Source organism: Vibrio sp. 10N.286.48.C11 (assembly GCF_041469805.1).
GTDB lineage: Bacteria > Pseudomonadota > Gammaproteobacteria > Enterobacterales > Vibrionaceae > Vibrio > Vibrio crassostreae_C.
In genome coordinates this window covers 1-57,671 of record NZ_JBFRLK010000046.1, presented here as the reverse complement: position 1 = coordinate 57,671, position 57,671 = coordinate 1, and the positions used below count along the sequence as shown (strand labels likewise).

Genomic DNA, 57,671 nt, shown 5'->3' with positions numbered 1-57,671 from the left:
GGCTTCTCAATGTCAAACGGCGAAGGTTACGGCCTAGCTTACACAATCTCTGCAGTTATGATGGCAGTGTGTATTGTTCTAGCAATCATCACTAAACCAATCTCTGAAGCTAAAGTTGCTGAACTAAAAGCATCACAAGCTTAATCAACAGAAAAGATTGAATTTGTTACTGAAGAGCTTAACCTTAGGGTTAGGCTCTTTTTGTATCAAGCGACTTCTCCATTGACGACCGAAACCACTCTTCAGCTCTCCCCCACTTATTATCTCGACAACTTCAATCGACTGGTTGAACACGCTCAAACGCTCTACCCCGATCTTCTGAGTGATGATGAATGTCGTTGGTTGTCCGCATACAAACGTCTTTCTGTTTCAAGCCAATGCCTAATGGTTCGTTTGCTTTCTCGTAAAGGCCGTTGGTTTCGCAGCGATAAACTCAACTATGTTGAGATCCCAGATCTAAAGACCGTACTGCAAGAGCTAAACAGCTCAGGCTTCATTGGGTTGAGTCATCCCGAAGAACAGCATGACCTCGCCATTAGTGAGGTCGAGCTCGGGTTTCACTTGCTCACCAAACCAGAGCTGTTGAGTGTATTCCCCGCCCTTAAGATCCATAGAAATGCCAAGAAAGACGAGCTGTTGTTACGGCTTGATCAGCAACCTTTTGATCAATTTCAAAACCTCTCTTTCGACTGTATTTACGTCATCGAATCTCAAGTGATTGATGTATTACTGTTGCTGTACTTTGCCAACACCTATCAAGACTTAAGTCAGTTCGTGTTAAGCGACCTTGGGCTAAACACCTTTGAGAACTACCCATTAAGCAAGCAACACCGCTTCTTCACCTCTAGGGATCAGCTCAATCAATTAATCCAGATGCGCGATATTCAACGCTTGTATTCAGAAGGTGACCGCAAAGATGGCGAGTTTCTGGAACTGCTTTTAAATGCGATTCCTGAAGAATCAGAACACAGAAGTATTGCCAGAAAACGATCGCGTTTGATCAATGATATTGCTCGCGATCTTGAAAGGCTTAATCTAAACGACCAAGCTATCTTTTGGTTCAGACAATCTACACTTCCTCCGAGCAGAGAACGACTTGCACGCATCTATGATAAGCAAGGCACGCTAGACTTAATGTGTGACATTGTCACGCAAATGAAAGCTACTCCATCGGATGTGTCAGAGTTGGAAGTCGCTATTAAGCTTGAAGACCGGCTGCTACGGAAACAGGGGCACAAAGTTTCACGAACCATAAAGCCGAGTTGCAAAGAGTTAAAACTGGAATTAGACCTCAGCCAAACGCGAGTCGAGCTTGCGGTGAAGCAGCATTATGAGAACCAAGGTTGGGATGTCTACTTTTCTGAAAACAGTTTTCTGTGTGGCTTGTTTGGTTTGGCTTTCTGGGATGTCGTTTTCGCAGACGTTGAAGGCGCCTTTATCAATCGATACCAACATCGACCATTGGATCTGTACCATTCAGATTTCGCAGACAAGCGAGCCGAACAGATTGAAGCCGTGTTTCAGATGATATCCAAACATGGGCTGAACCATTTGCCTGATACTCACGATGAAAAGCTAGGTATCGCGAACCCCTTTGTTCACTGGAATTATTTCCCTAAGATACTTATCGAACACAGCGTGACTTCGATTCCAAATGCCTTAGTTGTCGATCTCTTCAAAGTAATATTGAGTGACTTAAAGCTGTTTAGAACTGGGATGCCAGATTTGATTGCATTCAAGGGCAATGAGTTTCATTGGATTGAAGTCAAAGGCCCTGGCGATAAACTGCAAGACAACCAGTGGCGCTGGATTAAAGAGTTTGAGCGATTGTCTGTCCCTTTCTCTGTTTGTTACGTCAATCAATGAGTCTTACTCTTAGCTCATGGCTGTTAGCTCTTAGTGTTTAATCTGGCTAGGTCTAAGCCCTAATTTATGAGCAAAAGCGAGTGACTTGCATCGACAAGTTACTCGGTTCCATCAAGATCTTATCTATAAGATTGTTAGAACATGAGCATTTTCAATCATTTTCGATATAATTAGAGAAAATGCTTAATATATAAATACGTATGAATTTGAAAAAACTCTTCATTTTAGCTTTTGTTAGCGTCTTCTCAGGTTGTGCCGTCTACGCGGGTTTAAACTTCGACGAGTTGTTTGGTGAGCAACAAGTACGCGATCGCCAAGCCCCTATTCTTTCGGCTCAAGCACAGCACTTCATTAACGAAGTAAAACCCATCATTGATAACCGATGCGTGGTTTGTCACGCTTGTTATGATGCGCCCTGCCAGTTAAAGATGTCTTCAGTAGAAGGTATAGACCGAGGTGCAAGCAAAGCACTCGTTTATCAAGGTACCCGTTTAACTGCTTCTGCCCCTACTCGCTTGTTTGAAGATGCTATAACCACACAAGAGTGGCGTGATGCGGATTTTCATCCTGTCCTCAATGAGCGTATGCAGAACTCAACCGCTAACCTCGATGCAGGTCTTGTTTCTCGTATGTTGATCCAGAAAGAGAATCACCCTCTACCCGATCAAACCCAGCTAGAAGGTTTCGACTTTTCAACCGACCGAGACCAACAGTGCCCAACGATTGAAGAGTATGCCCAATATGAGAGAGATTACCCAACTTGGGGAATGCCGTATGGGATGCCAAATTTAGATAAAACAGAATACGCAACTTTAATGAGTTGGTTAGAAAATGGCGCGTTGATGAACGACCATATCCCGCTGAATGATACGGAACAAGAGCTCGTTAATGTCTACGAAAGCTTTTTAAATAAAAGTGACAATAAGAGCCAACTTTCAGCTCGTTACATCTATGAGCACCTGTTTTTATCTCACGTCTATTTTTCTGATTTAGCTCAACCCACACGTTTCTTCACTGTTGTTCGCTCTGCAACACCACCAGGTGAAGCGGTAAAACGCATCACGACTCGTCGCCCTTATGACGATCCAAAAGTAGACCGTGTTTACTACCGCCTGATTCCAGAGCAAGGCAGCATCGTCGACAAAACGCACATGCCTTTCGCACTTAATAAAGAACGTCTACAAAAGTGGAATAACTGGTTTGTCGATGCGAATTACTCAGTAAAACAACTTCCTAGTTACAACATTGATGTTTCTGCTAACCCAATGACTTCGTTTGAAGCGCTGCCAGTAAACTCGCGCTTCCACTTCATGTTGGACAATGCTCAAAACACCATCATGGCCTTTATCAAAGGGCCAGTGTGTCGAGGTCAACTTGCTCTAAACGTGATTAACGATCGTTTTTGGATTTTCTTCATTGACCCCGAGAAAGCCGACTTACCAGAAATAAATGCCTTCTACGCGAGCCAAAAGAAAAACTTAAAGCTACCTAGTGAGCTAGACAGCAATACGGTTCCTGTCACTAATTGGGTAAGATACGCGAAGCAACAAGCACGATACCTAAATGCCAAATCAGACTTCACCAACCAATGGTTTGAAAGTGGCGTAAACCTGGACACTGACATCATTTGGGATGGCGATGACGTCAACCCAAATGCAGCCCTCACCATCTTTAGACATTTTGATAGTGCCTCTGTTGTGCAAGGGTTAGTTGGCACGCAACCTAAGACGGCATGGATTCTTGATTATGCTCTTTTAGAACGCATTCATTATCTTCTCGTCGCAGGCTTCGATGTCTACGGTAACTTTGGCCACCAACTGATTACACGCATGTTCATGGACTTCTTACGCCTTGAAGGTGAGAGTAATTTCTTAACCCTTCTTCCTAAAGACGTGCGACATATTGAACACTCAAGTTGGTATAAAAACCAAAGCACACAATTGAGCGACTACTTGCAGCGTAATATTGCACCTTTTGAACAACCAACCAGTGTGGTTTACAAAACGGCCGATCCTAAGCGTGAACTGCTTAACATGATCACAGATAAGCTCGCACCTGTCCTCGATAATCGCTTTGATATTGTTGAAACAGGTTTTGGTAAAAAGAATGAAGCACTGCTTAATCAAGTGAATTTGATTAAGGGAGAAGGCCTACGTCATGTACCTCAATTAGTCATGATCATGATTGAAGGCGAAAACGGCGAAGAACAGCTGTTCACCATGATTCACAATAATGCGCACAGCAACATTTCTAGCTTGTTTAATGAAGAAGGTAACCGTGATTACGCCAATGATGACCTAACCCTCGTAAGAGGCGTTGTCGGTAGCTACCCTGCGGCTTACCTGTCATTAACCGAGAGCGAGATTCCGACTCTGGTCAAAACGCTGCAAAACTTAAACACGGAAGAGGACTACGTGGCGCTGCTAGACAAGTTTGCGGTACGACGCAGTTCTAGCGAGTTCTGGCCATTCAGTGATCGCGTTCATCGTTGGTATCAACAAGACCAACCAATCGAGTTTGGTTTGTTGGATTACAACCGCTTTGAGAACCGTTAGTTTTCACTCATAAAGCATAAAAGCAAAAACCCTCTGTCTTGGCAGAGTTTTTTTTGCATAAGGGAAAGTATCTTAAGTGCCATTGAGAAGCGACGAGTTTTCTATATTGAATCCGATGCTTCCGGTTGGTGTAGCTCATCAAAAAACGCACGCGCGGCGGGAGAAAGGGAATCCACAGGTTGCTTCAACACCACGTAAAACTGGCTCTTGAGGCTCCATTTCTCGGGCTGAAGCGGAATCAAGGCTTGGTCATAATGGCCACGGTCGATTAAGTGAGACGGTAAAAAACTCAGGTGTGTGCCCGCCAAGGTTAAAATTACACCCGACTCGACATGCCAGCCATCAAAAGGCTTTACGGAATCGTACTGCTCAATATTCAGTAATCGGAACATCTCATCTTTGGCATAGCCCCCCATGTTGATACGACAGCCATCCAATGAGAAATCCTTGTCCATGATCTTCTCAGCCAGATCCTTACGCGCATACAAATAACTGTGCTCTTCAAACAGTGGGTATTTATGTTGAAACGCTGATTTTTGATGTGACCCTAGAACCACTATCATCATATCAATCTGGTTCTTTGCTAACTTCTCATTCAACTGAGTGAAATCGCCGACATCAACACTCACCTCTACACTGTTACTGCGTTGGTAAAACGTCTCGATCGCTTTAGGAAGTGGGTTATAGGGCAAAGTGACGGTGTTATCCAAGCATCCAATTCGCACATGCCCAGAAAGTTCTGTCTGTACACCTCGTAACTTATAAGCGAAGTCGGTTAAGGTCGATTTTAGTTGGTTCGCATATTTATACACTTGCTCACCCTCGTGAGTCAGCTTAAACCCCCTTCTTCCACGTTGGCATAATGTTAATTCTAGGCTTTTTTCCAAGGCAATAAGCTGATTACTCAGCACAGGTTGGCTAATACCAGTGCTTGCGACCGCCTGATTGATGCCACCTTGCTCAGCAATTTCACAAAAAAGCTCTAATCTTCGCAGGTCTCTTTTATCTAACTTATTGTTTGAATTCACTTTGCCACTCACATTTGTTTTTTGTTATGTTTATATCTGATTATATTCATTTATTAACAATAAATACATCAGTATGCTTTATTCACACTTATGGAATAACAATGCATGGATGGCAATATGGCGGCAGAAGCTTACGTGAATAAACCCGAAGCAACACACAGCCACAAAAAGATAGATGACTTCGAATTGGAACCCGTTCCCGAGAAGGCCAAACGATCTTGGTGGGTTATCAGCCTTATTTGGTTGGCTATCGGCATCGATATTTCGGGATTGTTTCTCGGCTCGATCCTAAGCAGCGGTATTGGTTTTGAAGACGCACTGCTTGCCACGTTTATTGGTTCAGGTTTATTGGCGATCATCGCGATGCTGTGTGCCAACATTGGCTTTCAAGCTGGTGTGTCTACCCCGCTGGTGAGCAGCGCAGTATTTGGTCGTAACGGCGGTAAGATTCTTGGTTTCATCAACGGCATCTCATTAGTTGGCTGGTTCGCATTCCAGGCTGATTTCTTCGCTTTCATCATGGTCGATGCATTGGCGAAATACGACATCATAATTTCACACCTCACCGCTCTTATTGGCGGCAGTGTGTTAATGATGATGACGGCTATCTATGGCGTTCGTGCTTTAGGCAAACTCAGTACCTATTCAGTGCCTTTGATGGTGACACTCATTACCATCGGTTTGTTTATGGCCGCTGATTATCAAGGTGGCACAGCGCCATCGATTGAAGATCCTTTGACGCTTGGCCAAGCCATCTCTTTTGTTATGTCTATCTGGATTTTGGCAGCGGTTGCTGCACCTGATATTGCTCGCTACGCCAAAACACGTCGTGATGCGATTTTAGGAGCGGGTATCGGTTTCCTCGTCGGCAACAGTGCCATCATTCTTATCGCATTGATCTTGACCAAAATGACAGGCACCGACGACCTAGTAGAAGTCTTCTTCACCCTAGGTTTAGGCATGGCGGCCATCATCGTACTGGTGTTTGCTCAATGGACCACCAACAGTAGCAACCTGACCTCTGGCGGCTTATGCATGTCGATGGTTCTACCGAAGATTCCGCGCCCTGTTCTGGTTGTGATCATGACCATCGTCGGTATTGGCATTGCTCAACTCGGCATGGTGAACAAGTTTACTGACTTCTTAATGCTCCTCAGCGTAACCATTGCGCCTGCGGCAGGTGTCTACATCGTTCAATATTATGTTTTAGATTCAACAAAAATGAGCTTTGAGAACATCCAGCAAGTTCCAGCTTGGATGTTTAAAGGTTTAGCTTCTTGGGCATTTGGTACTGTCTTCAGCGCTTGTACCGCACCAGAGTTTTTCAACCTGTTTTCGTTCACCAGCATATCGGCGTTAGACGGCATTCTTGCCGCTGGTGTGATTTACCTCGCCCTAATGAAGCTTTCTCCTTCAAGTGATAAGGAATAGTAGTTGTGATTATTACTGAACAAATGATTGATGATATCGCGCTTGGTGCGACGGTATTAGGTACTGGCGGCGGCGGTGACCCATACAGCGGTGCCTTGATGGCGAAAGTAGCCATTGCAACGGCAAAGCACCCTGTACGCATGATTCCTTTAGAAGACGTGCAAGACAATTGGATGACAGTCCCCTCTTCAATGATTGGCGCACCAACCGTCGCAGTAGAGAAACTCAATTCGAAAGATCAAATGCTAATTGCATTCGAAGCGATGGAAAAAGCGCTCGGCACTGAAGTAGCGGCAACGTTTCCTATCGAAGTGGGCGGTTTTAATTCGCTGATTCCAATTCTCGTTGCAGCGCAAAAGAACATTCCTGTGATCGATTGTGATGCGATGGGACGTGCATTCCCAGAAGCTCAGATGGTGACGTTCTTTCTTGATGGTCTCCCTTCGGCACCAAACACATTGGCCGATGAGCGTGGCAATGTCGTCACACTTTACCCAATTGACGGTATTTGGTCTGAAAAGTTTGCGAGACCAATTACCGAACAGATGGGCGGATCTGCAGCAATGTGCGATTACCCAATGAATGGTAAGAACCTAAAACGCAGCGCACTGCCTGCAACACTGACTCAAGCAATGAAGATTGGTGAAGCGATTAGACTGGCGAATGACAACAATCAAAGTGGCACACAGGCCGTGTTAGACATTGTCGGCGGCCATACCATCATCAGTGGCAAGATTGTTGATATACAACGTGAAACCGATGGTGGCTTTGCAACAGGCGGTGTCGTGATTGAAAAGCTGGCTCAGTTTGAAGATACCGGTGTCGATAACGTATTTGTACAGTTCCAAAACGAATTACTTCTCGCTCACAAAGGCACAAGCCGCGCCGACATGAACCAAGATAACCTGCTGGCATCAACACCAGATCTTATTTCGATCTTGGATCATGAAACGGGTAAGCCAATCACAACCGAACAACTTCGTTACGGGCAGCGCATCGACCTTATCGCCTACCCTTGCGACCCTAAATGGCGCACTGACAAAGGCATCGAAGTCGCGGGCCCGGGTTACTTTGGCTACACAGTAGAGTATCAAACCATTGAACAACTAAAGTCTGCATTGAAGAGGTAGTCGCATGACAAACATTACGCTTGATTACTGCCGTTTGGGCATTGACGTAGGTGGCACCAATACCGACGGTGTGCTGCTCGACGCAGACTTAAATGTGATTGCCAAAGTAAAAACCGCAACCACACATGACATTTCAACTGGCATTGATAACGCGATTACTGCGCTATTAAACCAAGCAGACATTGATGGTCAGCAAGTGAAACATGCGATGCTTGGTACCACTCAATGCACCAACGCAATCGTTGAACGAAAAGGCTTAGATAGAGTCGGCATGATTCGCTTAGCGCTTCCCAGTGGTGATAGTGTTCCGCCACTCTGTGGTTGGAGCAAAGCTTGGCAAACACTGCTTGGGGAGCACTTCTACCAAGCTCACGGCGGCTATGAATACGACGGCCAGTTGATTGCCGATATTCAAGAATCTGAGATCCGCGAGCTTTGCCAGAAAATGAAAGGCCAAGTGGATTCTATTGCTATCTGCGGTGTGTTCTCTCCCGTCAATGGCGACCAGGAGCTTCAAGCAGCAGAGTGGATTCAACAAGAACTTCCGGGGGTGAACCTTTCGTTATCCCATAAAGTGGGCAGCTTAGGGCTTTTAGAACGCGAGAACGCCACTATCCTCAATGCGGCTCTGCAAGGTACAGCAAAACGATTCGTAGACGGCTTTTGTAATGCACTCATCAATCATGAAATCCACACCACACCTTATTTCGGTCAGAACGACGGCACACTGATGTCGCAGCAATTCGCATTGATGTACCCGATTCTTACCGTGGCTTGTGGCCCAACAAACTCGATTCGCGGAGCAAGCCACCTGACCAAGTTAAAAGATGCAATCGTGGTCGATGTGGGTGGCACTACGTCTGATATCGGCGTGCTAACTCACGGTTACCCAAGAGAGTCGAGCTTAGCGGTAGAGATTGGCGAAGTGAGAACCAACTTCCGCATGCCTGATATTTTGGCGTTAGCCATTGGTGGCGGCACCAAGGTTCGTTTTGAGCAAGAACGTATCGAACTAGGCCCTGAAAGTGTTGGTCACACTCTAACGCAAACGGCGCGTAGCTTTGATGGTGATGAACTTACGCTCACCGATATTGCACTCAAAACAGGTCAAATGCAGTGGCAGGCAGAGCATCAATTGAGTGATGAGATTGGTGTTTCGGCCGAACAAGCAAGCAAGGTTTACCAACAAATGGTCACGGATGTTGAAGAAGGCATCGATAAGATGAAGACATCTGCAGCGAGTGTACCCGTAATCATGGTTGGCGGCGGCAGTGCACTATTCCCAGATCATTTTGGAGGAGTAAGCCAAGTGGTTCGCCCTGAGCACTTTGAAGTAGCGAATGCCATTGGTGTTGCGCTGGGAGAAATATCAGGCCAGTTCGATAAGATCGTACCGATTGATCCAGCATCACGTGAAGAGACCTTAAAGGGCTTGGAGGAGCAATCAAAGCAACTGGCGATTGAAGCTGGCGCATGCAGCGATAATGTCGCGATCATTGAACGAAGCGAGATTCCATTAAGCTACCTTCAAGGCAACATGGTTCACGTTAAGATCAAAGCAGCTGGACATATCAAGATGGCTTAGAGCTGTTCCTCGAACGCCTTACTTAGATTCTTATTCGACAATAAAAAAGCAGGTTACTTCTTCATATTAATACGGAGAAATAGCCTGCTTTTTTTGCTTTTATTTTGGGGCTTTCAGCCCAATAACCACTTTATAATTGTTCTCGGAGCGCTGCTAGCGAGTCTTTCACCAGTTCAGGTAACGAGTCAGCATTATCGCGATATTGAAGTAATGGATCCTCGCTCGCTTCAATGCTCTGGCACAAAGCAAACAGTGCAGATAACCCTAGGCTGCCGGCAGACCCTTTCAGTTTATGAGCTAAAGACTTAATTTCACGAGCGTTGTCAGCGGCACTTGCCACAACCAGTTCATCGAGAGTGACTTGGCTGCTTTGGTCAAACAACCCAACAATCTGCACTATTTTTTCTCGACCGAGAATAGCCAAGTCGTCTTTGATAATCTTAGGGTTAATCATCTGCACAATCGGTTCTCCTTGATTATGTTCCGCGTCTTGCTTTGCTCGTTGTGTCGAGCTTGCAAATGCCAATGCTGATAAGTCTAGCTCGGTCTCCTGAGGTTTAGAGTTTAATTGACAACAAACAGCATCTGACGGATCCGGCTGAGGCAGCAACAACGTGTGCCCGTCCAACTGTTCAACAATCAATTCCGACAAGGCTTCCTTCTCTAACGGCTTAGGCAAGAAACCATCAAAGCCAGACGACAAGTAGCTTTCCACTTCTTCGTTAAACACGTGAGCCGATACTGCGATCATTGGGGGTACTTTTCGAATTACGTCTTCTTCACTTTCATGCTGAAGCGCATCGTCTTTGAGTTGTTGAATTAACTCAACGCCATCGCAGTCCGGTAAGTTAATGTCCACTAGCGCAATATCGAACTCTTGCTCACTGAATATGGTTCTCGCTTCTTTTCCGGTTGTCGCGATCACAACCTCGTGTCCTAGGTTATGCAAAAAGCCTTCAGCAACGATGCAGTTTACGGGGTTATCTTCAATCAGAAGTACTTTAGCTCGAATACACGTTTCAATGACCGATACTTTCGTTTCTATCTTCTCACCGGCTTCAAGTGGCAGTGAGAACCAGAACTGGCTACCCTCGCCTTCTTCAGAATGAACGCCAATATCCCCGTTCATTGCCAACATGATGCTTTTACTGATCGCTAATCCAAGCCCTGTGCCACCGGTTTTGTTGCGACCGCTGTCGGTTTGGGTAAAGGCATCAAACAGACAAGCTTGTTCGCTAGCGTCAATGCCGACACCGGTATCTGACACTTCAAACATCACTCGATTTTCATCTTCGATATCTAAGCTGATAAAGATATCGACCGAGCCACTTTCCGTAAACTTAATCGCGTTGCCGACCAAGTTATTCAAGATTTGGCTGATTCGCGTTACGTCGCCACGCCAATAGCGTTGTACGTCACTTTCAATATGGAAATCAAAGTTCAGCTTCTTCTCAGCGGCACGCCCTTCCATCAATTGGTAGGTGTCTTGGACCATCTGATAAAGGTCAAACGACGCCGTACGGATTTCTAAATGCCCTGCTTCAATCTTTGAGTAATCCAACACGTCATTCAAAATCGCGAGTAGGTTCTTACCGCTGCGGTTAATGATGTCTGCATAGCCGGATTGCAGCGGGTCTAATCCGGTATCTTTGAGCAATCTTGCAGTACCTAATACACCGTTCATCGGCGTTCGTATTTCATGACTCATCGTGGCAAGGAAAGCGGATTTCGCTCGGCTAGCTTGTTCTGCGGCGTTGCGAGCCTTAGCGTGATTCCCTACCTCTATATTCAACTTTTCATTGGTCTTTTGCAGTTGATAAGTTCGGTCTGTGACCAACTCTTCTAAGTGTTCTTTGTGCTCTTCAAGCTCACGCTTTGCCTTTGCTTCGCCCACTGCCACCACTTGCAGTGCCTGAGCGGTATTTCTGGCGGTAATGATCGCCTCGCCCATATGAGCCAGTTCATCATTGCCCTTAACTGAAATATCGATATTCAAACGGCCTTGCGCGATAGACATTAAGGCAGAGGAATATTCAGTAAGGCGTTTAACTACTGAGATATACACCACTCGCCACACGATAAATGCGACGATAACCAAGCCAATAACTGAAATCACAGACAGCGACCATTGAGCCAAATTCAATGTACTCGTTAGCTCATCAACTGCTTTCTTGGTGCTTAGGTTTGAGTCATCCACCAACTGGTTAACCGTAGTGTTCAATTGAGAGAACAACTCCAACGTATTCTGCATCAGAAACTCTGACTTCTTGGTGTTCTCATATTGTTCTAACGAGATATCGAACACGACTTGGCGTTTTCTTAGTTCTTCTAGAAGCTGAGACATCTGCGCTGAACGCGTAGGATCTTCTACCGCTTTTACGCGACGCGCCATGATTCTTAAGTTAGATTCAAACTCAGATTGGATTTGATGAATACGTTCTACGTTGGTAACGGTTTGTGTTTCTTCAATTTGATTAAGCATTTTGAACGCCAACAAATGCAATTCGTGCAAGCGTTCAGACAAATCAAGGTCAACCTCAACAAGTGCATCTAGTGCTTGGTAGGCTTTATCCGTTTCTTTGGTTTCTAGCAGATCGTAAATGTGCGTTACGTTAGCAACCGCAATGGTAGCCGTGTTCAAAACCTGGGTTCGTGTTAGCTGTTCTAGCTCTTCGGCGAGCAAACGCATCTCTTCGACACGAGACGACAACTCTTTGCTTAACCAAAGCTTACGCTCAACCGACACACCCAGCTCAGCCAGTGTATTAATAACGCTTTGGACATTATTTTCTAGTTTATCGAGGAGCTGTGAATCAAAACTGTCGACACCAAGGTCTTTGATATGCTGAAGAAGTGACTCAAGTTGATCGAACAGTACAGTGCCAGCCTCTTTTCTTTCGGCCTCGTTTCTCGCGCTAGAAAGCGTTTGCACAGATGAAATAATCCGGTTACTCAACTCAGAAACCTGACGAGCTTCGATCATGGCAGGAAGCGCTGAATCAACGACGTTTCTTTCCGTTTTTGCTACAAAGCTAAAACCAGAAACACCGATCAATGCAGACAATAGAACCAACAGTGCCATCACTAAGAATGAGGCCAGCAGCTTGCGTCCAATACTCGCTGAAGCTAACAACATAAACTCTAAACCTTAAAACGTTCTTCTTTACCCATGCAGAATACGCTATATTTTGCAGTGTTTCTTATCTAAAACCAATAAAACGGCAATTCATGCTATCTAGACCCTTTGCTTCAAAAATTCTTCTTTCATTACTGACCTCGGTGACCACTGTCGCAAGTGCTAACGAGCCATTGAGCCCGATAAAACCAGCCGAAGCCACATCGCATAAAGAGAAAATTTGTGCCATTTATCCGCACCTAAAGGATTCTTACTGGTTGTCTGTTAACTACGGAATGGTTTCAGAAGCAGAAAAGCAACAAGTTGAACTAAGAGTATTAGAAGCTGGCGGGTACCCTAATGTTGCCAAGCAAGCCTCGCAACTGGTGCTTTGCACGCAATGGGGCGCCGATGCCATTATTTTAGGCACAGTTTCACCCGATGCGTACCATGACAACCTCAGCGATTGGGTTGGCTCAACACCAGTGTTCGCAACCGTGAATGAGTTGACCGTTAATGACGAACAGCAAAAGGTATTAAAAGGTACGGTTGGTGTCGACTGGTATCAAATGGGGTATCAAGTCGGAGAGTTTTTGTCGAAACGACACCCGAAAGGATCTGGCGAAACACCTATCGCTCTGTTACTTGGCCCACAAGCGAGTGGTGGAACTAAGCCTGTGGCACTTGGCTTTTATGATGCGATCAAATCAAGCGATATCAAAATCGCCATCAGTTATTGGGCAGACAACGATAAAGAACTGCAAAGAAACCTAGTCCAGCAGGTGATCGAGCAACCGGATATTCAATATATCGTTGGAAGCGCCGTCGCTATTGAAGCGGCAATCAGTGAGCTACGAGCGGCGGATAAAACCCAAGAGATTGGGTTAATTTCGAGTTACCTCAGTCACGGCACTTATCGCGGCTTACTTCGTAACAAGGTACTTTTTGCACCTACAGACAAAATGGTAGAGCAAGGTCGACTGTCGGTAAAACAAGCCACGAGTTACTTACGCGGCCAACCTTATGAGAAACACAGCGCACCAATTATCGAAGCGCTAACCCCTGCAACACTCAAAGATCAAATTATCGCCGACTCATTGTCACCTTCTGAGTTTCGTCCGGTATTCAGTGTGAATCCTTAGTGTTATATTGGCTTAAGAACTCAAAACAATAAAAACGAAACAACAATTTAGGGAACATCCATGCAAAAAACGACGCGCACTATGCCAACACACAAGCATATCGCTTTGGTCGCTCATGACCACTTCAAACCTGAGCTACTAAGATGGGTTAAAGAGAACAAAGAAAAACTGCAAAAGCACTTCCTTTATGCAACGGGCACGACAGGTTCTCTACTAAGTAAAGAAACAGGCTTAGCAATCAAAAGCATGATCAGTGGCCCTATGGGCGGTGACCAACAACTTGGTGCACTTATCTCTGAAGGCAAAATCGATATGCTGATTTTCTTCTGGGATCCACTTAATGCTGTACCGCATGACCCAGATGTAAAAGCACTGCTTCGTATCGCAAGTGTTTGGAATATTCCTGTAGCAACCAACCGCGCTACTGCTAACTTCCTATTCAACTCTTCGATGCTTGAAGAAGAAGTGATCATCGAGATTCCAGATTACGAAGCGTACCTTGCTGAACGTACCTAACGCTTATGTAGACAGATGAATACATACTAATAAGCCTGCTTAATCGCAGGCTTTTGTTTGTCTGAATGTAGAAGTTCTGATTACAAGCTACTTGTCACTCCACACTGCCATTTCATTGCCACTTGGCTCTCTAAAATGGAAACGTCTGCCGCCGGGAAAGCTAAAGATCTCACGGTTTATCTGACCACCAGCTTCAATCACATCGCGCTCGGTTTGCTCAAGATCTTGGCTATAGAAAACCATCAACGCAGCACCGTGATCAGCATTCGATGCGAGATCTGCCAAATAAAACCCACCCATTAAGCCTTTACCTTCAAAAGCTGAGTATTCCGAGCCATAGTCTTCAAAGCTCCAACCAAACACTTGGCTGAAAAACGCCTTAGTGGCGGCGATGTCTTTCGCTGCAAATTCAATGTAGTTAATAGAGCCATGTTCCATAGCGGGTTCCTTCTGCTTTATGTCTTTACCTTATGATATTAGGCCGAGATTGAAGATCTAACCTTAGACAATCACGTCAAGTAACATCACTTTTTGCGAACGACAGGGTAATCAGATCCATGCAGCTCTTGTACAAAACCTGAACCGTCGCCACTGTGTGTGATCCATACTTTCTCTTTTGCCCGCGTCATCGCGACATAGAATAGGCGACGCTCTTCCGCATAAGGGAACGCGTCTGATGATTCGGTCAAGGCACCATCAATATGCAGCTGTTTTTTCTTCGTCGGGAACTGTCCTTCGTCCACACAAAGAATAATAACGAAGTCTGCTTCTTTACCCTTACTCGCATGGCAAGTCATGAAGTTGATATCAATCGAGGTGTAGATCTTTTTCCAATCGTCCAGCAATTCTGGTTTGTGGTAATGATTGCGTCCAAGCAGCAGCACTGATTTGTTGGTTTTACCTTTAGATTGACGGTTCAATTGATCGAGGATCTTCTCCACTTCTTTGCTTGGCGCACTGTACACCGCCTTCTGCTTCTGTTGCTTGAAACTGTTTAGTTCTTTCGGAATCTGAATTGGGTTTTCTTGCACAAAGCGATTAGCCACCGCACCTAACTGATTGTTAAAGCGGTAAGTGGTATCTAGGTGATGAATGGTCGAGCTTTCAAAGCGCTCCTTAAAGCCCGTGGTTAAATCTACATCCGCGCCTGCAAACTGGTAAATCGACTGCCAGTCATCGCCTACCGCAAAAATAGAGGCTTGGTGCTCGGCTTTCGATTGATTACAAAGCGCCTCAACCAAGGCAAGACGATCTGGAGAGATATCCTGATACTCATCGATCATGATGAACTTCCAAGGCGAGATAAACTTGCCCTTCTCGACATACTGAGTCGCTCGGCTGATCATGGTTGAGAAGTCGATATGATTCTGTTCTTTCAGTTCCTTTTGCCACGCTGTCACACATGGCCAACACAATGAAAGCTCACTATTGAGGCGCGTATAGTCTCGGTGATCAATCAGCTGTTGCTGTACTTCTTTCTTGGTTAAGCCAGAAGCGTTCAACTGTTCAAGCTGCTTTTCAAGCCAACCAATCAGCTTGAGGTTTGAAACATGACTACCTAGTTCATCATCACCCGTTAAATAAGCGATTGGCCATTTAGATAAGTGCTTTTGCCAACGTTTGAAGTTAGTCGGCGTCATCCAGTGCTTCTTCAACCAATCAATGCACCATGCTTGGCGTTGGTTGTCATCAAGTGCTAACGGAGAAATAACCACGCGTTCGGGTTCAACTTGATTGAGGATCTTTAAGCCCAACTGGTGGAAGGTGCTGACTTGTACCTTCTCGGCTGATAAACCAATTGCACTGTCGAGGCGTTGCTTCATCTCTTCTGCCGCTTCACGACCAAAGGCGAGCAATAACAACTCTTCAGCTTGAGCTTGATGGCTTTGTAGTAAATACGCGACACGAGCCGTTAGCACGCTGGTTTTACCCGAACCAGCACCCGCTAAAATAAGGTTGTGATCATCATTCATCAATACCGCATATTGTTGTGACAAGTTCAGTGGCGACGACTCACATTGCGCAAACAACACTTCCCAATTTTTTCGTTCTGTCTCTAGCCACTGCTGGTTTCTTTCGGCTTGCTTGATTTCCGTTTCAGATAACCATGGTTGCATCCTCGCAATGCGCTTTGGCATGCGTTGCGCGGCCTCTTCAAGCGTCATCGTCATACTCTCTAGGCCTGAGTTGACCATATCGACCCAAGTATTGACCTTAGAGTGTGGTAAGAAGGCAGGAAGTTGTTCAAGGCGTGTTAATTCAGCTTCCCATTGAGGAACGTGTTCTGCCAATTGTTCACATTGGGTGTCGTGCCACTTCTGATAAGCAGCAACGGAGGCGCGTGCAAATTGACGACATTGATCCCAAGGTAGACCTTGTACTAACCAACTGCGCTGTTTTCCGTCTTGTTGATTAGCAAAAAACTGTAACGATCCCCAAAACAACCCGCGCTTGATCGCGATCTTGCCACTCCAAATAGTAAACGGGATACGCTCTTCACTGCCCACTGAAGATAACAGCAAGCGTGGACCATCAAGTTCAACTTGATGATATTCATTTTGAATAAAAAATTGTGCAGTCTTGTTAGCGCTTAGCTGCATTGGAGTGTGCTCTTAATTAGGAATATTGAATTTATATCATGATGCAATGAGAATTAATAATATCTCATATTTTATCGACGCAATCATGACCACCTACGGGCAATTATGGATAAGTATCAAATTCTTGTGCTTGATTTCTGTTAGGATTATGGTTTTTAGTGTGTCAAGCGAGCGACTGTGGACTTTTCAGCCAAATTACGCCTCTATTGGGCAAATAAAACCATAAATTACAGCGTATTAATTCTCATCACCCTACTCGGAGTGGTTGTGCCTGCTTGGTATTATGGACAAAACACACTGATCACGCCTTTGATCTTAGGGGTTATCGCGGCAGCCCTTGCAGAAAGCGATGATAGCTTTACCGGGCGCTTGAAAGCACTTACGCTGACGTTTATCTGTTTCGCCGTCGCGGCTTTCTCTATTGAGATCCTCTTCAATACACCTTGGTTGTTCGCCATAGGGCTTTTTGTTTCAACCTTCTCTTTTATCATCCTCGGTGCCATTGGCCCTAAATACGCCAGTATCGCGTTTGGTTCTCTGTTAGTTGCCATCTATACCATGCTCGGCGCGCACGAGAGCACCAACCTGTGGTTTCAACCGCTTCTACTTTTAACGGGAGCCGCTTGGTACTATTTTATGTCGATGATTTGGCAGATAGTGTGGCCAATGCAACCTGTTCAGCAAAACCTAGCGACGGTATTCGATCAAATCGGTAATTACATCGACTCAAAAGCAGAACTATTCTACCCCGTTTCAGATTTAATTCCCCAACCACACCGAATCATTGAAGCTAAGCTCAACGCAAGTACCGTTAATGCCCTCAACATGTGTAAAGCGACGTTACTCAACCGTTCTAAGCGTGGGCACATTGATGGGCCGAGTGACCGATTTCTTAACACCTACTTCATCGCACAAGATATTCACGAACGCGTAAGCTCAAGCCATTATCGCTATCAGGAGTTGGCTAAGCACTTCGAACGCTCTGACGTACTGTTTCGATTTAAGTATCTACTCGAAGCTCAAGCCACAGCATGTAAAGAAGTAGCGAGCTCATTGAAAGTCGGTGCTGAATACCAACATGGTGACAAGTCTGTACTGGCTCTTGATGAACTGATGTCTTCGCTAAATCATCTGCACCAACAGAACAACCCTGAGTGGAAATCACTGCTGAACCAGTTGGATTACTTATTCAATAACCTAGCAACCGTTGAAAAGCAGCTCTCAAATATCAGCAACCCTGATGCAGAGAAGATCGAGGAAGGTGTGTTAGACGATACCAATCCTCATACGCTGACGGCAATGTGGCACAAAATCAAAGCTAACCTGCACACCGATTCGATGCTATTCCGCCACGCGATTCGTATGGCGATTACTTTGACGCTGGGCTACGGAATAATCCAAGGCTTTGATATTGAGAGAGGTTATTGGATTCTTCTGACGACGCTATTTGTGTGTCAGCCAAACTACAGCGCAACGCGTCAAAAGCTGACGGCGCGTGTCATTGGTACGCTCGCAGGCTTATTGATCGGAGTTCCGTTACTGACCTTCTTCCCGTCTCAAGAGAGCCAGTTGGTGTTCATTGTGATCAGTGGCGTGATGTTCTTTGCTTTTCGAATCAATAACTACGGATTCGCGACTGCCTTTATCACACTGCTTGTGCTCTTCTGCTTCAATCAGTTAGGAGAAGGTTACGCGGTGGTGTTACCGAGATTAGCAGATACCTTTATTGGTTGTGCCCTCGCCGTACTTGCTGTTATTTACGTATTGCCTGATTGGCAATCGAAGCGACTGCACAAAGTGATGGCAGATGCGCTTGATTCCAATAAAAACTATCTCGCTCAGATCATCGGCCAATACCGTGTTGGTAAGAAAGACAGCCTCAGCTATCGTATCGCTCGTCGTAGTGCGCATAATAATGATGCAAACCTGACTGCCGCTATCAGTAGCATGTTGGTTGAACCGGGCAAGTACCGCACCTCTGAAGATGAGAGCTTCCGATTCCTAACACTCAACCATGCTCTACTCAGTTATATATCTGCTCTGGGTGCACACAGAACACGTATCGATGATGAAGCGACGCACAAGCTGGTGTTAGATGCTCACAGAGTCATACACGAGCACCTCGACGCTCTAAACGATCAACTCTATTCTCATCAAGAACAGTGTGAAGTGAAAAATGCTTATGACCCTGAGCTGGATAAACGTTTGAGTGAGTGGCGCGAAGAAGATGAGAGTTCTGTCAGAATGGTTCTACAACAGCTCCATTTGATCTATCGAATGCTTCCTGAGTTGCATACCTTAGCGACCAAGTTTGCAGTTAAGGTTAAGATCGATAAGCCGTTTGAAACAGAGGCTTCTTGAACAACAAACAAAATACTGTAAAAACAAAAAGATAACGCCAGTTGCTCACCTTTTGATCATTGGCCATATTTATACATTGCTTTACCTATACCTCAATTTGGGTAGAGCAATTACTTGCCTACCCTTGCCCCACAAGGGTTACAGGAGTTTTTACATTGTAGGAATTTTCTGACTTTGATTGACCAAGCCTTAACTTTGCCTAACATTTCTCGGACAAAAAACAACCAAGGGAATTTATAGTTGTCTTAGTTTTAGGAAACTTCAAACTTCATTTAATATTCACTTAATCTTGTTTGATTTCCTGTATCAGTAGGCTATGCTCTATAGAGCATATGGATTTGAACAAAGGTCACACTATGAATACACAGCAATTTGAAGCGTTTAAGCAACAAATACAGCTTCTTAGCCCACAGCAATTAAAAGCACTTCAAGGTGAAATAGACGGTAACCTTGAAACTGAACAGCCTTCTTTGCTCACTGATGAAGAGATAAATGCGCTAAATGATCTGTTCAGTTAATAGACAGGCATCACTATTTTAGCTTAAGTTCACATTTTCACCGTAAATTTCATCCGTTCACCATTGCGCTCAAAATATCGTCCGCCTAGACTCATTTCATACGTCAATAAAAGGTTCTGCTATGTCGATATCTGGTATTCAATCTGGTTACGCCATTATTCAGCAGTCAACTAACATGGCTGTAGAAGCCGCTATTGAGCTTAACCAAGCCTCCAAACCCTCTCAAGAATCCGACGACACTTTCCAAGCTAGCGATTTCAGCTTTAATCAGGTTGAGCCTGAACAATCCATTTCCTTGAAAGACAAACAAACCGAACCTACTTCATCTTCAACCGACTCGTTGATAAAACTGACACAAAGCGCAAGTTACAACCGCGTTGGCGCGAGTGTCGTTGATCGTCAAAACGAAGCCATCGGTAGCCTTCTCGACATTCATATCTAAATTACACTGACATACAGCGCATATTTTGCGAAACTCTGCTGCTTTTTGCTTCAACAACCACACAAACTGTAACTCATTATATCAGGCGCTTGTTTCTGGTTTATTACTCGGTAGAATCAGCGCAAACCAATTTGCTGCACAAACTTTACTTCATACTATTTATGCCAAAACTAAATCTGCATCGCCGTGACTATGTTTCTATTTTAGGAGGCGACATCTCCGCAGACGAATTAGAAAAAAAGCTTCAGCCTCATTTTGCAAAGCCACTCAATAAGCTGACACCTAGCCCCTACCTGACAGAAAAGAATCTCACACGTCGTTGGACTGCGCTCGATAATGCAGAATCGCAAACAGAGCTCCTCGATCCTCATACAGAAAGTCAGATGCAAGCCTATGAGAAAAACATCGAACACTTCATTGGTACGGTTAAGGTTCCTGTCGGTATCTCTGGCCCTTTAAGAGTCAATGGCCTGTTTGCTGAGGGCGATTACTTGGTACCACTTGCAACCACAGAAGCTGCACTTGTTGCGTCATATAACCGTGGCTCAAAACTGATTACAGCTTGTGGTGGTGCAAGTGCGATGTTGCTCAATGAAGGTGTGACGCGTACTCCTGGTTTCGCATTTCAAGGCTTGGTAGAAGCTGGGCAGTTTGTGGCTTGGGCTGTGACTCAATATGACCAATTTAAACGATTGGCAGAATCAACAACATCACACGGCAAACTTACCGACATCAATATCAACATCGAAGGCAACCATGTTTACTTGGTGTTTGAATTTCTAACCGGAGATGCTTCTGGTCAGAATATGGTGACCATCGCCACCAATGCTGTATTTGAGTACATCATTGAAAACACGCCGGTTAAGCCAGACCATGCTTTCCTTGATGGCAACTTATCAGGCGATAAGAAGGCGAATACCCAAACCTTACGCAGTGTTCGTGGTAAAAAGGTAACCGCTGAAGTTAATATCCCAGCAGAACTTGTTGCTAAGTATCTACACACCACGCCTGAGAAGATGGTTCAATTTGGTCAAATGACTACTGTGGGCGGCGCTCTGAGCGGCACGATTGGCATCAATGCCCATTATGCGAATGCTCTGGCGGCACTCTACATCGCTTGCGGACAAGATGCAGCGTGTGTTGCTGAATCAGCGATTGGTATGACGCGTATGGAGCTCAACAAAGAAGGCGGACTATACGCTAGCGTGACACTGCCTAACTTAATGGTGGGAACTGTTGGCGGCGGTACAGGTTTACCGAGTCAAAAAGCCTGTTTAGATTTACTTGGGCTACATGGCAACGGCAAATCACAAGCCCTTGCAGAAGTCTGTGCTGCACTGTGTTTGGCGGGTGAACTATCGATTGTGGGCGCATTTTGCGCTGGCCACTTTTCACGAGCTCACCATAAGTTAGCTCGTAAATAACCTTTATCCTATTTGGCTTGTTCGGTTCTGCCATTGATGCAAAGCCACAAGCCAATCTGAATGCGTGAGTCATAAATGGATTACTTACACTTATCTAGGGTGAGCCTTAAGCACCTCACTGCGCTTCATATTATGCTGAACACCCACAGCGTCACTCAAACCTCCGAACAGCTCTTTGTCAGCCCTTCGAGTGTGAGCAAAACCTTATCTCAATTACGTGACATTCTTAACGATGAGCTATTCTATCGAGATGGCACCAAGCTTATCCCTACTCCCTTTGCTCTGAAGATAGCTCCGACGGTTCACGCGATTCTTTCAAGCATGAACGGTCTGCTGCATCAGAAGAGTTTTACCCCTCAAGAATACCAAGGCAGTTTTTCGCTATCGATGCGTGAAAGCACCTTTGAGGTGTTCGCGTCGAAGATAAGCAAAATCACGACTGAACTCGCACCAAAAGCGAAGCTGAACATCTATTCGAAACAACAGCTCGGCTTCGATGCTTTGCTTAGCGGCAAGGTGAACTTAATTTTGTTACCTCATGATATTTCTCAACCGCCAACCGAGAATAAAGAGTTAGTTTGGCAAACGATTCTGCCCGACGAGATGGTTTGCTTGATGGGTGTACACCATCCTCTTGCTCAACAAGAGCTGACGGTGGAAGGTTACTTAGATTATAAGCACATTGGGATTTTAGATAACGAGCTGTCGCAACCTTACTTCGAGCAAAACTTAGTTCAATGCCACCAGCCGAGAGAGATGGCGATATCAGTAGCAGACTTTGGTGCTGCAGCCGTGCTTTGTCATCACACACCTTTCTTGTTCACCTGTTCAAAGCAATGGGCTGAGCATGCTAAACAAGCTCAGGGTTTAGTGAGTAAGCCCTTGCCTTTTGATTACGGTAAAGTGGCGTATAGCTTGGTGTGGAACAAGCCCAACATGAACGACCAAGCGATCAAGTGGTTATGTGACTTGTTCTTAGAGGCTTAATATTTTTAGAAGCTTAACGTTCTTAGAAACCTGATCTCGCGACTTAAACAACTTAGAGGCTAGGTATAAACCTCTGGCGTTTGCATTGGTCTTTGAACTATTGTGTAGAGCTTATCGTGAAAGCTCTGCATCAGTTGTTCGGTGCATTTAGGCCAATCTAACGCTTTGCCAATCACACCATGATGTTGAAAAGCATTCAGTCGAATCTGAACATCACTTGGCAATCCTTTTAAGTAATATCCAACTTGTTCAATTTCGTCCTCAAGATCGCTTTTATTTGGAATATGCAGCAGCCTAACTTCGTGTAGCTTCCCTTTATCTGCAAGGTAATTGATAGTCTCAAACACTCGATGATTGCCTCTGCCGACCAACCATTGGTGTGTTTCTGATTGCCAAGATTTTAGGTCAATCATCGCACCATCAAGATAAGGTAATACCTTCTCCCAGCCTTGTTTTGACAACGAACCATTACTATCAATAAAGCATGTGAGATGCGCGAGTTGAGCATCGCTTTTAATCGCTTCAAACAGTTCAATAATAAACGGCAGTTGAATGGTCGCTTCACCGCCCGAAACGGTAACCCCACTCAGAAAGAACTGGTTATATCTCACAAGCTCTAGCACTTCTGAAACCGTCATCGTGGTGATTTTCGGACTCGATTTATGACCACAAACATCAATACACTGGTCACAATTGGTGCAAGCCACCGGATCCCATATCACTTTGCCACCAACAGCACTCAACGCACCACTTGGACAACCACTAACGCAGTCTCCACAATGGTTACAGTGGTTGATTGTGTGTGGGTTATGACAAGTTATACAGTCAAAGTTGCAGCCCTGAAGAAACAGCACCAAGCGGTTTCCCGGGCCATCAACACAAGAAAAGGTCAGCACACGGCTGACCTTCGCTTGTTTTTCTGTCTTATTATTTTTAACCCTAGCCATTTGAGTCGTTAGATCAGAAATTTTCATAATTCACATTGTTCGTATTCGAAACACACAACACACGTTAAAGATATTCGTACGTCGGCGACATCTCTAAGCTCGCCACGCGCGGTTTACGCTCTAATATGCCCGTGTTCTTCGCAGCTTCAGCTCCCAAGAAAGTCGTATTGGTACGCGAACCTTCCTCGTCATATTTAGCAATGTCCGACAGCTTAATCATGTAACCCGTTACACGAACCAAATCGTTTGATGCCACGTTAGCCGTAAACTCACGGTAACCCGCTTGAATCGCCCCTTTACACAAGTTGAACATCGCTTCAGGGTTTGATTTAACTGTTTCGTCAATGGTCAAGATGTCGCTGATGCCTGAGGTATAGAACTTATGGTGACCCGCAGTCGCACGAACGTAAGACACAGGGTCCGGCTCCGTACCGTAAGGAATACGTACACCTGGAGTCACATCTTCATCTAAACTAATGCCGCCTTGAGCATGCAACAGAGCTTTACCTTCCAGCCCATACTCCACTTCAGAATTTTCAACGATCTCAGCCAGCTTTTCAGAAATACGGTGACCAAGTTGATTAGCCTGTTCATCGTGGCCATAGCGCCCTGCTTTGCCCTCTTTCTCCATCAAGATGTTGACCGCTTCTGCCATGCCATAAATGCCAAACATTGGTGCGAAGCGATCTTCTTCAATCAGACCTTCTTTGGTCAGGAAGCCCTCGAAAAAGTTAGACTCTTCATGCAAAAAACGGCTACGCGCGTTCATCAATTCAACCATGATGCCACTGTAGTTCGGCAATACTTGTTGTAAGAAATCGACACTGTCCTCAGACTTCAACGCCACTTGTTTCAGGTTCATACGCACTAACGTGTTTGAACCACCGGCTAAAGGCAGAGAGTTATAGCAACTCACGATACCAAATCGCTTATCACCATAAGCAGCAGCGTGGGCTGGGTAGTTCGCGATATGTGGTTTACTGCACTCGCAGATGTTGCTCGCCGCATGACGAAGTAGATCATCAGGAGTCACAGCTGGGTCGTACATAAAAGTAAGGTTTGGCGCAATCTGTTTCAATTCAGCATCGACACGCAAAATAGTGCGACAGATGATGTTGTCTGTCGGGCCGATATTCACATGCATAAACGCATCTGGCAGCGTGCGATCCAACATAATCCAGAACAGTTTAATTTTTTGGTAAACCAGCTCTTCCGATAAGTCGCCAACGAATGGCATCAACACATCATCTAGCTGACCAAGGTAAACCGGGATTGAAGTTACAGAAGGCACGTGATGGTAAAGGATGGTAAGCATATTCAATGCTTCATCGAAATTAGTTGCCGCGCTAAGCTCTAAATACTCTGAGCCTTGATGTAAGTATTTAGAATAATCTGGAAGTACATAGCGCGGCTTAAATGGTGCCTGCCCTTCAAACATGTCACACAGAACGCCTTGCTGTAAGGCTTGCTCTACTTCATTGCTTACCGGGATATACGGTAGGCTTGCTTCAGCTTCTAAGGCAAGATAGCTCGACTTCAGTTTTGGTGACAGGTTGGTATCTGAAATGATATTGCTAAAGCGTTGTTGTTGCTCTGAAAGTTGTGGAGAAGCAGATTGGTGGCTCATGTTTAAACCCTTAATATTGTTATGGGCTTATTTTATATCTCAGAGCTAAATTTCCACTAATGAAATCTATTCAAGACTACATTTCCAAAATGGAAATAACGAATCTATAACTAGCGGTGTTGAGCTTTTCTATGAGCGAGATGGGAAGTAGAAAAACCAGAGTTAATAATGAAGAAATGAGAAAGCGCTAACTCGTTCTGTTTAAAACAGTAGTGCGCAAAAGAGAAAACCCACATAACTGACCGTAACGTCGTTAATGTGGGTTTAGTATTTTAAATGAGCATTCTGAATGCTAACTCAAGGCATACACACGATTACAGGTCAGGAAGCGCTTGTTTACGTCCAACACCCATTAGTACCTTTAACTCTCCTTGCGGAGTGTCAATCGAGAACGGTGTGGAGACTTCAACCACTGCAAAGCCCGCCGCACTCAAAACGTTTTCTGAACGCTGTTGGCTCACTCCGTAGTCTTGGCTGTCACTTTCTAAATGCCAATCCCAGTGCACAAACGTGCCATCGTTTTCAAGCAGCGTGTAAATCAGACTGACTGTGTCTTGTAGGTTCGGGATAAAACCACACACCGAAGAAGCTACCACGAGGTCAAACTGGTTTCTGAATGCTGGATGCTGCGCCGCAAGTCCGCGCGATAAAATATCAACTACCGGTTCAACATTAGGTAACTCTTTCTTATCTAACTCTTCAATCATCCCTTCAGAGATATCAAGTGCGATGATCTCTTTTGCTAAAGGAGATATTTTCTGGCTGAGTAGTCCTGTACCACACCCAAAATCAAGGACACGGGTTCCGTTTAAATCAACGAGCTGTGTTAACTGGTCAAATACGGACTGTGCGAATACTGCGGTCGCGGGATCTTTATCCCAATCAACGGCGTACTCGTCCCATTGTTTCGCCATCATGGCCTCCATCTTTACTTCTTGTAGGTTCGGAACTTCCCCAGAGTAAACCAAATTAGTCAATTCGTCATAGAGTTATCATGCAAAGATGGACTATTTCTAAGATAGTCAGCACAATATTCAGATAATATGCACCAACCTCCGCTCAATATGGAAATGAAATGAACCTTTCTCAAGTCCAAGCCTTTTGTTCCGTTGCTGATTTAGGATCAGTTTCTGAAGCTGCACGCCAGTTAGAATGCAACCGAACCAAACTCAGCATGTCGATTAAAGCCTTGGAAAAAGAGTTAGATGTCGAGCTGTTCGTGCGCAGCGGAAACCACGTTGAACTTTCTGAAGCAGGCAAAGCGATTTATAAAGACTGCGAAGGTATGTTGGTGACAGCAGCGCGTATTAAACAAACCTGCTTACATGTTTCAGGCGAATTCAACGCGGAAATTTGGATTGCACGAGACGACTCCCTACCCGATGAAATGTGGCAGGACTTATCTCATGCGTTAAACAACAAGTACCCTTCTACCTCATTCAACTTCGTTCTCGCGTCGAGCGGCGATTTAGCTAACCTAGTTGAAACTCAGCAAGTCGACTTCGCATTTGGTGTCGATTACGAACGTGTCGATGACCCAAGAATAATCTACAACCCGCTTGGTAAGATTCGAATGATGTCTGTATGCAAAAAAGGACATGATTTGAGCGTGATGCGCCGAGTGTCTGATGAAGTACTGAGAAATTCGATGCAAGCGACCATGGTTTATCTTAATGAAAAAGATAACCCTGAACTTGAACCCTTCTCGCGCCGTTACATCGGCTTCTCTAGCTTCGACTTTATGTTGGATACGATTTTACGTGAAGAGGCATGGGGCGTAATGCCAGAGCCATTGATTCGCCACTTGTTGCGTGAACAAGAGCTCGCCGTGATCAAACACACCTACGGCTTAACGCAAGAAGATTACTGTATGTTTACCGCAGCGGGCATGGCAGAACACCCAGGAATGAACTGGCTTGCTGATCAGCTCAGCGACTACTTGTTTGATTTCTAATTTTAGCTTGTTAGAAGACCATGACGTGATCCACTAAGTAACGCCCGTCTTCTTCAACCAATACCATTTCAGCCACAAACTCGCCCTTTGCAATGGTGTAGGCTTGCTTCCACACAAAGGCGATAGAGTCTGAGCGTCTAAACAACGCTACTTGTTCACGCTCAGCAAAAAAGCCATTACTGTGCTGATAATGGTGACACACCTTTTCTAAATATTCTGGCGTGACAATGTCTTTCATCCTTTGGGTAAAGTCTCGACAGTGCTGTTCATGATCAACCTTAGTTGAACCGTCCATCAAGTTATCCATGATCGGGTTAGCAATCACCCACAACTCATTATCACTAATATCATCAAACTTCATATTGATTCACTCCTTGTCCATCGCAACCAAATCTAAAAGACCAATAAGACCTCAGCGACTAATGTGTTTTAGTAATCATAAACGATCCTATTTCAGTTGCACATCATCCCCAAAAAACACTCAACGTCAACTTTATTGACACCAAGATTTCAACCTAAACAACTGAATTTTATTGATTTATATGTATTACTCAAATAGTACATATAAAAGTTATCAGATAAAGTTTGTAAAGCTAGCTCAATATTAGAACAATGAAGTTATCAAAAACATCTGGAAAATATTATGTGTGACAGGAAAAGCCAAAACGAAAATCGAGTACTATTGTTCTCAGCCCTTTTAGCATCAGGCTTCGCAATTGGCGGATTGGTGTTGGGTCTTCTCGTTGGCTCTCTGGTCATAGTATTTGACGGTGTCTACTCTCTTATCAGCTTACTGTTAACTTTATTGTCACTAGCTGCCTCAAAATACATTAATCGCCCTTCAGACAGAGAATTCCCGTTCGGTCGAGCGATCATCGAGCCGATTGTTATTGCCATTAAGGCTGTTGTGATTCTGCTTGTAGTTAGTTATTCACTGTACTCTGCGATTGGTGCCCTAATGACGGGTGGTCGCGAAGTTGATGCTTCTATTGCAACTCTGTTTGGTATTTTCAACGTGTTGGGTTGTGGTTACGCTTGGTGGTACATCGCGAATAAGAGCAAACGTATTTCTTCGGGTCTGATTCAGGCAGAATCTAAGCAGTGGCAGATGGACACGCTGTTGAGTGTCGCGGTAACAGCAGGTTTCGTAGCAGCTTGGTTAATGACTTTTTCTCCGCTTGCAGAATATGCGGTATATGCCGACCCAATGATGATGTTGCTCATGTCTTTCTACTTCATCAAAGTGCCTTTCGACATGTTACGTGAAGCCATGCGTGAGCTGCTTATGATGTCAGCGACCAAAGATATTTGTGATGCAGTAGATAAGAACGTTGTCGCGGTAGACAAAGAAGCGGAGCAAGATTTGGAACTAATGGGTGTGACGAAGGTTGGCCCAGAATTACGAATCAACGTTGATATTCATACCAACGATCAAGAAGCGATTGCACTCGATGATATTGAACGTACGCGCCGCCAACTTAAGCGACGCCTATCTAAGATGCCATATGAACTTCAACTGAACCTCAATATTGCGAGCTAACCCCTCACAAAAATTGGCAGAAAAACCAATTACGACTCAGATTGAACCTTTTTAGAAGCCGACGCATTTGCTGTCGGCTTTTCTCTTGTTACCCACCAGCAAGCCAGTGAGCCAACGGTTACCATACATACGCCTTGCCAAAACGTTATAGTCAACGACAAGCCTAAAATCACCGAAGAGAGTAACGTAGCGAAGATTGGCGTAAAGTACGACATAGTTGCCAAGAACACCATGTTGCCACCGAGAATCGCCGTGTTCCAAAGTGCATAGCCTGCGCCCATACAAGCGCCAGCTAACGCTAAGTCAATCGCCGCACTTGTTGTCATTACCATGCCAGTTTCATCACTCAATGCGTACTTGATCCACAGAGTGATCGCCGTTGCGATAAAGAACAGCACAATCGCATTCTGGCCTTTAGCGACGCGCTGGGTGTAGTTGCAGTAAACCGCCCAAATAATCGCACCGAAAAACGCCATAGAATAGGTTTTAGGGTTGGTCGCAATGTTGGCAGCAATTTGTTCAACAGACAGACCTTGGTCACCGCTGATACTCCAAGCCACACCAAAGAATGCCAAAAAGATACTTGGATAAACCAACCAATTAATCTTCTTATCACTCAGCAGCACCGCAAACAACACTGTTAATGCTGGCCATAGGTAATTGATTACGGCCATCTCTATCGCTTGATGTCGGCTATTTGCCATTCCTAACGCCAAAGCCAAGAAAATCTCATAACAAACAAATAAGGCGCCGCCTATCAGTAAGTAAGATTTAGAGAAGCGTGACAATTTCGGCAGCCCCATAACGCAGACCAACAACAGCGAACTCACCGTATAAAGACTGGCAGAGCCACCAATTGGACCTAGCTGTTCTGAAACACTGCGAGACAGAGCAATCAAGCAGCTCCACAGTAAAATGGCGACAATACCGTAGCAGCTATAACGATGAGATTTCAGCACGCCTCTTCCTTTATCTGTTTCTGGTCATCACTCTATAAGCTAAACCAAATTTAAAATATTTGGCCGAGTACATTTTCGTACTCGGCCATCAGTTATTAATTTACGAAAATTTAAGCGACTTCCAAATATTGAGCAATTTACGAAACAAACTATTTGTTGTTGCGTATTCGTTGGTGGCAGTCGTTATTGCCTAAGCCAATAGAAGCGCTTGTAAGTCAGCCAGTGACTTAACTTGATAATGAGGGTTGATACCCGCAGGCGTTGCCTGTTCTTGGCTGTTTAACCAACAAGTTTCGATACCAAAATCGAGTCCACCGAGAATATCTGAATGCGGGTTATCTCCAACCATCAACACTCTTTGCTTAGATGGAAACCCAACCAACTTATGTGCATATTCAAAAATCTGAGCGTCCGGTTTAGCTACCCCAACCTCTTCAGAAATAATCACGTGATCAAAGTAACCCGTCATTCCTGTGCGCTCTAAACGGATTGACTGCAACTCTGTGAAACCGTTAGTGATGATGCCCATATTCACTTTGCCTTTTAAAGACTCCATCAACTCTTGTGCACCCGGTAATAATGAACAGATATCTGCCATCGCTGTTAAAAATGCACTGTTCAAAGCAGCCGTTGTTGTCTCTAGTTTCTCAGCCCAACTTTCGAAGCGGGTGTGTTTCAGTTGGTCAGCGGTAATACGACCATCTTGGTAATCAACCCAAAGTGGCAAGTTAACCTTTTGGTAAGCCGAATAATCTTGCTCGCTGAAATCTACTCCAAAACGAGAAAACATCAGCTTCATTCCTTGATAAGCATCAAAATGGAACAAGGTTTCATCTGCATCAAAGAATATCCAATCGTACTTCATTATCTGTCCTATTATTCGCGCTATCTAGCCGTGTTATTTTTGTTCTTTCTTAGCCTCAAAGGCTAAGTGTGCATTCTACTACCATTTTTGTGAGCCTGAATATAGTTCTAAAAATTTATAGAAAACAAGCAACAAGTAATGATGTATCGCAAATTTTGCCACATATTAAACCAATACCATACAAGAAACACACCTACTGTACCGGGAGGTACTATGAAGCACTTCTTACCCTCTTCCGTCATGCTTACCCCGTTTCTTGTCAAATATTATGATGAAGAACCACAAGCTTCTTCTGACGAATATGAAGAAGAGGAATCACCTACCATCGACTCAGAAAACAAATCGAAAAAAATAACAAATGAATGCATAGCCAGTGAGTAATACCATAATTTTATCTTTATTGTGATATATAGGACTAAAATCAATCGGCTCTTTAAGATCTATAAATGACAAAGATCACATCAAAAAACTATAAAAACGATTGCTATATGCGCCCTATCACACCTCATAGCCACAAAGTGGTACCTTGGGACCACTTTTGATTCAGATCAATGGTCGACCAGTTATTTGCCGACACCATATAGGAAATTAAAAATCATAATTAATGGAGTTTTCCAATGTCTAGTGCTTTTTACATCCCTACAATTAACTTCATGGGAACAGGCTGCTTAAAGGATGCTGTTGATAGCATTCAGTCTCAAGGCTTTAAAAAAGGTCTTATCGTTACCGACAAAATCCTAAACCAAATCGGTATGGTTAAGCAGGTACAAGATCTTCTAAGTCAACGTGATGTTGACGCTGTCGTCTTCGATGGTACTCAACCAAACCCAACCATCACTAACGTGAACGACGGCCTTGAGCTTCTAACTGACAATGACTGTGACTTTGTTATCTCTCTTGGTGGTGGCTCTCCGCACGACTGTGCAAAAGGTATCGCTCTGGTTGCTTCTAACGGCGGCCAAATTGCAGATTACGAAGGCGTAGACCAATCTGAAAAGCCAATGATGCCGCTTATTGCCATCAACACCACGGCTGGTACAGCTTCTGAAATGACACGTTTCTGCATCATTACGGATGAAGAGCGTCACATTAAGATGGCTATCGTTGATAAGCACACAACACCGCTTATCTCAGTAAACGATCCTGAGTTGATGCTTGCTAAACCAGCATCACTGACTGCAGCAACAGGTATGGACGCGTTAACACACGCGATCGAAGCTTACGTTTCAATTGCAGCAACGCCAATCACTGACGCTGTCGCTATTAAAGCAATCGAGCTTGTGCAAGCACACCTAAGAACGGCAGTCGCACACGGCGAAGACATTGAAGCTCGTGAACAGATGGCTTACGCACAGTTCATGGCAGGTATGGCTTTCAACAACGCTTCTCTGGGTTACGTTCACGCAATGGCGCACCAACTGGGTGGCTTCTACGACCTGCCACACGGTGTATGTAACGCTATCTTGCTTCCACACGTTCAACGCTACAACGCGCAAGTTTGCCCAGAGCGTCTACGTGATGTTGCAAAAGCAATGGGTGTCAATGTTGAAGGTATGACAGCAGAGCAAGGCGCAGAAGCAGCGATCAATGCTATTGTTCAACTAGCAAACGACGTGAACATCCCAACTGGTATCGCGCAGCTTGGTGCCAAACTTGAAGACATCCCGACTCTGTCTGATAACGCACTGAAAGACGCTTGTGGTTTCACTAACCCTAAACAAGCGACTCACGAAGAGATCTCGGCAATCTTCGAAGCGGCAATGTAATCTAGACAACTAGCTTTGTTAACCTTTCACGGTTAAACGTTTCTCTAGAAACCAAGAAATATAGACACAAACGGACTCAACTTCTGAGTCCGTTATCTTTTGTCTGTCTAATCTCTTTCAGATCTTTACCTTCCCCACGCCCCAGAACCGTTAATCAATAGCGACCCATCACGAAAAAGTCGCATTGTTGCGGTCGCTTAGTTATAGTTAACCTATTGATATACAGAATAACAAACAGGTTCCATTGAGTCGTAGGATAGCTAGCACCTCATTATTGGCGTCACTCATTTCATACTCCGTTCAGGCTGAGGAACAAAATGAGTGTCACAGTCAGCCGTTAAAAGATGTCCCTGTTGAAAAGGCCTACCACTTCCTGAACAGTAAGTTTTGCCAACCTGCACTCTGGTTCGACAATTTCTTTGTAGATGACCGTATTACCGAAGATGCCAGAGCGGGTACGTCTGTGCGTTGGTATAACGATTTTATTTATTCTGAAGGCGGCGATGTCGACTACTCCACAAAACTCAAAGCGCGTTTACACCTCCCTTTTGTGAGTAAACGTCTCAAGTTGATCTACGAATCTGTTAGCGATGAAGAGTTTTTGGATTTTTTTCCGAATGATTCTGATGAATTAGAGAGTGCACTAGGCCTGCGTTACGACGCTTACGCCAAAGGCTATAGCAGCTTCAACATTAAAGCGACATTGCGCCCGCGCATCGAAGCTCGCTACCGTTTTACCTACCCACTCACAACCGATACAGTATTCAGGTTTACCCAACGGGTATATCGAGAAAAGAAAGAAACAGGCGAGATCTCTGACATCGATTTTGATCTTTCTTTAAGTGATGATTTCTTAGCTCGATGGTCAAGTTTTGCAGGGTACAACAACGATCTTAAAGGTTGGAATTATGGTACTGGATTAACCTTGTACCATTACCTTGCTCAAGACCAAGCGCTTCAATATAGCGCCACGATTAATGCAACGGATGAGCCTCATAATCATTACGAATACGCTCAGGTTTCGATTACCTACCGACAAAACGTATGGAAAGAGTGGCTGTTTTACGAAGTCATCCCTCGTTATCAATGGGAACGAGAACCCTACGAAAAGCATATCGAAGAAGCCAACATCACCCTTAGGCTTGAAGTGCTTTTCAACAATGTCTAACCCAATAATGTATAGCCCAGTAATATCCAGTTCACCAACATCGAAGTTCAGACAGACCTGGTTAGTATGTTTGAGGCGACTATCGGGAAGGGAGATAACAACAAAGGTACAAAAAAGCACATCCTGCGATGTGCTTATTAAGTTCAATCAGGCTGAGAGTGTAAGCTTAACCTTTGTAATTTCTTACTCGTGCCGCTTCTGCTTCACGCTTATCAACAACCGTCTTACCGATTGGCGCTAGCGAGATAACTGCTAATTTAAGGTGTTGAATAGCAAACGGAATACCTATAATGGTAATGAAACACGCCACTGCTGACATGATGTGACCAATCGCAAGCCAGATTCCCGCAAACAAGAACCAAATAACGTTACCAATCACACCAAGCGGACTCGTACCAATGTCCATTTCATTGGTCAGTTCATCACGCGAAATCGCTTCCTGACCAAATGGAAAGAATGAGAAATTACCCATAACAAAACACGCTCTACCCCATGGAATACCAACGATGGTTAGGAATGCGAGCAGTCCGAAGAACCACCACGCCAACCCCATAAATACACCACCGAATAGAAACCAAATGATGTTTCCTATTGTTTTCATTCTGTATTCTCCAAATCTTTGAATGCTGTTTATTTTATATGCCGAGTGAGGCAATACTTTTTCTAATAGGTTCATTATTGTTGAACCTTTATGAACCGTTTATGAATCACTTACATTTTATGTGATTGATATACACCACGGTTCTCTAAATCCACATAGGGCTAAACCCATTTATTTGATACCATGCACTTAGATTTTTAGTACCCAAAAGCTAAACAGACACGACAACTACTTTAAGGCCGAATTTATGAATAACACTGAGCAACCTAAAAAGAAAATGAAAAACTGGGTGCCAATCGTCTTCTTCGGAGTTCTTAGCACGGTTCCAGTGTTTATGTTCTTAGTCGACGTGTACATCAACCAGTATATGTAACACAGCCTATCGTTACGTCTTCATAAATGGATACCGGACCAATTTCCTGTATCCATTTCCATTAGATCCATTCGTCTGCGATCAACTCTTGCGTAATCAAATAAGCTCTTCGTTTATTAAATCAAGAATGTCGATCAGCTCATGATCAGGCAGATTCAGCAAGTTATCCCCCACATACCATTCAATCTTACATTGGTTTGGCAATTCGCTAATCGCTGGGTTTCCTATCCAAATCTTGTGCTTCTTCGCGATGTTGTCTCGCACAATAATGCCGTCTTCGTAGCTCACTGGTAAGTACAGGTGAAGCATATTGACCTGCGGTTGCTGCGGGTTAACGGTGAACTGAGGGTAATCTTGCAGTATTTGATACACCTGTTTGGTGCGCTCAAATAAAGCAGGCATCAGTTCTAATCGCTCATCAAACTGCATCGCTGCTGAAACCACATAAGGCGTTCGGTGATACACATTACCACCTTGACGCTTCATCCACGCCGATGCTTTCGCTACAAAGGCTTTATCGCCCAGCAGTAATGAACCACCAAGCCCATTAAGACCTTTATACAACGAGACATAGGCGCTATCGAAACCCTCAGCAATTTCACTGTATGGCTTTTGGTAATACGCACCACACTCCCACAAACGCGCACCGTCCATATGAAGGTGAATCGATTGTTCTTTGCAGTATTGCTTTATCGCTTCAAGCTCTTCCCATTCTGGTAATTGGCCGCCAATTTCACGCATCGGCAATTCATATAGAGCGGCTGCTATCTCATCTGGCCACGCCTTTAAATCATCAACACTCCAAGTACGAAATACATTACCGACAGGAAGCACGTTGAAACGATTTTGGAGCTGATACCCTTGGCGTTCATGACGCATGATATGGCTCGACTCATGCATCGCCACCACTGGGTTTCTTTTCTCTTGGCACGCGATTTCTAACGCAGTTGGTTGGTTCATGGTACCGGTAATCACAAACACGGCAGCTTCATAGCCAAGCAGTTCTGCGACCTTGTTTTCAAAGCTTTCGATAAATTCGCCATCACCGTAAATATCATGGCTCACATTATGTGTTTCACACCATTCAGCCATCTGAGCGAATGTTTGTGCGGGTGTCGGTTCTAGGTGACCAGAAAGCAACAAATCACATTGTTGACGCAAGTCCATGCTCATAGTTTTTTCCTTATTCATTATCGTTCTATGTAGGGTTATTGGATTATTTACGTTACCCACCAACGGTGACATAAAATGCCCATATTCGCTTTTACTATTCGTGAATAATTAGTTTTACTCAGTCATCGGCTACTTGCTCCTAAAATACACAAAATAGCTGACGCTCTATATAATTAAACACATAAAAACACTCGTATCTAAATAGAGAAGTATGGGCCAATTCGTTGTTGTTCAACCATTCTTCTATTATTGTATATCTATAATTCCAATAAACTTTATTCGTTAATGAACAAAGAGGGCTATATGTCGAAAAATCGAGTCTTGGTGCTATTCGCCCACCCTTCTCAACATCGTTCTGAAGCAAACAAACCCTTATTTGAACAAGCTAAACGCATTGAAGGCGTTACCTGTGTCGACCTCTATGCCGAGTATCCGACATTCAAAATTAATATCGACCGTGAACAAAAACGCCTGTTAGACCATGACATCATCATTTTTCAATTCCCTTTGTATTGGTACTCAACACCGGCGATTCTAAAAGAGTGGCAAGACCTTGTTCTTGAATATGGCTTTGCCTACGGTACCGATGGCAACGAACTACAAGGCAAGAACTTGTTATGCAGCATCACTGCAGGGGGCAAAAAAGACGCTTACCAAAGTGATGGCTACAACCATTTCACTATTCGCGAACTGCTTCACCCAATTGAACAAACCGCTTCATTGTGTGGGATGACCTACCTCGCGCCCTTTGCGTTATTTGGTTCGCGTACCGCGTTGGAAGAGAACCGCATTCAAGAGCATGTCGATAGCTATAAAGTACTGTTAGAGGCGTTGGTTGCTGGCGAGATCAATATCAAAAAAGCCAGTAAGGCAGAAAAGCTAAACCACTACGTAGAAGAACTGATGGCAGAGGTTAAATAATGACGGGATATTTTCTACAAGCGTTTATCTACTTAGTAGCAGCAGTTATTGCCGTGCCTATTGCCAAAAGACTTGGCCTCGGCTCTGTACTTGGGTACCTCATTGCTGGTGTTGTGATTGGCCCAATTATTGGTCTCGTAGGTGAAGAGACCACAACTATCCAACACTTTGCCGAATTTGGTGTGGTTATGATGCTGTTCTTAGTCGGCCTTGAACTTGAGCCTAAGATGCTTTGGGCAATGAGAAACCGACTAATGGGGCTAGGTGGTCTGCAAGTTGGTGGCACGACCGCGATTGTAATGGGTATTGCCCTATTCTTCGGCCAACCTTGGACGATCGCGTTGACTATCGGTTTGATCTTCGCACTGTCATCAACGGCAATTGTTCTCCAAACGTTTAACGAAAAAGGGCTGTCCAAGACGGAAGGCGGCAAGAACGCTTTCTCGGTGTTACTGTTCCAAGATATTGCCGTCATTCCTATGTTGGCATTCATTCCTCTATTAGCGCTACCAGAATTAATCGAAGCTGCACAAAGCGCGGTCGCTTCAGCTTCTGATCACCACGAAGAGCTTAGTCTTGTTGCTGACCTGCCTGGTTGGGCTTATGGCCTAGTGATCACAGCATCTATCGCGATTGTTGTTGTCGGTGGGCACTTCTTGAGTCGCCCGTTATTCCGCTTTGTTGCGAGCTCAGGCCTGCGTGAAATCTTTACTGCAACCGCACTGATGTTGGTGATTGGTATTGCTGCACTGATGAGCTTGGTCGGGCTATCACCCGCTTTAGGTACCTTCCTTGCAGGTGTGGTACTGGCGAACAGTGAATTCCGCCACGAACTTGAGTCTAATATTGACCCGTTTAAAGGACTGCTGCTTGGCTTGTTCTTTATTACCGTGGGTGCGGGTATCAACTTTGATGTACTGTTCAACGACTTTGGTTTAATCATTGGCCTCACCCTTGGCGTTATGCTTCTTAAAGCCTTGGTGCTATTTACGCTAGCGTTAATCTTCAAAATCAAAAACAGTGACCGTTGGCTATTTACATTGAGCTTGGCGCAAGCCGGTGAGTTTGGATTTGTACTACTGAGCTTCTCGGCTCAAAACCACGTGTTACCTGCTGACATCGTTCAAACGCTGTCGTTGGTTGTGGCACTTTCAATGTTCCTAACACCAGGGTTATTCATTCTATTTGATAAAGTGATTCTTCCTCGTTACGAGCAAAAATCAAACGACCGTGAAGAAGATACCATCGAAGAAAAAGGAACCGTTATCATTGCTGGTATCGGTCGATTCGGTCAGATCGTTAACCGATTGCTGGTATCAAACGATGTTAAAACCGTCGTGCTAGACCATCAAGCTAATCAAGTAGACGTGTTGCGATCTATCAATATTAAATCCTATTTTGGTGATGCGACTCGTCACGATTTATTGCATACCGCCGGAGTCGAAGAGGCCGCAATGCTTGTTGTGGCTATCGACAACCCAGACTCAAGCGTGGAGTTGGTGAAGTATGTAAAACACACCTACCCTAATGTGAAAATCTTGGCTCGCGCATTCGACCGTGGTCATAGTTACCGCTTAAGAGAAGCTGGCGCTGATTTTGTGGAATCAGAAACGTATCACTCAGCACTTGAAATGGGCGCACAAGCCTTACGTTCGTTAGGTCATCACCCATTCTTCGTCGAACAACAAAAATCGACGTATCAGCGTGTTGAGAGCCGTAAGTCTGAAAAACTGTACCAAGCTTGGTCTGAAGCGGAAGAGAACCCGCGCTACGACAACAACTACCGACAAATCTTCATTCACCTTGAAGAAGCAATGAAAGAAGACATGAAGAAAGATCGTTCAGACAAACACTCTCGCTCAGAACGTGGTTGGACACCACCACCGAAAGGCTATGCAGATTGCTTTGAAGAAGATGAATGCTAGGCAATTGTTCTAAACGTATCAAAAAGCGGCTTTTAAGCCGCTTTTCTTTATTTCTCTCTCTACAAAAATCACCTATCACTACCAATCATTACCCCTGATGCAGGTAATCTCACTAATTTATGTGATCTACTTATAATTTTGCATTTCTCTTAACTATGCAAAAACGAGTTCATTTTTTACATTTTTGAAACATTCAAACCCCACATAAACCATGCTATAAAAGCGGATATTTATGCGATCGCTCTATTCTAGAAGCTATCAACGTGTTTTATAGCGACCATTTTCTAAGGGTTGAATTGTATTGCATATATCAAAAACCAACGGACATGCCACCTCAGACCAATTCACCACACCAATAACTTGCGCTGTGAATTCACAAATCACAGCCAACAAAATTAACATAAGCATTTCAAAATGTGTCTATGGTTACAATTTGTAACGAATAGCAGTTGTAGGTATAGTCCTGCACTTCAAAAAGTGAGGCGTTTGCGCTCACCTTAAAGGAGATATAATAATGATCACTAATGATGCCGTAATTATGGGCATGTTAGCTGTTATTCTTGGCGGTGTATTTATCACGGAAAGTAGCCAAAACAGCACACTAAAAAAATTCTACTCGTTCGTTCCGGGTCTATTACTCTGTTACTTCGTTCCTTCGCTATTAAACAGCTTTGGCATCATTGATGCTTCAAACTCGAAGCTATACTTTGTGGCAAGCCGCTACCTACTACCAGGTGCATTAGTTCTTCTGATCATTTCAGCAGATCTTCGTAAAATCTTCGGACTTGGCTCTAAAGCCGTCATCATGTTCTTGACGGGTACTGTCGGTATCATCATTGGTGGTCCGCTGGCTATTCTGATTATCGACCAAGTTAACCCTGACCTTGTATCTGGCGACGTATGGCGCGGCCTAACAACGGTAGCCGGTTCTTGGATTGGTGGTGGCGCGAACCAGGCAGCAATGAAAGAAGTGTTCGAGGTTGACGACCAACTGTTCTCAGCAATGATCACCGTTGACGTTATCTGTGCAAATATCTGGATGGCAGTACTGCTTGTTATGGCAGGCCGCCAGAAGAAGATTGACGCATGGCTGAAAGCAGACACATCATCTATTGATGAGCTAAAAGTGACGGTATCAAAATACCAAGAAGAAAACGCTCGCCCTACCACTACAACCGATCTAATGAAGATTACTGCTATCGCATTTGGTCTAACGGGTTTAGCTCACTACTTCAGTGACATGATTGCACCATGGATCTCAACCAACGCACCAGAGCTTGCAAAATACAGCTTAACATCTGGCTTCTTTTGGTTAATTGTCATGGTGACAACGTTCGCGTTGATCGCTTCGTGCTTCAAATCGACACGTAGCCTTGAGCATAGCGGCGCATCAAAAGTCGGTTCAGCATTCATCTACATTCTTGTCGCAACTATCGGTATGCAAATGGATGTGACAGCTATCCTAGACAACCCTGGTTACTTCTTCATTGGTATCACATGGCTCACCATCCATGCCCTTCTAATGATAGTGATGGCGAAACTGATCCGTGCTCCACTATTCTTTATGGCTGTAGGTAGCCAAGCCAACGTAGGTGGCGCTGCATCGGCTCCTATTGTTGCTGCCGCTTTCCACCCAGCATTGGCACCAGTAGGTATCCTAATGGCGGTACTGGGTTACGCACTCGGTACATACGGCGCTTACATTTGTGGTCTCATCATGCAGGTTGCTGCTGGTTAATACGACTAGCGCCAACAATCTGCTGAATTTTAAATCCGATATTGGTTCGCCAATGTCGGATTTTTTATGCGCGTTATAAAGAGGTAATGAAACAGGAATTAAAACTTTAAGTTCATACTTATATTTAATGATTAGAACTTATTAAACACCTATTTCTACTTCCTTCCTAAACCACACTCGATTAATTATTATATTTCTACTGGCTTTGCATTGTTAACATTCAAAGAAATTTAACATCGGTTAAATTTATACATACATCTGCCATATTGCGCAGCAAGCCGTATGTGTTTAGCGGCTTTGTTGCGTAATTCAATGGAACTAAATTAAGAACCTACGATCTGATCAGTTACGTCCACTCTCTCTCGTAGCCCTATGCCTAAACCTCGTTACAAAACAACCAACTGGAAGCAATACAACCAATCACTCATTAACCGTGGTTCTCTGACCTTCTGGATTGATGAAGAAGCAATAAGTGGGTGGGCGCAAAGCAAACAGAATAAGCGCGGGAGGCCACGTCGGTTCAGTGATTTAGCTATCACGACAGCGCTCATGGTGAAGCGAGATTTTTCTATGCCACTGAGAGCGCTGCAAGGATTTATCGACTCGATATTTAGGTTAGCCCATGTGCCGTTAAGTTGTCCGCATTACACCTGCATCAGTCGTAGAGCCAAGCAAGTTGAGGTCTCATTTAAGACTAAAACGAGAGGAGCGATACAACACCTAGCCATTGATGCAACTGGCCTTAAGGTTTATGGCGAAGGTGAATGGAAAGGGCGTTGTTGATCAAATCGGTTTAAAGACCAACGACGCCATATGTGACTCGCCGTTAGTTTCGAACAGGCATACCTAGTCCTATGACTTTGTTTATAGCTTTGACATTCGCCATGATTTCTCCCACTTGAGCGTTATAACATCTCAAGCTCAATTTACCGCTGGTTAGTCCTTTATATCGAGACATTGCGGTCTCAGATATTGAGCGATAGTGATAACCAGACTCAGATTTCCACTCCGCTATTGTTCCGTTTTTCAGAGCCTCTACAGCTTCATTTCTGGGATGTCCATCCTCCCAAAACGCTGCATTCTTTCGAGGTGGTATCAACGGAGTACTGCCCTTATTTTGCAGGGTCTCATAGCAACTTTTTGTGTCATACGCTCCATCGGCAGATACGGTATCTACCTTTCTACGTAAAGGGTTGAGTAACGTTGGCAGCACTTCGCTATCACCAACATTTACAAGACTGACCTCGGCACTAATGGCTTCATGGGTATCTACATCAACGGCTAAGTGCAACTTGCGCCAAGTTCTACGTTTTTCGGCACCATGTTTCTTCACCTTCCACTCACCCTCGCCAAAGACTTTGAGACCAGTCGAGTCAATGGCTATATGGCGAATAGCTCCTCTGGATTTGTTACGATATTTGACCTGAACTGTCTTCGAGCGTTTGCTGATACACGTGTAGTCTGGGGACGTCAGCGGAACATCCAGTAACTCAAAGATAGAGTCGATAAAACCTTGAAGAGCACGCAATGGTAGTGAGAATATTCCTTTAATCATCAAGGCAGTTTCAATCGCTGTATCAGAGTACTGGAAGCCTCTACCACGCTTACCATGATGGGCTTTGCATCGCCATGCATCTACGGCTGAATCATCTATCCAGAACGTAACCGAACCCCGTTTGCACAAAGCCTTATTGTACTCCGCCCAGTTAGTTATCTTCTTTTCCGCCTTACCCATGTTGTCACCGCTCTAACCATCATAAAGGTTCAGATCGCAGGACTCGAAAAAGGTTCAACTGATTTAGGCAACAACGCCAATGGAAAGTCAAAAAACACGGGACGGATGGCAAGCGCAGAGTCTGGCGAAAGCTTCATATTGCCGTCGATACAAGCACTCATGAAATTATTGCAGCCGAGCTAAGTTTATCGACGGTTACAGATGGAGAAGTACTCCCGAACTTACTGAAACAAACACGCCGAAGTATCCTAGAGGTGTCTGGTGATGGCGCTTACGACACAAGTTTTGTCACACATAGGGGTTTTGTCTGGCTCTGAAAAGGTTTGGGACACAAGCGTGTTAGAAATTTCCGCCTAACACATTGTCATCAGATTAGATTAGCTTGAGGTCTTAACCGTTTACGCAAAAATCTAGTCCGAAACTTCGAAAACAGTATGGCAGCAAGTTTTATCTACAACCTACTAACTAAGCAGCGCTTTATCAAGAGTATCCAAAGCTGAAACTATGGTTTCAACAGTCCCGTATTCAAATTCATCTCTGTCGGCTTCTTCTTGATTCCCCTATTCAAATAAAGCCAATGAAGGTCTTGTCCGCTGACACCTAGCAGAGTTTCGAATGTACTTACAATTTCTACTTTATTAGGAACCTCCGCTTTAGAGCGATTAATTTTAGCCTTCAAATTTTCAGCAAGAGCTCTTAAATCATGTGGTAAATGTGGAGCCCTCTTTGAAACACTAATCAGTCCATCGCTTTTATCACAGTGCCTGCTGTAATGCCCCCATGCTTTCTCGCTTAAATGCTCTAAAGCACATCGAGAGGAAGCCAGAGCATTGCGATATTCTGCACTTTCCAAGTGAGTAATTGCGGCAAGCACATAATTAGGTGGGCAAGTGAAAAACGCTACCTGGATGTGTGATTCCCCACGTTGCGGTAAGAACTCGTATGTTACCGACTCTCTTGCCGCTTCCTTTCCAATATCTTGATGAATGTTTTGAGGAATTCCTCACCATGACAGGCAAAAATGATCTGTTTTTCCTTGAAAAACTCATCCTTGTACAGCGTTTCTCGAATAGCTTTACGGTGCTCGTCATCAATAGCGTTAACTCGATCATCAAAGATGAGAAGTGGACTATCTGTTTTCAGGTTTTTAGCCAGAAGAATTGGTAGACCGCATAACCATCGGTTTGCAGGTAGCCTTCGAAGCCTTCAAGTAAATCAACAGGGACATCGCCACTACGAGAAGGGTCATAGTGGAACAGCACACTTTGTTGGGTGGGCGAACCACCTAACGAGCCCCACATGTACTTATCTGAGGTGGCTGATTTGCCAGGCTCTTTAAGTACTTGGATACGGGTTTCATCCATCGCTAGGATGTCGCCACTGTTTTGGTGCTCTCGTAGCAGATTCACCAGTGGCTGGAACACCTTTTCGGACTTCATGACGTAGTTCGCCAGTGTTGCCCGAGAGAGCTCGCCGCCGCAACGACGGAGCATTTTCTCTATGCGATACAACGGCAGGCCATCAACGTATTTTGAAGTGATGACATGGGCAATCATACTTGTGCTGCCCAGAGAGCCAGGAAGTGGGTGTTTAGGTAGCTCTGCAGCCACCATGGATTGACCGTCGTCATCGTCGAATACTCTTGCATGTACTACAGCACACGAACTTTAGCAGGCACGATATCGAGTTCTTCTTTGACTTTGGCGAAGAAGGTACTTTTTGCGCCAGTCTTTTATTCATCCGTTAGGTAAATCGCTAGATAGTGGCTTGCGGCCACGAGGTTTAGAAGAGTTGTTCTTGCTCTGGTCTTGTTTTGTTTTGTTTTGTTTTTTCTTTTCATGTTGCTCAACTTTCGGATTAGTACAGAGCTCGACTTCAGCTAAATGGTCAACGGAAGAAGTCACAGTAAAATTGCCTTAAATGCCTTATGGGAACAGGGGTTATTGTACCAAAAACAGGCGATTAAGTCGCTAAGACAATGACTCGTATTCCAACTTTTTATGCCTTTGCATCAAGGAGATATCGTAGCCATCAAGCAGCCAATTTATCTGATGACCAGTGAGGGTGACTAGCTCATCGGTACGCTTTGGCCATTTGAATTTCTCTTCGGCAAGCGACTTGTAGTAAAGCACGAAGCCGTTGTCCTCCCAAAACAGACACTTGATTTTGTTGCGCCGTTTATTGGTGAAGACGTACCGTTCACCGCTAAAGGGGTTGTGGCCGAGTTCTAGCTCAACGAGTGCGCTCAAGCCTCGATGCGACTTGCGAAAATCAATTGGATCACGGTAGAGGTAGACTTTCGGCAATGTCAGAGCACGTCTTAGCGTGGGCTGACACATTAGCTCATACACTCTATCAGTTTTGCGGCGACATGAGCGTTGCCCTCATCAATCCCCTCAACTTGCGCACCTCTTGGTAACGTTACTGTCAGCAATGAATGGACATGCTCGGTGACGGTTTCAACTTGTGCAAGGGCGAACTTGGAGGTGACAGATGTGATCACTGAGTTTGTACGATTGAATTTGCGCTTCCAATAACTGAACTGAGATTGGTCTAGATCGTGGGTTCGGCAGTATTGCGCTTGCGAGAAATTAGTGGTTTGCCATGCCTCGACATGACGGTGCCAAGTTTGCTGTAGAGATGACATATAAGCCTCAATGAGTAATGACTGTTGTCATTATCGGGGCTTGGGTTTAAATGGGAATGGTGTCGAGAATTAAGCGCTTACCCACAGATCTGAGATTCATGTAACGAGGCTGTCTTGCAGCTGTAGCGACTCCCACTTTCTCTGCCAGCTTCAAGGTTTCGGCTTTATATTCAGGAGAATGGATAATACGTTTCTTCTTGCTTGTCATGGTTCACCTCATTAGTGATTGTACTCACTTAACTCAGTGTCCAAAACTGCTGGTACGGATCATACCAATGAACGCCATCAAGGAGATAGAGCGACCAAATTACAGAAAAGTCAGTGTAATAAGTGATGCGGTATGGTGGGACTTTGCTATTTGAAAGTCTTCTCAGAATGAAGAAACGAAAATCTGATTCAGCATGTAAACGATCGTTTGTGTATGCTTTCTGTTTGGCGACTAAACCATATCACTTGCTAACGTTTTTGTTTTTAGTTCCCGATAATAGGCTATGTGAACAAAAAAACCGCCTATGCGACTATCAAATCAAAGGCGGTTTTTATCTAGGTATAATGGAACCGTTTAGCTTGTTAAGTACGCATACACTCCTTTCGCTATCGGGATTCCCTCAACTTCACACTTGGCTTTGTAAGCAACTTGTGGGTCGTTAGGCGCGAGTACTTTTTCTGTACCTGGTACTGGTGCGACAGCTCTCAGCTCAGACACCATCGCCGCCATAGTCACTGCGAACAATGCATTACCTAGCTTCTCAGGGTTAATCACAATCACCAAGCTAGCCAGTTTACGCATCTTGTCGTAATCACCGTACATGCGTACGACATGATTGCTGAAGTTTGCTCCCATCAATGCTCCAGTCAAAGCATCAATTGCCAATGCGATACCAGACCCTTTGTGACCACCAAACGTCAACAGGTTTTCAACTTTATGAGGGTCTGTTGTCACATTGCCTTCGACATCGATTGCTAGGCCTTCGCCTATTGATTGGTTGGTCTCTTTTGCGTGCAATAGTTTGCCAAAAGCGGTTGCACTGGTTGCCATGTCTAAGATCATTGGCGTGCCACCCTCAACAGGGAAACCAAACGCTATTGGGTTAGTGCCCAAAAATCGTTCTGCTCCACCGTGAGGCGCTACACAAGTATCAGTTTGAGTCATGCCAATCGCAATCATACCTTGACTGGTCGCTTGCTCCATGAAGTAAGACAACGCGCCACAATGAGAGGTATTCTTAACACTGACAAAACCTAATCCAGTCTCTTTGGCAAGTTCAATACCATGATTGGTTGCCGCGATAAGACCTGAATGCCCCATACCATCATCGGAGTCTAAAATGGCTACCGAAGGAGACACTTGTTCAATAGTAAACTTCGCGTTTGCGTTAAGACCACCAGCAGCAAGTCTATTGCAATAGTGTTCAACTCGCATCACACCATGTGAGTGCACGCCTGTGATGTCGGCATGAACTAACACATCCGTCACTTCATTTGCCGTTTTTTCATCAAGTCCTGCTGCAAGGAGTTTGCCAAGCGCGAGAGATTTAAGCTCTTCTGATTTAACGTTGATTGTAGACATGTTACTTCCCTTTAAAAATTGATTACGCCTTTGACTAGCTCTTTATTCTCGACAACATCTTGCTTGTAGTTATTGCCGAAGGTGTGGAAGTCATAGTCTTTATTTTTCATGATATCTTGGTTAATAGCGCCTGAAGCCATCAACTCAATAACGCGTTCAAAATCCACTCGAGTTGCGTTGCGACTGCTCAACAGTGTTGTTTCTTTTTTATGGAATGTTGGATCATCTAGAACTAAGTCACCGATATAAAGGCCGATAAATACAATTTTTCCGCCATGGCGAATCAAATCTACACTGCGTGACATAGAACCTTTATTACCGGTTGCATCCATTAACACACACGCTAACTCACCGCCAAAAGCTGCTTTCAAGTTTTGAACGTAATCGTCCTCAAGCGGGTTGAGAGATTGAACGCCTAACTTGGTAACCACTTGGTCGCGTCGGCCAGCATCAACATCAACCACAACGACATTAGCACCTTCCGCTTTTGCAATTGCCGCAGCGGCAAGGCCAATCGGACCAGCACCCACTACAACGACATTGTTGCGAGCGTTAATCTCAGCACGACGTACAGCGTGAGCACTGATAGCGAAGCACTCAACCAGAGCGCCCTCTGAGCTGCTAACATTCTCAGGGAGTTCAACTAAGTTATCTTCGTAAACCGCTAAATATTCTGAAAAGCCACCATCACGATGAACACCATATAGCGATACATTTTCACAACAGTTTGTTTTACCTTCATTACATGCAGAACACGTTCCACAAGGTACGCAAGGGATTACAGAATAGCGCTTACCCCGCGTTACCGACTGACAAGCTTGACCTACTTTTTCCGCTGTACCACAGATCTCATGTCCAAGTACTCTTGGGTAGGAAAAAAATGGCTGTCTGCCCGCGTACGCGTGAATGTCAGTACCACAAATACCTACAGAGTTAATCTTAATAAGTACTTCATTATCTAAGATCGACGGAATATCACGTTCGATATATTCGATGCTATTTGGTTCATGGCAAATAAGTGTTTTCATGGGTGTTTCCTTAATTCTTGGCAATAGAATCAATGACAGCATTGATTCCTTTAGATTCAATAGACATAAATGCTTCAATCACTTTTTTGTGAAACTCTGGGTTCTCGGATTTGTGTGAACCAAAGATTTTTTCGATTGATAGCAGTGCATTCGCTTTCTCCACTGACGGAGCGTCACTCAAGGCAATTTCTTTATAGATAGCCTCAAGTGGATCAAAAATCGTGTCACCATTGGTCGCTTGGCTTAGGGTGTAATGCATCCATCCAGCAATAGCAATCGGAAGACACACACTTTCAATACCTCGACGCTGTAGTGTCATAAATGGATCAATAGAGCGCTGTGGCAATTTTTGAGAACCATCCATCGCGATTTGACCTGTTTTGTGTTTAATATTGGTATTACTAAATCGCTGAATCAGAAGGTTTGCGTAGGTCTCAAGATTGACCTCAAGCCCTTCTTGTAACGATTTAGCTTGCTCTTGCGTCATTAGACGAAGCGTTGCTGTTTTCAACGCCTCATCTTGCATACATTGGTAAATAAACTCATGCCCTGCCAAGCTGCCGTTGTAGGCGAGAAATGAATGGCTGCCGTTTAGCATTCGAAGTTTCATCTCTTCATAAGGCAGAACATCACCGACAAACATAGCCCCCGCTACATCCCAGTCAGGACGACCAGCAACAAAATTGTCTTCAACCACCCATTGTCTGAAATCCTCACACACAATCCCACAAGGGTCTCGATAACCAGTTTCCTGCTCTATGACATCAAATTGATCTTCCGTCATCGCAGGTACAATTCGATCAACCATCGTGCTAGGGAACGTCACATGCTCTTCGATCCAATAGGCAAACACTGGATCCAATGCTTTGGCAAACGATACAACCGCGTCTTTTGTCAGCAAACCATTCTCCGGAATATTGTCACATGACAGGACACTAAACGGTGTTAAACCCAGCTCTCGACGCTGACGTAATGCTTCGGTAATACAACCAATTGCAGATTTTGGTAACTGTGGATTGGCTAAGTCATGCAGAATCAATTCGTTACTTAAATCCAAGCGACCAGATTGAGGGTCAGTGCAGTAGCCTTTTTCCGTAATCGTCAAAGACACGATTTTGACCTGTTCTTCAGTCATTTTTGCTATTGCACGTTCAATGCCATCAACCGGAGTGTGAATCGACTCCGAAACCGTTCTGATCAATCGGGTATGGGTATCGTTTGCAGACTTCTCAACAACCGTAAACTGTTCATTTTGTTGTTGTAGATTGCGAATAAGGTCTTCTGGACCAAATAGGTTAACTTCACAAATACCCCACAACTTACCTGTTGCTTGGTTTGTAAGATCGTTATAAACCGCCTGATGACCTCGATGGAATGCACCAAAACCAAGGTGCACAATATCCGTTTGTAGTTCTGCTCTGTCATAATTTGTTTGAGACGAGTATTTGGCGTCCAAAATTCTGTTTGCTGATATCATATTCCAAGCCCGATTGATTGACCATTATATTAAGAATCGGCTACTTTCTGCCGTGTTGAACCAATTATAGACACAAACACAAAACCAATACAAGGCACTGGACAACCAATTTAAATAACAATAAGTGATGAAGTTAACAATTTTAAGTGAGTAATTCACCAGAACAAACCAACAATGCCTTACCAATAAAGGGTAAAACACAATGTTTATACAAATAGCAAAACTGTGATCTTAGGCTTTAAAACATCGGATCAATTGGTTGACCACGAGCAGCTCCACCTTTAACATGGAAACAAGTTCAACCAATTTTAGTGGATACAGGTGTTTTACCTTGTATCTTTAATCTAAAACCAAATTACGAGTATTAAAATGAAAGATATCAGTCCAAAATATCCAGAAATCTTAAGCTTTGGTGAACCAATGTTTGAGTTTAGCCAGCTAAGAGACACGAATAGCGGTGAAGGTGATTTTTTAAGTGGTTTTGGTGGTGATGCTTCTAATTTCGCAATTGCGGCCGCCAGACAAGGCGCAAAAGTTGGAATGTTGACTCACCTGGGTGATGATGAGTTTGGTAAGCGTTTTTTAGATTTGTGGGAGCAAGAGCAAGTTTGTTCAAGCCAAGTGTTCTCTAATGCAGAGGCTCATACTGGCGTCTACTTCATTACCCATGATCAAAAGGGACATCATTTTTCTTTTATGAGAAAAAACTCAGCAGCATCGCTTATTACCCCTGCTCGCTTGCCAGTTAATGCCATCTGCCATGCTAAGTTGTTACATACTACCGCCATTACACAAGCGATCAGTGCGTCGAGTTGTGATGCGGTATTCAGTGCTATCGATATCGCGAATAGCAATAATACGTTAGTTTCTTTTGATACTAACTTGCGCCTTAAACTATGGTCGCTAAAACGAGCGAAAGCCATTATTGAAGAAACTATTTCAAACGTCGACATCTGCTTTCCAAGTGTTGATGAGGCTCAACTGCTTACAGGACTAGAGCAACCTGATGATATTATCGATCACTACCTCAAGCTTGGCGCTAAAGTGGTGGTACTTAAGCAAGGTGGTGATGGTGCCACAGTTGCAAATGAACATACTCGCCATCACATCAAGCCGCATCAAGTCACGCCCGTAGATGCGACTGCAGCTGGCGACTCCTTTGCAGGCTCATTTTGTACTCATTATGTCAATGGGTTGAGTTTAGAAGACTGTTTAGCCCACGCGAATGCGACCGCCTCTATCACCATTACGGGTTACGGCGCTGTTGCTCCACTGCCAACACTTACTCAAGTGAAATCTCGTATGGTCGGCAACTAATCGTTAAGGAATTATAATGTCACTATTAAATAAACAGTTAGCTCAGTATAAAGTCATTCCCGTTATCGCTATTGACCGCGCAGAAGATATTTTGCCATTGGGCGAACAGCTGGTCGAAAATGGATTACCTGTTGCGGAAATCACTTTCCGTTCAGACGCCGCAGAAGAAGCGGTCAGACTGCTTCGCAAGGCTTATCCTGACATGTTGATTGGTGCCGGCACCATCTTGAACGAAAATCAAGTGATTGCCGCCAAAAAAGCAGGGGCTGATTTTATCGTTTCACCGGGGTTCAACCCCAATACAGTCAATGCGTGCTTAAGACATGACATTGATATCATTCCTGGTGTGAATAATCCATCCCAGGTAGAACAAGCGATAGAACTAAACGTTACTACGTTGAAGTTCTTCCCTGCCGAAGCCTCCGGTGGGTTGAATATGCTTAAATCTTTACTCGGCCCCTACCAACAAATTAAAGTAATGCCAACGGGTGGCATTACTCCTAATAATGTTCACGATTACTTAGCATTACCGGCTGTACTTGCTTGCGGTGGTACTTGGATGGTTGATAAAAAACTGGTTAACGATGGTAACTGGGCTGAAATTGGCCGATTGGTTCGTGAAATTGTTAAATCTGTCGCTTAAGCGAAAAAATGAGATAGAGAACAGTATGAATACAGCAATTAAAAATATTGAAACGAAGTTGTTCAAGATCCCTCTAGCAGAGATTCTCTCTGATGCTAAACATGGCGATCATGACCACTTTGAATTAATTACCACAACCGTGACGCTCGAAGATGGCAGTCAAGGGACAGGTTACACATACACTGGCGGTAAAGGTGGCTTTTCTATCAAAGCCATGTTGGAACATGATATTCAACCCGCAATACTAGGTAAAGATGCGGCAAATATTGATGAAATCTACGACTTTATGGAATGGCATATTCACTATGTTGGTCGTGGTGGTATTGCCAGTTTTGCTATGTCGTGTGTGGATATTGCGCTTTGGGATTTAAAGGGGAAGCGTGAAAACCTACCACTTTGGAAAATGGCAGGTGGCAAAAATAATACTTGCCAAGCTTATTGTGGCGGTATCGATCTTCAATTTCCATTAGAGAAGCTGCTAAGCAACATTAAAGGCTATCTTGAAAATGGCTTCAATGCCGTCAAGATAAAAATCGGTCGTGAGAACATGCAAGAAGATATCGACCGTATCAAAGCCGTACGTGAATTCATCGGACCTGACGTGACATTCATGATCGACGCCAATTACTCATTGTCCGTTGAACAGGCTATCACTCTATCTAAAGCGGTTGAGCAATATAACATCACATGGTTTGAAGAACCGACCATTCCTGATAACTATCTAGGTTATGCCGAAATTGCTGATAACACATCCATTCCACTGGCCATGGGTGAAAATCTTCATACCATCCATGAGTTCGGTTATGCGATGGAACAGGCTAAACTTGGTTTTGTACAACCGGATGCGTCTAACTGTGGCGGTATCACAGGATGGCTTCAAGCCGCTCACTTAGCCACAAAACACGGGGTCCCTGTGTGTACTCATGGTATGCAAGAGCTTCATGTTAGCTTGGTTTCTGCCTTCAATACTGGATGGTTAGAAGTACACAGCTTCCCTATTGATGAATACACTAAACGCCCACTCGTGGTTGACAACCACCGCGCTGTTGCTCCTGATACTCCCGGTATTGGCGTCGAATTCGATTGGGAAAAGTTCGCGCAATATCAAGTCTAATCGTTAGTGATTTTAATTTACTTTTTCCTGCTTAATGACCTTTTGTCTTTTTCATGATAATACCATGAAAAAGACAAAATCAATATTTTGATCAAAACGGCTTCTCTCTAACGGCGGCAGAGATACAAACACCCGATCTAGTCGTTGCCTGTCACTTTATCTTTGTGTGACAAAAGTGAAATAAAAGCCAAACCACAATATGTGGTACACACAACTAACAAACTAAAACCGTCTCTTCGTCATCTGCACCTCTAAAAAACATAAAGACCAATCAATAGACCGAGGATACTTATCCGAACATTAATTACTCACTTTAAACGGGTTTGTAAGCAGTTACTATTTTGGCCACCTTATTAATTTACCAATTCAAACATTTGGTGATGCGAATAATGAATGGCTCTAGGTGCTTAATCATAAAATAAAGCGTTATGTCAACTGACACGAATTCTGCAACATGCTAACTTTTTAAAGTAAACCCACAAAAAGCATTCCAATAACAACTCTCAATTGGGAACAAGCAAAAAAGTGCAGTGTTGCTCTTCTTATACCAACTACATTTCCCCAGATAACGACCAAGCTCACAATAATTATTTACAGCAAAGCGATTGTAAAAATATCAATATACGTTGACATATAATTACTATAGTTTAACCAATAACGACACGTAGTTAACCAAAATAAGTTATTATTAGGAAGGAATTAATGAATATCTTAAAAAAATCAATCGCTTTTATCGGCATGGGAACAGCTTGTGTTTCAGCTCAGGAAATTGACCTGTCTTTTCAGAATCATAGACTGCCAATTGACCAACGAACTGAAATTTTAGTATCACAAATGACACTAGAGGAGAAGGTCAGCCAGTTACTTAACGATGCTCCCGCTATTCAGCGGCTTGAGGTCCCGTCATACAATTGGTGGAATGAGGCGCTACACGGAGTAGCTCGAAATGGTAAAGCCACAATCTTTCCTCAAGCCATTGGTTTAGCAGCTACTTTTGATTCCAATTTGGCAAAAGAAGTCGCTAGTGCCATATCTACCGAAGCCAGAGCCAAGTTCTCGATTTCTCAATCTATGGGTAACCATAGCCAATATGCGGGATTAACTTTCTGGACGCCCAATGTAAATATCTTCAGAGATCCACGTTGGGGGCGCGGACAAGAGACTTATGGTGAAGACCCATTCTTAACCTCACAAATCGGCATCGCTTTTGTACAAGGCTTGCAAGGTGACAATCCCAATTACCTAAAGTCTGCTGCAACAGCAAAACATTACGCAGTACACTCGGGACCAGAAGCCTCTCGACATCATTTTAACGCAATACCAAGTCAACAAGACCTTTATGAAACCTACTTACCAGCTTTTGAAGCCCTAGTTAAAGATGCCAATGTTGAAACGGTGATGGCCGCTTACAACGCCGTTTTTGATGTGCCAGCCAACGCCAGTCACTTCCTGATCCAAGACATATTACGAGGTCAATGGGGGTTTGACGGCCATGTTGTCTCAGATTGTGGTGCGATCCACGGCATATTCGAAAAACTCAAGTACAAAAAAAACGCTGCTGAAGCATCTGCAGTCGCCTTAAAAGCTGGGGTTGAACTAAACTGTGGTTACAGCTATCACCACCTCACAGAGGCGGTTGAACAAGGTTTAGTCACTGAAGAGCTTATAACCCAACGTGCAGAGCAACTATTTAAGACACGCTTTAAACTAGGCATGTTCGATGCTGATCAAAGCAATAACCCATACAACCAAATTCCTCCATCGGTGATCAACAGCAAAGAACACCGAGAACTGGCACGTAAAGTTGCACAAAAGTCCATCGTTCTCTTGAAAAACGACAACAATGTTCTGCCACTATCAAAAGACATTAAAATACCGTATGTTACCGGTCCTTTTGCCAATTCAGCCGATATGCTTATGGGCAACTACTACGGTATTAGCCCTAATTTAGTCACGATATTAGGCGGGATCTCAGAAGCCGTTTCACTTGGCACCTCCCTCAACTATCGTAGTGGTGCATTACCTTTTAATGATAACTTAAACCCGAAAAACTGGGCGCCAAATGTTGCAGCTAGTGCTGATGTCACCATCGCCGTAGTAGGCTTAAGTGCGGATTTTGAAGGAGAAGAGGTCGATGCTATCGCTTCTGCAAATATTGGCGATAAAAAAGACCTAAAGCTTCCACAAAACCAGATTAATTATCTTCATCAAATCATAGAGAAAAAGAAAGGTCCGCTAATTTTAGTCGTCGCCAGTGGTAGCCCAGTTTCTCTTGAAGGTATCGAAGAGCACGCCGATGCTATTCTTCAAATCTGGTACCCTGGTGAACAAGGCGGCACCGCTGTAGCCGATGTGCTATTTGGTGATGTATCTCCATCGGGCCACCTACCAATCACTTTCCCGAAAAACGTAGCTCAGCTTCCGGATTACGAAGACTATGCGATGCAGGGGCGAACTTATAAATACATGACCAAAGAGCCAATGTTCCCATTTGGTTTTGGTTTAACGTACTCTGAAACCGACTTCAAACAATTAACCCTTAACGCTAACGAGCTAAGTCAAAACGATTCACTACAGGTGCAAATTGAAGTAGAAAATATTGGTAGCTACGATATTGAAGAAGTTGTTCAACTTTACATTAGCCCTGAAAAAGTAACAGATAATCTACCTCAAACTAGTTTAAAAGGTTTCCAGCGGATCGCTCTGAAACAAGGAGAGAAAAAAATGGTGACCTTTACTATCGCCCCTGAACAACTAAAAGTGATTAACTCGAACGGCGAGAGAGTCTGGAGGACAGGGGGCTATCAAGTTTTGGTCGGTAACTCATCCCCTAGCCCCGTCAGTGAACGCCTTGGCGCAGCGACACCGAAAACGAAGACGATTAAACTAATCTAACCTTTTAGCTCCATTCCAAAAACTAGCGTTGTCCAAAGGTTCTATAACAATAGGGCCTTTGGAGTTTCTTATTCTTTAATAATTAGCGGCAATTACGATACCTATCAACTCCCCTTAAGCATATGAGGAAATAACACGTAATCAGCTTAATTCAAAATGGATCGTCCTAAAACCGTTTTAATATAACTCATTATATTAAAAATAAAATGTTACAAATGCCTTTGCCGGATACGTTATATCGGCATTTTTCAAGCTAGCAGTCACGACTTGACTAATTATCAAGCAACTTCTTTTTCTAGGTTCAGGTGAACTTTTCTGATTGGTTCTCAGTTGCGTATTTTTCCTAACCATCGCGCTGGTTTTGCTTGGCGAGGTGCCATCAACACCTTTGCTCTTTTCCTTAAAATCTCAGCATCCTTTCCACTATGTCACTCTGAAGGTGTCACGTATTTCAGGCGACTATGTTTATGCTCTGTGTTGCACCAGATTACAAAGTTTCTACGCAAGAACGGTTTTGTTCAACGCTTTCAAACCCCTTTGGTAGCCAAATCGGGGCATATTTCAACGTTCGGAACAGTGACTCTACATACGGATTGTCGTCGCTCACTCGAGGACGACTGTAAAATGACGTAATACCAAGCTCCTCCATTTTTGCTTTGAACGTCAACGATTTCTTTGGCGCACCATTATCTGAGTGCAGCACCAATGCTGATCGAGCATTGTTCCCGCATCAGCGGGCGCTGAAGCAGTTGAGATGCCATCTCTCCACACTCTCGGTCATAGGCGTCATACCCGACAACTTTTCGACTATATATGTATTCAATTAGTTAAAGATAATAATGTTGCCCAAGAACACTCGAAGGTAGATACGTAATATCCCAAGTAAATACCTGATTTGGACCCGTCACTGTGTAGCCTGTTGGTTTCGATGGTTTTTTGGGCTACGTTGACGGCCTCTACGGTTAAGCTGTCCTGCCTCTTTTAACACAAAAACTGGCTTCAGACGCAATATACTGGCCTTTATCCAGCAGTATTGGCACTATTTGGATTGGCGGTAAACTGGCATACTCGGGCGCATTACTAATATCAATAATATCTTACAATTCGTGCTCAGATAGCTTTTTGACAGGCTTGAGTCTTATCGACGTTAGTCGCTCATCAGCTTGTACCTTACCGCGCTGATACCAGCGGCGGTAAGTCCGTAATTCTATCTCAGCTTCGTTGCACGCACGTTTCAAGCGACAGCTGCTATGACATGCTTCATGGATGAGCACAACGATATTTTGCCTTTCTTCGGTTGAGGTTAGTAGTCCTCAAACTCTTCCTCACAAAAGGTCCTCAGCTTTTTTCTTAGTACCAACAAGGCTGCCGTTTCCGCTAATGCTTTCTCTTTAAAGCGAAACTCGTTTTTTAATTCTTTGATTTCATGCTTATCGGCTTTAGCTTGTTTCTTTGCCTCGGCTTCACGACAGTACTGGCTTAACTCGTTTTCTTTCATAGAAAACGTCGCAGCAACAATGGCTAACTTAGTTTTCATAGACCAATGCTCTGAAGGGGTATGACTGTTTGCTACAACAGCTCCTGATTCTCGAAGTTGTTTACGCCAATAATACAGTGTTGCATCACTGATGCCTTCTTCTGTTGCTACTTCGGTCAAAGAGCGAGAGTGCGGGGGCAACAACTTTTTCAATACTACTTCTTTTCTTTCTTGTGAGTAACGAGACATATTTCCTCAGTTACTGCCCCGCTAATTGATTAATTTTTAACAGTGACAACTAGCCAGGCACAGGGGGATACAAAGCGCCTGAGAAATCATTACGCCGACCAACCTACGGAATCAAGCATCTACAATGAGCTCGGGTATAATATAACCGACTAATTTTCATATATATTTACACTAATATCCTCATTCATTCACAAAATCTTGCCTTTATACTGTAATTCAATCGCCTGCTCACAAAACTCAGCGATATAGATATCAACCAAAGTAAATATTGATCAATCTATATGCACAGGTTGTTTACCTTAAGGGATGTTTCTTATGAGCTTTGGTGTTTCAAGACGTAATATTTTAAAAGTAGCTGGCGCTAGTTTGGTAGTCGGAGGCCTTTATGGAAATAGTAGCAGCTTTGTATCCACTAGGGCGTATTGATCTTTGGAGGCTACCTTTAAGCATACATTGGTAACCACATCATTAGGAATGCCAGTGACAGCATACTGACATAGTTTCTTGATAGTTTATCGTAACGACTTGATATTGAACGATAGTGTTTGATTCATGCGAATGCATTCTCTACTAAATGACGATACTTATATAGGCAGCAATCCATCGCGTCTCTATCAATATCTTGCCCATAATTTCGTTTAGCTATCACTGTATCACCGCCTTTATCTGTTACGTACTGTCTTAATGCAGCGCTGTCATAACCTTTATCTGCAATAAACATGTTCACTTCTTTAAGGTGGTCGACAATACTTTCAGCGTGAGTGATATCATGTCGCTGTCCTTCAGAAAGCTCGAAATAAACGGGTAGACCACCACTATAACAACCAAGTGAATTTTAGTTATATTTCCTCCACGGCTTTTACCAATACACTCTGTATCAGATGTTGTAATCACTGGTAGAAATTACGCCACAACAGAAAACGACACCTAAAGGTAGTGTTCAAAAATCACACAGCTGCATTTCAATTTTCAGACTGTACTTGTTGGTAATTTGTTGCTGACAACAATTTGCTAACTCATGCAATTGCCCTGATAAGCAAGGCTAGCATCGAATACGGTAAAATATTTGTAACCGCCGCACCAACATCCGAGGCAATAAAACAGCTAAACGAGCTTTCCTTTTGCTATCCATTTATTGAGACCTAAAAACTTGGCGAATTTGTTAACATATACCACAATTATTCATTCTACCAATCCTTGTGCGCACAATATTTTTGGTCAAACTCTTCGGCTAAATAATTATATACCCGTTCAACTTGAAG

45 protein-coding genes and 6 pseudogenes (1 of these 51 running past the window's edge) are annotated in these 57,671 nt (G+C 44.1%); 28 read left to right on the top strand and 23 right to left on the bottom strand.

What is annotated here, in order from left to right; genetic code table 11:
- From AB4209_RS12755 to AB4209_RS12745, 3 genes are all read left to right on the top strand, one after another.
- Positions 1-144 carry the final stretch of an OFA family MFS transporter gene (locus AB4209_RS12755; RefSeq protein ID WP_102319844.1) on the top strand. 1,095 nt of this gene lie to the left of the window's left edge, so 144 of the gene's 1,239 nt are visible here — the last part of the coding sequence; its start codon lies beyond the left edge, outside the window; the stop codon is at positions 142-144.
- 57 nt (positions 145-201) lie between these two features.
- Positions 202-1,866 (top strand): VRR-NUC domain-containing protein, encoded by a 1,665-nt coding sequence (locus AB4209_RS12750; protein ID WP_372056134.1) that lies wholly within the window; start codon positions 202-204, stop codon positions 1,864-1,866.
- A gap of 200 nt (positions 1,867-2,066) precedes the next feature.
- Complete coding sequence (locus AB4209_RS12745) at positions 2,067-4,421, top strand: fatty acid cis/trans isomerase (protein WP_372056132.1); 2,355 nt, start codon at positions 2,067-2,069, stop codon at positions 4,419-4,421.
- Between the two features lie 101 nt (positions 4,422-4,522).
- Here the strand turns inward: AB4209_RS12745 and AB4209_RS12740 are convergent, their stop codons facing one another.
- The gene (locus AB4209_RS12740) at positions 4,523-5,461 is read right to left on the bottom strand and encodes a LysR family transcriptional regulator (RefSeq protein ID WP_372056130.1); all 939 of its coding nucleotides are present in this window, start codon (positions 5,459-5,461) and stop codon (positions 4,523-4,525) included.
- A gap of 93 nt (positions 5,462-5,554) precedes the next feature.
- On the opposite strand from AB4209_RS12740, the gene AB4209_RS12735 reads away from it, so the two are divergent.
- Genes AB4209_RS12735 through AB4209_RS12725 form a run of 3 tightly spaced genes read left to right on the top strand, consistent with a single transcriptional unit; the run spans position 5,555 to position 9,595 of the window.
- Positions 5,555-6,880 (top strand): cytosine permease, encoded by a 1,326-nt coding sequence (locus tag AB4209_RS12735; protein ID WP_372056128.1) that lies wholly within the window; start codon positions 5,555-5,557, stop codon positions 6,878-6,880.
- A gap of 5 nt (positions 6,881-6,885) precedes the next feature.
- Positions 6,886-8,010 (top strand): DUF917 domain-containing protein, encoded by a 1,125-nt coding sequence (locus AB4209_RS12730; protein ID WP_172379197.1) that lies wholly within the window; start codon positions 6,886-6,888, stop codon positions 8,008-8,010.
- 4 nt (positions 8,011-8,014) lie between these two features.
- Complete coding sequence (locus tag AB4209_RS12725; protein ID WP_372056126.1) at positions 8,015-9,595, top strand: hydantoinase/oxoprolinase N-terminal domain-containing protein; 1,581 nt, start codon at positions 8,015-8,017, stop codon at positions 9,593-9,595.
- Between the two features lie 130 nt (positions 9,596-9,725).
- Here the strand turns inward: AB4209_RS12725 and torS are convergent, their stop codons facing one another.
- The gene (torS, locus tag AB4209_RS12720; protein WP_372056124.1) at positions 9,726-12,731 is read right to left on the bottom strand and encodes a TMAO reductase system sensor histidine kinase/response regulator TorS; all 3,006 of its coding nucleotides are present in this window, start codon (positions 12,729-12,731) and stop codon (positions 9,726-9,728) included.
- Positions 12,732-12,823: 92 nt separating this feature from the next.
- Here torS and torT point away from each other — a divergent pair, with 92 nt between their 5' ends.
- A complete protein-coding gene (gene torT / locus AB4209_RS12715) occupies positions 12,824-13,852 on the top strand; it encodes a TMAO reductase system periplasmic protein TorT (RefSeq protein WP_372056122.1) in 1,029 nt (342 codons plus the stop codon).
- Positions 13,853-13,912: 60 nt separating this feature from the next.
- A complete protein-coding gene (locus AB4209_RS12710) occupies positions 13,913-14,368 on the top strand; it encodes a methylglyoxal synthase (RefSeq protein ID WP_076654699.1) in 456 nt (151 codons plus the stop codon).
- A gap of 87 nt (positions 14,369-14,455) precedes the next feature.
- Here AB4209_RS12710 and AB4209_RS12705 read toward each other — a convergent pair whose 3' ends face one another.
- Both AB4209_RS12705 and helD read right to left on the bottom strand, forming a co-directional pair.
- Entirely contained in the window at positions 14,456-14,806 is a 351-nt protein-coding gene (locus AB4209_RS12705; protein ID WP_076654698.1) for a VOC family protein, read from the bottom strand.
- An 86-nt stretch (positions 14,807-14,892) separates the two neighbouring features.
- The gene (gene helD / locus AB4209_RS12700; protein WP_372056120.1) at positions 14,893-16,968 is read right to left on the bottom strand and encodes a DNA helicase IV; all 2,076 of its coding nucleotides are present in this window, start codon (positions 16,966-16,968) and stop codon (positions 14,893-14,895) included.
- Positions 16,969-17,145: 177 nt separating this feature from the next.
- On the opposite strand from helD, the gene yccS reads away from it, so the two are divergent.
- The 5 genes from yccS to AB4209_RS12675 all read left to right on the top strand — a co-directional run bounded on the left by yccS (position 17,146) and on the right by AB4209_RS12675 (position 22,700).
- Positions 17,146-19,329 carry a YccS family putative transporter gene (yccS, locus tag AB4209_RS12695; protein WP_372056118.1) on the top strand — a complete coding sequence of 728 codons (2,184 nt, stop codon included), beginning with the start codon at positions 17,146-17,148 and terminating at the stop codon, positions 19,327-19,329.
- Positions 19,330-19,661: 332 nt separating this feature from the next.
- The gene (locus tag AB4209_RS12690) at positions 19,662-19,847 is read left to right on the top strand and encodes a hypothetical protein (protein WP_372056116.1); all 186 of its coding nucleotides are present in this window, start codon (positions 19,662-19,664) and stop codon (positions 19,845-19,847) included.
- Between the two features lie 121 nt (positions 19,848-19,968).
- Complete coding sequence (locus AB4209_RS12685) at positions 19,969-20,289, top strand: hypothetical protein (RefSeq protein WP_372056114.1); 321 nt, start codon at positions 19,969-19,971, stop codon at positions 20,287-20,289.
- Between the two features lie 161 nt (positions 20,290-20,450).
- Positions 20,451-21,713 carry a hydroxymethylglutaryl-CoA reductase gene (locus AB4209_RS12680; protein WP_372056112.1) on the top strand — a complete coding sequence of 421 codons (1,263 nt, stop codon included), beginning with the start codon at positions 20,451-20,453 and terminating at the stop codon, positions 21,711-21,713.
- 75 nt (positions 21,714-21,788) lie between these two features.
- Complete coding sequence (locus AB4209_RS12675; RefSeq protein ID WP_372056110.1) at positions 21,789-22,700, top strand: LysR family transcriptional regulator; 912 nt, start codon at positions 21,789-21,791, stop codon at positions 22,698-22,700.
- A gap of 59 nt (positions 22,701-22,759) precedes the next feature.
- Here the strand turns inward: AB4209_RS12675 and AB4209_RS12670 are convergent, their stop codons facing one another.
- The 3 genes from AB4209_RS12670 to AB4209_RS12660 form a co-directional block, all read right to left on the bottom strand.
- Complete coding sequence (locus tag AB4209_RS12670; RefSeq protein WP_372056108.1) at positions 22,760-23,674, bottom strand: YjjW family glycine radical enzyme activase; 915 nt, start codon at positions 23,672-23,674, stop codon at positions 22,760-22,762.
- Between the two features lie 37 nt (positions 23,675-23,711).
- Positions 23,712-25,274: a YjjI family glycine radical enzyme gene (locus AB4209_RS12665; protein WP_372056106.1), complete on the bottom strand. Its 1,563-nt coding sequence runs from the start codon at positions 25,272-25,274 to the stop codon at positions 23,712-23,714.
- 314 nt (positions 25,275-25,588) lie between these two features.
- Positions 25,589-26,188, bottom strand: coding sequence for a class I SAM-dependent methyltransferase (locus AB4209_RS12660; protein ID WP_076650618.1), 600 nt, complete (start codon positions 26,186-26,188; stop codon positions 25,589-25,591).
- Between the two features lie 161 nt (positions 26,189-26,349).
- Between AB4209_RS12660 and AB4209_RS12655 the strand changes: the two genes are divergently transcribed.
- A complete protein-coding gene (locus tag AB4209_RS12655; RefSeq protein WP_076650620.1) occupies positions 26,350-27,228 on the top strand; it encodes a LysR family transcriptional regulator in 879 nt (292 codons plus the stop codon).
- A gap of 10 nt (positions 27,229-27,238) precedes the next feature.
- Here the strand turns inward: AB4209_RS12655 and AB4209_RS12650 are convergent, their stop codons facing one another.
- On the bottom strand, positions 27,239-27,589 hold the full coding sequence (locus AB4209_RS12650; protein WP_052880051.1) for a hypothetical protein: 351 nt from the start codon (positions 27,587-27,589) through the stop codon (positions 27,239-27,241).
- Positions 27,590-27,871: 282 nt separating this feature from the next.
- Here AB4209_RS12650 and AB4209_RS12645 point away from each other — a divergent pair, with 282 nt between their 5' ends.
- On the top strand, positions 27,872-28,768 hold the full coding sequence (locus tag AB4209_RS12645) for a cation diffusion facilitator family transporter (protein ID WP_372056104.1): 897 nt from the start codon (positions 27,872-27,874) through the stop codon (positions 28,766-28,768).
- Between the two features lie 29 nt (positions 28,769-28,797).
- Here AB4209_RS12645 and yddG read toward each other — a convergent pair whose 3' ends face one another.
- Complete coding sequence (gene yddG / locus AB4209_RS12640; protein ID WP_372056102.1) at positions 28,798-29,727, bottom strand: aromatic amino acid DMT transporter YddG; 930 nt, start codon at positions 29,725-29,727, stop codon at positions 28,798-28,800.
- A 190-nt stretch (positions 29,728-29,917) separates the two neighbouring features.
- Positions 29,918-30,592: a pyrimidine 5'-nucleotidase gene (yjjG, locus tag AB4209_RS12635; protein ID WP_372056100.1), complete on the bottom strand. Its 675-nt coding sequence runs from the start codon at positions 30,590-30,592 to the stop codon at positions 29,918-29,920.
- A 213-nt stretch (positions 30,593-30,805) separates the two neighbouring features.
- On the opposite strand from yjjG, the gene AB4209_RS12630 reads away from it, so the two are divergent.
- The 3 genes from AB4209_RS12630 to AB4209_RS12620 all read left to right on the top strand — a co-directional run bounded on the left by AB4209_RS12630 (position 30,806) and on the right by AB4209_RS12620 (position 33,526).
- Entirely contained in the window at positions 30,806-30,973 is a 168-nt protein-coding gene (locus AB4209_RS12630; RefSeq protein ID WP_372056098.1) for a hypothetical protein, read from the top strand.
- Between the two features lie 236 nt (positions 30,974-31,209).
- The gene (yiaY, locus tag AB4209_RS12625; protein ID WP_372056096.1) at positions 31,210-32,358 is read left to right on the top strand and encodes an L-threonine dehydrogenase; all 1,149 of its coding nucleotides are present in this window, start codon (positions 31,210-31,212) and stop codon (positions 32,356-32,358) included.
- 244 nt (positions 32,359-32,602) lie between these two features.
- Complete coding sequence (locus AB4209_RS12620) at positions 32,603-33,526, top strand: hypothetical protein (protein WP_372056094.1); 924 nt, start codon at positions 32,603-32,605, stop codon at positions 33,524-33,526.
- A gap of 166 nt (positions 33,527-33,692) precedes the next feature.
- Here the strand turns inward: AB4209_RS12620 and AB4209_RS12615 are convergent, their stop codons facing one another.
- Positions 33,693-34,127, bottom strand: coding sequence for a YccF domain-containing protein (locus AB4209_RS12615; RefSeq protein WP_004730224.1), 435 nt, complete (start codon positions 34,125-34,127; stop codon positions 33,693-33,695).
- A gap of 247 nt (positions 34,128-34,374) precedes the next feature.
- Between AB4209_RS12615 and AB4209_RS12610 the strand changes: the two genes are divergently transcribed.
- Positions 34,375-34,500 carry a hypothetical protein gene (locus AB4209_RS12610; protein ID WP_008218887.1) on the top strand — a complete coding sequence of 42 codons (126 nt, stop codon included), beginning with the start codon at positions 34,375-34,377 and terminating at the stop codon, positions 34,498-34,500.
- 96 nt (positions 34,501-34,596) lie between these two features.
- Here the strand turns inward: AB4209_RS12610 and AB4209_RS12605 are convergent, their stop codons facing one another.
- Positions 34,597-35,673 (bottom strand): low specificity L-threonine aldolase, encoded by a 1,077-nt coding sequence (locus AB4209_RS12605; RefSeq protein ID WP_372056141.1) that lies wholly within the window; start codon positions 35,671-35,673, stop codon positions 34,597-34,599.
- Between the two features lie 303 nt (positions 35,674-35,976).
- Between AB4209_RS12605 and AB4209_RS12600 the strand changes: the two genes are divergently transcribed.
- From AB4209_RS12600 to AB4209_RS12585, 4 genes and pseudogenes are all read left to right on the top strand, one after another.
- Positions 35,977-36,594 carry an NAD(P)H-dependent oxidoreductase gene (locus AB4209_RS12600; RefSeq protein ID WP_372056092.1) on the top strand — a complete coding sequence of 206 codons (618 nt, stop codon included), beginning with the start codon at positions 35,977-35,979 and terminating at the stop codon, positions 36,592-36,594.
- On the top strand, positions 36,594-38,519 hold the full coding sequence (locus tag AB4209_RS12595; RefSeq protein WP_372056090.1) for a monovalent cation:proton antiporter-2 (CPA2) family protein: 1,926 nt from the start codon (positions 36,594-36,596) through the stop codon (positions 38,517-38,519). The genes AB4209_RS12600 and AB4209_RS12595 overlap by 1 nt, the downstream gene beginning before the upstream one ends.
- Positions 38,520-39,033: 514 nt before the next feature.
- Positions 39,034-40,257: a DUF819 domain-containing protein gene (locus AB4209_RS12590; RefSeq protein ID WP_372056088.1), complete on the top strand. Its 1,224-nt coding sequence runs from the start codon at positions 39,034-39,036 to the stop codon at positions 40,255-40,257.
- Between the two features lie 372 nt (positions 40,258-40,629).
- Positions 40,630-41,028: pseudogene (locus tag AB4209_RS12585) on the top strand (IS5 family transposase); the annotation flags it as partial.
- Positions 41,029-41,083: 55 nt separating this feature from the next.
- Here the strand turns inward: AB4209_RS12585 and AB4209_RS12580 are convergent.
- Entirely contained in the window at positions 41,084-41,992 is a 909-nt protein-coding gene (locus AB4209_RS12580; RefSeq protein WP_372056086.1) for an IS5 family transposase, read from the bottom strand.
- A 77-nt stretch (positions 41,993-42,069) separates the two neighbouring features.
- On the opposite strand from AB4209_RS12580, the pseudogene AB4209_RS12575 reads away from it, so the two are divergent.
- Positions 42,070-42,273 (top strand): annotated as a pseudogene (locus AB4209_RS12575) (transposase); the annotation flags it as partial.
- Positions 42,274-42,453: 180 nt separating this feature from the next.
- Here AB4209_RS12575 and AB4209_RS12570 read toward each other — a convergent pair.
- The 8 genes and pseudogenes from AB4209_RS12570 to AB4209_RS12535 form a co-directional block, all read right to left on the bottom strand.
- Positions 42,454-43,162, bottom strand: a pseudogene (locus AB4209_RS12570) (ATPase); the annotation flags it as partial.
- On the bottom strand, positions 43,132-43,548 hold the full coding sequence (locus AB4209_RS12565; protein ID WP_372056139.1) for an IS66 family transposase: 417 nt from the start codon (positions 43,546-43,548) through the stop codon (positions 43,132-43,134). The pseudogene AB4209_RS12570 and the gene AB4209_RS12565, both read right to left, overlap by 31 nt.
- Positions 43,549-43,962: 414 nt before the next feature.
- A complete protein-coding gene (gene tnpB, locus AB4209_RS12560) occupies positions 43,963-44,331 on the bottom strand; it encodes an IS66 family insertion sequence element accessory protein TnpB (RefSeq protein ID WP_372056084.1) in 369 nt (122 codons plus the stop codon).
- On the bottom strand, positions 44,331-44,639 hold the full coding sequence (gene tnpA, locus AB4209_RS12555; RefSeq protein WP_372056082.1) for an IS66 family insertion sequence element accessory protein TnpA: 309 nt from the start codon (positions 44,637-44,639) through the stop codon (positions 44,331-44,333). Before tnpA ends, tnpB begins: the two co-directional genes overlap by 1 nt.
- A gap of 80 nt (positions 44,640-44,719) precedes the next feature.
- Positions 44,720-44,847 (bottom strand): annotated as a pseudogene (locus tag AB4209_RS12550) (IS3 family transposase); the annotation flags it as partial.
- Positions 44,848-45,201: 354 nt separating this feature from the next.
- Entirely contained in the window at positions 45,202-46,209 is a 1,008-nt protein-coding gene (locus AB4209_RS12545) for an Ldh family oxidoreductase (protein WP_065677807.1), read from the bottom strand.
- A gap of 11 nt (positions 46,210-46,220) precedes the next feature.
- Positions 46,221-47,237, bottom strand: coding sequence for a zinc-binding alcohol dehydrogenase family protein (locus AB4209_RS12540; RefSeq protein WP_372056080.1), 1,017 nt, complete (start codon positions 47,235-47,237; stop codon positions 46,221-46,223).
- Positions 47,238-47,247: 10 nt separating this feature from the next.
- Positions 47,248-48,714, bottom strand: coding sequence for a mannitol dehydrogenase family protein (locus tag AB4209_RS12535; protein ID WP_372056078.1), 1,467 nt, complete (start codon positions 48,712-48,714; stop codon positions 47,248-47,250).
- Between the two features lie 369 nt (positions 48,715-49,083).
- Between AB4209_RS12535 and AB4209_RS12530 the strand changes: the two genes are divergently transcribed.
- From AB4209_RS12530 to AB4209_RS12515, 4 genes are all read left to right on the top strand, one after another.
- On the top strand, positions 49,084-50,031 hold the full coding sequence (locus AB4209_RS12530) for a sugar kinase (RefSeq protein ID WP_372056076.1): 948 nt from the start codon (positions 49,084-49,086) through the stop codon (positions 50,029-50,031).
- A 16-nt stretch (positions 50,032-50,047) separates the two neighbouring features.
- Positions 50,048-50,674 (top strand): bifunctional 4-hydroxy-2-oxoglutarate aldolase/2-dehydro-3-deoxy-phosphogluconate aldolase, encoded by a 627-nt coding sequence (locus AB4209_RS12525; RefSeq protein WP_372056074.1) that lies wholly within the window; start codon positions 50,048-50,050, stop codon positions 50,672-50,674.
- A gap of 25 nt (positions 50,675-50,699) precedes the next feature.
- Positions 50,700-51,788 (top strand): 3,6-anhydro-alpha-L-galactonate cycloisomerase, encoded by a 1,089-nt coding sequence (locus AB4209_RS12520; protein ID WP_372056072.1) that lies wholly within the window; start codon positions 50,700-50,702, stop codon positions 51,786-51,788.
- A gap of 702 nt (positions 51,789-52,490) precedes the next feature.
- Positions 52,491-54,683 carry a glycoside hydrolase family 3 C-terminal domain-containing protein gene (locus AB4209_RS12515; protein WP_372056070.1) on the top strand — a complete coding sequence of 731 codons (2,193 nt, stop codon included), beginning with the start codon at positions 52,491-52,493 and terminating at the stop codon, positions 54,681-54,683.
- Between the two features lie 326 nt (positions 54,684-55,009).
- Here AB4209_RS12515 and AB4209_RS12510 read toward each other — a convergent pair.
- Positions 55,010-56,409, bottom strand: a pseudogene (locus AB4209_RS12510) (IS3 family transposase).
- A 442-nt stretch (positions 56,410-56,851) separates the two neighbouring features.
- Positions 56,852-57,294, bottom strand: a pseudogene (locus AB4209_RS12505) (IS5 family transposase); the annotation flags it as partial.
- Between the last annotated feature and the right edge of the window lie 377 nt (positions 57,295-57,671).

Bases quoted from the DNA above. Each gene is read 5' to 3' on its own strand.
- AB4209_RS12745 (WP_372056132.1), top strand. From the start codon at position 2,067: ATGAATTTGAAAAAACTCTTCATTTTAGCTTTTGTTAGCGTCTTCTCA.
- AB4209_RS12735 (WP_372056128.1), top strand. From the start codon at position 5,555: ATGGATGGCAATATGGCGGCAGAAGCTTACGTGAATAAACCCGAAGCA.
- AB4209_RS12725 (WP_372056126.1), top strand. From the start codon at position 8,015: ATGACAAACATTACGCTTGATTACTGCCGTTTGGGCATTGACGTAGGT.
- torS (WP_372056124.1), bottom strand. From the start codon at position 12,731: ATGTTGTTAGCTTCAGCGAGTATTGGACGCAAGCTGCTGGCCTCATTC.
- torT (WP_372056122.1), top strand. From the start codon at position 12,824: ATGCTATCTAGACCCTTTGCTTCAAAAATTCTTCTTTCATTACTGACC.
- AB4209_RS12710 (WP_076654699.1), top strand. From the start codon at position 13,913: ATGCAAAAAACGACGCGCACTATGCCAACACACAAGCATATCGCTTTG.
- AB4209_RS12705 (WP_076654698.1), bottom strand. From the start codon at position 14,806: ATGGAACATGGCTCTATTAACTACATTGAATTTGCAGCGAAAGACATC.
- helD (WP_372056120.1), bottom strand. From the start codon at position 16,968: ATGCAGCTAAGCGCTAACAAGACTGCACAATTTTTTATTCAAAATGAA.
- AB4209_RS12690 (WP_372056116.1), top strand. From the start codon at position 19,662: ATGGATTTGAACAAAGGTCACACTATGAATACACAGCAATTTGAAGCG.
- AB4209_RS12685 (WP_372056114.1), top strand. From the start codon at position 19,969: ATGTCGATATCTGGTATTCAATCTGGTTACGCCATTATTCAGCAGTCA.
- AB4209_RS12680 (WP_372056112.1), top strand. From the start codon at position 20,451: ATGCCAAAACTAAATCTGCATCGCCGTGACTATGTTTCTATTTTAGGA.
- AB4209_RS12675 (WP_372056110.1), top strand. From the start codon at position 21,789: ATGGATTACTTACACTTATCTAGGGTGAGCCTTAAGCACCTCACTGCG.
- AB4209_RS12670 (WP_372056108.1), bottom strand. From the start codon at position 23,674: ATGAAAATTTCTGATCTAACGACTCAAATGGCTAGGGTTAAAAATAAT.
- AB4209_RS12665 (WP_372056106.1), bottom strand. From the start codon at position 25,274: ATGAGCCACCAATCTGCTTCTCCACAACTTTCAGAGCAACAACAACGC.
- AB4209_RS12660 (WP_076650618.1), bottom strand. From the start codon at position 26,188: ATGGCGAAACAATGGGACGAGTACGCCGTTGATTGGGATAAAGATCCC.
- AB4209_RS12655 (WP_076650620.1), top strand. From the start codon at position 26,350: ATGAACCTTTCTCAAGTCCAAGCCTTTTGTTCCGTTGCTGATTTAGGA.
- AB4209_RS12650 (WP_052880051.1), bottom strand. From the start codon at position 27,589: ATGAAGTTTGATGATATTAGTGATAATGAGTTGTGGGTGATTGCTAAC.
- AB4209_RS12645 (WP_372056104.1), top strand. From the start codon at position 27,872: ATGTGTGACAGGAAAAGCCAAAACGAAAATCGAGTACTATTGTTCTCA.
- yjjG (WP_372056100.1), bottom strand. From the start codon at position 30,592: ATGAAGTACGATTGGATATTCTTTGATGCAGATGAAACCTTGTTCCAT.
- AB4209_RS12630 (WP_372056098.1), top strand. From the start codon at position 30,806: ATGAAGCACTTCTTACCCTCTTCCGTCATGCTTACCCCGTTTCTTGTC.
- yiaY (WP_372056096.1), top strand. From the start codon at position 31,210: ATGTCTAGTGCTTTTTACATCCCTACAATTAACTTCATGGGAACAGGC.
- AB4209_RS12615 (WP_004730224.1), bottom strand. From the start codon at position 34,127: ATGAAAACAATAGGAAACATCATTTGGTTTCTATTCGGTGGTGTATTT.
- AB4209_RS12610 (WP_008218887.1), top strand. From the start codon at position 34,375: ATGAATAACACTGAGCAACCTAAAAAGAAAATGAAAAACTGGGTGCCA.
- AB4209_RS12605 (WP_372056141.1), bottom strand. From the start codon at position 35,673: ATGAGCATGGACTTGCGTCAACAATGTGATTTGTTGCTTTCTGGTCAC.
- AB4209_RS12600 (WP_372056092.1), top strand. From the start codon at position 35,977: ATGTCGAAAAATCGAGTCTTGGTGCTATTCGCCCACCCTTCTCAACAT.
- AB4209_RS12595 (WP_372056090.1), top strand. From the start codon at position 36,594: ATGACGGGATATTTTCTACAAGCGTTTATCTACTTAGTAGCAGCAGTT.
- AB4209_RS12590 (WP_372056088.1), top strand. From the start codon at position 39,034: ATGATCACTAATGATGCCGTAATTATGGGCATGTTAGCTGTTATTCTT.
- AB4209_RS12580 (WP_372056086.1), bottom strand. From the start codon at position 41,992: ATGGGTAAGGCGGAAAAGAAGATAACTAACTGGGCGGAGTACAATAAG.
- AB4209_RS12565 (WP_372056139.1), bottom strand. From the start codon at position 43,548: ATGATTGCCCATGTCATCACTTCAAAATACGTTGATGGCCTGCCGTTG.
- tnpB (WP_372056084.1), bottom strand. From the start codon at position 44,331: ATGTGTCAGCCCACGCTAAGACGTGCTCTGACATTGCCGAAAGTCTAC.
- tnpA (WP_372056082.1), bottom strand. From the start codon at position 44,639: ATGTCATCTCTACAGCAAACTTGGCACCGTCATGTCGAGGCATGGCAA.
- AB4209_RS12545 (WP_065677807.1), bottom strand. From the start codon at position 46,209: ATGTCTACAATCAACGTTAAATCAGAAGAGCTTAAATCTCTCGCGCTT.
- AB4209_RS12540 (WP_372056080.1), bottom strand. From the start codon at position 47,237: ATGAAAACACTTATTTGCCATGAACCAAATAGCATCGAATATATCGAA.
- AB4209_RS12535 (WP_372056078.1), bottom strand. From the start codon at position 48,714: ATGATATCAGCAAACAGAATTTTGGACGCCAAATACTCGTCTCAAACA.
- AB4209_RS12530 (WP_372056076.1), top strand. From the start codon at position 49,084: ATGAAAGATATCAGTCCAAAATATCCAGAAATCTTAAGCTTTGGTGAA.
- AB4209_RS12525 (WP_372056074.1), top strand. From the start codon at position 50,048: ATGTCACTATTAAATAAACAGTTAGCTCAGTATAAAGTCATTCCCGTT.
- AB4209_RS12520 (WP_372056072.1), top strand. From the start codon at position 50,700: ATGAATACAGCAATTAAAAATATTGAAACGAAGTTGTTCAAGATCCCT.
- AB4209_RS12515 (WP_372056070.1), top strand. From the start codon at position 52,491: ATGAATATCTTAAAAAAATCAATCGCTTTTATCGGCATGGGAACAGCT.